Origin of the sequence: Paraburkholderia sp. C35, from assembly GCF_003121405.1 — a bacterium.
In the GTDB taxonomy this organism is placed as follows: domain Bacteria; phylum Pseudomonadota; class Gammaproteobacteria; order Burkholderiales; family Burkholderiaceae; genus Paraburkholderia.
Window position 1 is genome coordinate 1 of the sequence record NZ_QBUY01000031.1, and the last position, 57,671, is coordinate 57,671.

45 protein-coding genes and 1 pseudogene are annotated in these 57,671 nt (G+C 54.5%); 14 read left to right on the top strand and 32 right to left on the bottom strand.

Annotation, left to right across the window (positions count from 1 at the left end):
- Nucleotides 1-243: 243 nt before the first annotated feature.
- From DK391_RS19735 to DK391_RS19760, 6 genes are all read right to left on the bottom strand, one after another.
- Nucleotides 244-2,208, bottom strand: coding sequence for an AAA family ATPase (locus tag DK391_RS19735; RefSeq protein WP_109479662.1), 1,965 nt, complete (start codon nucleotides 2,206-2,208; stop codon nucleotides 244-246).
- A 725-nt stretch (nucleotides 2,209-2,933) separates the two neighbouring features.
- A complete protein-coding gene (locus DK391_RS19740; RefSeq protein WP_109479663.1) occupies nucleotides 2,934-3,704 on the bottom strand; it encodes a hypothetical protein in 771 nt (256 codons plus the stop codon).
- 123 nt (nucleotides 3,705-3,827) lie between these two features.
- A complete protein-coding gene (locus tag DK391_RS44910; RefSeq protein WP_204117398.1) occupies nucleotides 3,828-4,337 on the bottom strand; it encodes a superinfection immunity protein in 510 nt (169 codons plus the stop codon).
- Nucleotides 4,338-4,745: 408 nt separating this feature from the next.
- On the bottom strand, nucleotides 4,746-4,886 hold the full coding sequence (locus DK391_RS44360; RefSeq protein ID WP_162600857.1) for a hypothetical protein: 141 nt from the start codon (nucleotides 4,884-4,886) through the stop codon (nucleotides 4,746-4,748).
- 113 nt (nucleotides 4,887-4,999) lie between these two features.
- Nucleotides 5,000-5,515 (bottom strand): Uma2 family endonuclease, encoded by a 516-nt coding sequence (locus DK391_RS19755; protein WP_109479664.1) that lies wholly within the window; start codon nucleotides 5,513-5,515, stop codon nucleotides 5,000-5,002.
- Between the two features lie 619 nt (nucleotides 5,516-6,134).
- Nucleotides 6,135-9,170 carry a HEAT repeat domain-containing protein gene (locus DK391_RS19760; protein ID WP_162600858.1) on the bottom strand — a complete coding sequence of 1,012 codons (3,036 nt, stop codon included), beginning with the start codon at nucleotides 9,168-9,170 and terminating at the stop codon, nucleotides 6,135-6,137.
- A gap of 686 nt (nucleotides 9,171-9,856) precedes the next feature.
- Here DK391_RS19760 and DK391_RS19770 point away from each other — a divergent pair.
- A complete protein-coding gene (locus DK391_RS19770) occupies nucleotides 9,857-10,867 on the top strand; it encodes a hypothetical protein (RefSeq protein WP_109479667.1) in 1,011 nt (336 codons plus the stop codon).
- Between the two features lie 245 nt (nucleotides 10,868-11,112).
- Here the strand turns inward: DK391_RS19770 and DK391_RS19775 are convergent, their stop codons facing one another.
- On the bottom strand, nucleotides 11,113-11,478 hold the full coding sequence (locus DK391_RS19775) for a hypothetical protein (RefSeq protein WP_109479668.1): 366 nt from the start codon (nucleotides 11,476-11,478) through the stop codon (nucleotides 11,113-11,115).
- A gap of 151 nt (nucleotides 11,479-11,629) precedes the next feature.
- Here DK391_RS19775 and DK391_RS19780 point away from each other — a divergent pair, with 151 nt between their 5' ends.
- Together DK391_RS19780 and DK391_RS19785 are read left to right on the top strand one after the other, a co-directional pair.
- On the top strand, nucleotides 11,630-12,400 hold the full coding sequence (locus DK391_RS19780) for a hypothetical protein (protein ID WP_239482888.1): 771 nt from the start codon (nucleotides 11,630-11,632) through the stop codon (nucleotides 12,398-12,400).
- A gap of 341 nt (nucleotides 12,401-12,741) precedes the next feature.
- A complete protein-coding gene (locus DK391_RS19785) occupies nucleotides 12,742-14,139 on the top strand; it encodes a hypothetical protein (RefSeq protein WP_109479723.1) in 1,398 nt (465 codons plus the stop codon).
- Nucleotides 14,140-14,783: 644 nt separating this feature from the next.
- Here the strand turns inward: DK391_RS19785 and DK391_RS19790 are convergent.
- From DK391_RS19790 to DK391_RS19825, 8 genes are all read right to left on the bottom strand, one after another.
- Complete coding sequence (locus tag DK391_RS19790; RefSeq protein WP_109479669.1) at nucleotides 14,784-15,452, bottom strand: MltR family transcriptional regulator; 669 nt, start codon at nucleotides 15,450-15,452, stop codon at nucleotides 14,784-14,786.
- A 508-nt stretch (nucleotides 15,453-15,960) separates the two neighbouring features.
- Nucleotides 15,961-16,923 carry a DUF4062 domain-containing protein gene (locus DK391_RS19795; protein ID WP_162600859.1) on the bottom strand — a complete coding sequence of 321 codons (963 nt, stop codon included), beginning with the start codon at nucleotides 16,921-16,923 and terminating at the stop codon, nucleotides 15,961-15,963.
- A 337-nt stretch (nucleotides 16,924-17,260) separates the two neighbouring features.
- On the bottom strand, nucleotides 17,261-17,428 hold the full coding sequence (locus tag DK391_RS44365; protein WP_162600860.1) for a hypothetical protein: 168 nt from the start codon (nucleotides 17,426-17,428) through the stop codon (nucleotides 17,261-17,263).
- Between the two features lie 19 nt (nucleotides 17,429-17,447).
- Nucleotides 17,448-17,804: a hypothetical protein gene (locus DK391_RS19800; protein WP_162600861.1), complete on the bottom strand. Its 357-nt coding sequence runs from the start codon at nucleotides 17,802-17,804 to the stop codon at nucleotides 17,448-17,450.
- Between the two features lie 156 nt (nucleotides 17,805-17,960).
- Complete coding sequence (locus DK391_RS19805) at nucleotides 17,961-19,694, bottom strand: hypothetical protein (protein ID WP_109479672.1); 1,734 nt, start codon at nucleotides 19,692-19,694, stop codon at nucleotides 17,961-17,963.
- A complete protein-coding gene (locus tag DK391_RS19810) occupies nucleotides 19,691-21,640 on the bottom strand; it encodes a hypothetical protein (protein ID WP_162600862.1) in 1,950 nt (649 codons plus the stop codon). Before DK391_RS19810 ends, DK391_RS19805 begins: the two co-directional genes overlap by 4 nt.
- Nucleotides 21,641-21,935: 295 nt before the next feature.
- Nucleotides 21,936-22,724, bottom strand: coding sequence for a hypothetical protein (locus DK391_RS19815; RefSeq protein ID WP_109479674.1), 789 nt, complete (start codon nucleotides 22,722-22,724; stop codon nucleotides 21,936-21,938).
- A gap of 1,282 nt (nucleotides 22,725-24,006) precedes the next feature.
- A complete protein-coding gene (locus DK391_RS19825; protein WP_109479676.1) occupies nucleotides 24,007-26,619 on the bottom strand; it encodes a hypothetical protein in 2,613 nt (870 codons plus the stop codon).
- 147 nt (nucleotides 26,620-26,766) lie between these two features.
- On the opposite strand from DK391_RS19825, the gene DK391_RS19830 reads away from it, so the two are divergent.
- Nucleotides 26,767-27,042 carry a hypothetical protein gene (locus DK391_RS19830; protein ID WP_109479677.1) on the top strand — a complete coding sequence of 92 codons (276 nt, stop codon included), beginning with the start codon at nucleotides 26,767-26,769 and terminating at the stop codon, nucleotides 27,040-27,042.
- A gap of 438 nt (nucleotides 27,043-27,480) precedes the next feature.
- Here DK391_RS19830 and DK391_RS19835 read toward each other — a convergent pair whose 3' ends face one another.
- Complete coding sequence (locus DK391_RS19835; RefSeq protein ID WP_109479678.1) at nucleotides 27,481-28,194, bottom strand: hypothetical protein; 714 nt, start codon at nucleotides 28,192-28,194, stop codon at nucleotides 27,481-27,483.
- A 444-nt stretch (nucleotides 28,195-28,638) separates the two neighbouring features.
- On the opposite strand from DK391_RS19835, the gene DK391_RS19840 reads away from it, so the two are divergent.
- Nucleotides 28,639-29,694, top strand: coding sequence for a hypothetical protein (locus DK391_RS19840; protein WP_109479679.1), 1,056 nt, complete (start codon nucleotides 28,639-28,641; stop codon nucleotides 29,692-29,694).
- A gap of 756 nt (nucleotides 29,695-30,450) precedes the next feature.
- Here DK391_RS19840 and DK391_RS19845 read toward each other — a convergent pair.
- Nucleotides 30,451-30,738: a DUF2622 domain-containing protein gene (locus tag DK391_RS19845; RefSeq protein WP_109479680.1), complete on the bottom strand. Its 288-nt coding sequence runs from the start codon at nucleotides 30,736-30,738 to the stop codon at nucleotides 30,451-30,453.
- A 414-nt stretch (nucleotides 30,739-31,152) separates the two neighbouring features.
- Here DK391_RS19845 and DK391_RS19850 point away from each other — a divergent pair, with 414 nt between their 5' ends.
- Together DK391_RS19850 and DK391_RS19855 are read left to right on the top strand one after the other, a co-directional pair.
- Complete coding sequence (locus DK391_RS19850) at nucleotides 31,153-32,313, top strand: DNA cytosine methyltransferase (RefSeq protein WP_109479681.1); 1,161 nt, start codon at nucleotides 31,153-31,155, stop codon at nucleotides 32,311-32,313.
- Between the two features lie 166 nt (nucleotides 32,314-32,479).
- Nucleotides 32,480-34,009 carry a hypothetical protein gene (locus DK391_RS19855; RefSeq protein WP_109479682.1) on the top strand — a complete coding sequence of 510 codons (1,530 nt, stop codon included), beginning with the start codon at nucleotides 32,480-32,482 and terminating at the stop codon, nucleotides 34,007-34,009.
- 542 nt (nucleotides 34,010-34,551) lie between these two features.
- Here DK391_RS19855 and DK391_RS19860 read toward each other — a convergent pair.
- The 7 genes from DK391_RS19860 to DK391_RS19885 all read right to left on the bottom strand — a co-directional run bounded on the left by DK391_RS19860 (nucleotide 34,552) and on the right by DK391_RS19885 (nucleotide 39,772).
- Nucleotides 34,552-34,776, bottom strand: a complete 225-nt coding sequence (locus DK391_RS19860) for a hypothetical protein (RefSeq protein ID WP_109479683.1) — start codon at nucleotides 34,774-34,776, stop codon at nucleotides 34,552-34,554.
- A 438-nt stretch (nucleotides 34,777-35,214) separates the two neighbouring features.
- A complete protein-coding gene (locus DK391_RS44915; RefSeq protein WP_204117399.1) occupies nucleotides 35,215-36,009 on the bottom strand; it encodes an AAA family ATPase in 795 nt (264 codons plus the stop codon).
- Nucleotides 36,010-36,048: 39 nt separating this feature from the next.
- Entirely contained in the window at nucleotides 36,049-36,771 is a 723-nt protein-coding gene (locus DK391_RS44920) for a hypothetical protein (protein ID WP_204117400.1), read from the bottom strand.
- 2 nt (nucleotides 36,772-36,773) lie between these two features.
- Nucleotides 36,774-37,337 (bottom strand): hypothetical protein, encoded by a 564-nt coding sequence (locus tag DK391_RS19870; protein ID WP_109479684.1) that lies wholly within the window; start codon nucleotides 37,335-37,337, stop codon nucleotides 36,774-36,776.
- Nucleotides 37,338-37,351: 14 nt separating this feature from the next.
- Nucleotides 37,352-37,558, bottom strand: coding sequence for a hypothetical protein (locus tag DK391_RS19875; protein ID WP_109479685.1), 207 nt, complete (start codon nucleotides 37,556-37,558; stop codon nucleotides 37,352-37,354).
- Between the two features lie 14 nt (nucleotides 37,559-37,572).
- On the bottom strand, nucleotides 37,573-39,291 hold the full coding sequence (locus DK391_RS19880) for a hypothetical protein (protein WP_109479686.1): 1,719 nt from the start codon (nucleotides 39,289-39,291) through the stop codon (nucleotides 37,573-37,575).
- A gap of 1 nt (nucleotide 39,292) precedes the next feature.
- On the bottom strand, nucleotides 39,293-39,772 hold the full coding sequence (locus tag DK391_RS19885) for a hypothetical protein (RefSeq protein WP_109479687.1): 480 nt from the start codon (nucleotides 39,770-39,772) through the stop codon (nucleotides 39,293-39,295).
- Nucleotides 39,773-40,687: 915 nt separating this feature from the next.
- Here DK391_RS19885 and DK391_RS19890 point away from each other — a divergent pair.
- A complete protein-coding gene (locus tag DK391_RS19890) occupies nucleotides 40,688-41,341 on the top strand; it encodes a hypothetical protein (RefSeq protein ID WP_109479688.1) in 654 nt (217 codons plus the stop codon).
- Nucleotides 41,342-41,712: 371 nt separating this feature from the next.
- Here the strand turns inward: DK391_RS19890 and gspG are convergent.
- The 3 genes and pseudogenes from gspG to DK391_RS19910 form a co-directional block, all read right to left on the bottom strand.
- Nucleotides 41,713-42,042: pseudogene (gene gspG / locus DK391_RS19895) on the bottom strand (type II secretion system major pseudopilin GspG); the annotation flags it as partial.
- Nucleotides 42,043-42,788: 746 nt separating this feature from the next.
- The gene (locus DK391_RS19900) at nucleotides 42,789-43,862 is read right to left on the bottom strand and encodes a hypothetical protein (RefSeq protein ID WP_109479689.1); all 1,074 of its coding nucleotides are present in this window, start codon (nucleotides 43,860-43,862) and stop codon (nucleotides 42,789-42,791) included.
- 885 nt (nucleotides 43,863-44,747) lie between these two features.
- Complete coding sequence (locus DK391_RS19910; RefSeq protein ID WP_109479691.1) at nucleotides 44,748-45,206, bottom strand: MarR family winged helix-turn-helix transcriptional regulator; 459 nt, start codon at nucleotides 45,204-45,206, stop codon at nucleotides 44,748-44,750.
- Between the two features lie 155 nt (nucleotides 45,207-45,361).
- On the opposite strand from DK391_RS19910, the gene DK391_RS19915 reads away from it, so the two are divergent.
- The gene (locus DK391_RS19915; protein ID WP_343225435.1) at nucleotides 45,362-46,747 is read left to right on the top strand and encodes an MATE family efflux transporter; all 1,386 of its coding nucleotides are present in this window, start codon (nucleotides 45,362-45,364) and stop codon (nucleotides 46,745-46,747) included.
- A 183-nt stretch (nucleotides 46,748-46,930) separates the two neighbouring features.
- Here DK391_RS19915 and DK391_RS19920 read toward each other — a convergent pair whose 3' ends face one another.
- A complete protein-coding gene (locus DK391_RS19920; RefSeq protein ID WP_109479693.1) occupies nucleotides 46,931-47,605 on the bottom strand; it encodes a hypothetical protein in 675 nt (224 codons plus the stop codon).
- Nucleotides 47,606-47,865: 260 nt separating this feature from the next.
- On the opposite strand from DK391_RS19920, the gene DK391_RS19925 reads away from it, so the two are divergent.
- Nucleotides 47,866-48,429 (top strand): hypothetical protein, encoded by a 564-nt coding sequence (locus DK391_RS19925; protein WP_109479694.1) that lies wholly within the window; start codon nucleotides 47,866-47,868, stop codon nucleotides 48,427-48,429.
- A 570-nt stretch (nucleotides 48,430-48,999) separates the two neighbouring features.
- On the opposite strand, the gene DK391_RS19930 is transcribed toward DK391_RS19925, so the two are convergent.
- The gene (locus tag DK391_RS19930; protein WP_109479695.1) at nucleotides 49,000-49,260 is read right to left on the bottom strand and encodes an SDR family oxidoreductase; all 261 of its coding nucleotides are present in this window, start codon (nucleotides 49,258-49,260) and stop codon (nucleotides 49,000-49,002) included.
- 132 nt (nucleotides 49,261-49,392) lie between these two features.
- Between DK391_RS19930 and DK391_RS19935 the strand changes: the two genes are divergently transcribed.
- The 3 genes from DK391_RS19935 to DK391_RS19950 all read left to right on the top strand — a co-directional run bounded on the left by DK391_RS19935 (nucleotide 49,393) and on the right by DK391_RS19950 (nucleotide 52,629).
- The gene (locus tag DK391_RS19935) at nucleotides 49,393-49,683 is read left to right on the top strand and encodes a DUF4148 domain-containing protein (RefSeq protein WP_109479696.1); all 291 of its coding nucleotides are present in this window, start codon (nucleotides 49,393-49,395) and stop codon (nucleotides 49,681-49,683) included.
- A 1,099-nt stretch (nucleotides 49,684-50,782) separates the two neighbouring features.
- Nucleotides 50,783-51,295: a hypothetical protein gene (locus DK391_RS19940; protein ID WP_162600863.1), complete on the top strand. Its 513-nt coding sequence runs from the start codon at nucleotides 50,783-50,785 to the stop codon at nucleotides 51,293-51,295.
- Between the two features lie 257 nt (nucleotides 51,296-51,552).
- On the top strand, nucleotides 51,553-52,629 hold the full coding sequence (locus DK391_RS19950; RefSeq protein WP_109479698.1) for a porin: 1,077 nt from the start codon (nucleotides 51,553-51,555) through the stop codon (nucleotides 52,627-52,629).
- Nucleotides 52,630-53,286: 657 nt separating this feature from the next.
- Here the strand turns inward: DK391_RS19950 and DK391_RS19955 are convergent.
- On the bottom strand, nucleotides 53,287-53,994 hold the full coding sequence (locus tag DK391_RS19955; RefSeq protein WP_109479699.1) for a hypothetical protein: 708 nt from the start codon (nucleotides 53,992-53,994) through the stop codon (nucleotides 53,287-53,289).
- A 613-nt stretch (nucleotides 53,995-54,607) separates the two neighbouring features.
- Here DK391_RS19955 and DK391_RS19960 point away from each other — a divergent pair.
- A complete protein-coding gene (locus DK391_RS19960) occupies nucleotides 54,608-55,159 on the top strand; it encodes a hypothetical protein (protein ID WP_109479700.1) in 552 nt (183 codons plus the stop codon).
- A 180-nt stretch (nucleotides 55,160-55,339) separates the two neighbouring features.
- On the opposite strand, the gene DK391_RS44370 is transcribed toward DK391_RS19960, so the two are convergent.
- Nucleotides 55,340-55,501 carry a hypothetical protein gene (locus DK391_RS44370; RefSeq protein WP_162600864.1) on the bottom strand — a complete coding sequence of 54 codons (162 nt, stop codon included), beginning with the start codon at nucleotides 55,499-55,501 and terminating at the stop codon, nucleotides 55,340-55,342.
- A 116-nt stretch (nucleotides 55,502-55,617) separates the two neighbouring features.
- On the bottom strand, nucleotides 55,618-56,034 hold the full coding sequence (locus DK391_RS19965) for a hypothetical protein (protein ID WP_109479701.1): 417 nt from the start codon (nucleotides 56,032-56,034) through the stop codon (nucleotides 55,618-55,620).
- Nucleotides 56,035-57,671: the final 1,637 nt, after the last annotated feature.

Sequence of the window (57,671 nt, forward strand, 5' to 3'; positions counted from 1 at the left end):
CGCCTTCAACGAATCGCTTCATGAGTCACCCGGTCTCAATGCGTTGATTCAGTTTAGGCGAGGAGTGCGTTTTCACATAGGCTCGACCCGGAACCGCCGTTCAAGTTCGGACCACCACAACGGCCGCTTACAGGTGCAACCGCCATTCGCACCGGCGAGTCCCCGGTCATTGCGGTCGATTCCACATTCGCGGATTCAAGTCCTCCGCAATGTCGGGTTCCGAGCGGCGGCCGCCCATTTGCATCAGGCTGTCTCAAGCAGCGCGTTGAACGTCTTAAACAGATGCTCCGCGCGGTCTAGCAATGTCGCAGTGTCGGCGTCCTTCGCATCCAGGAATGCGGGATTGCGGATCAACCAACCGGAAGGCGCGAAGTGAGCGAACTCATCCACCTCCGCCGGCATGACGCGAAACGCGGCTTCGGCCTGTTTGACCACGCGGTGCGTCTTCGTGTCAGCGGCTTGCAGTCGCTCGGCGGTCAGTTTGTCCTTGATTTTTAGCCCATAGGCTTCGTTCAAAAGTTCGGCGTATTTCTCATGGGGAAACAGGTCCTCGACATCGCCTTCCTCCTGCTCCGTGAAGTCAGCGATCGTAAACACGTGATCGGCCTGAAGCAGTTGATGTTTTCGCAACCCTTCGATCTTCTTTTTATCGCCGATGGCGATGTCGCATAACACGGCCATGTTCAATCGGTTCGAACCGCACAGCGACGCGAAGGATGCGATCTTATCGATACCGCCGCCGGGGCATAGCGTCCAGCGCGGGTCCAAGCCTGTGCGTTTGCGTTGAGTCAACGCTGACGATAGCGCTTGCAAATACAAGACGTCCGAGGGCCCTTCGACCAACAACGTGTTTTTGCCGACGAACAGGCTTTGCGTCAGGTCGTAACCCAGCGCGCCTTGCAACGGGAATAAGGTGTCTTTGTTGACCATCAACACATCGTCGCGAACCTTCGTGCCTTCGACTTTCGCGCGTTGGCGTTGGTCGTAGTGCACCACGTCTTCAACGATCAGTACGTCCGCGAGCCGATCGCTGGGTACCATGAACGGCGAATGGGTCGTGAAAATTACCTGATGGTTGGGCAGCAGACGTTCTTCGATATAGCGCAAGAGGTCCGCTTGCGCCCTTCCGTGCAAGGTCAAACCGGGCTCGTCCAACAGGATGATGGCGTTACCAGTGATCTTTTGCAGTTGCTTGAACTGCGCGAGGAACGAGAAGAACCACACGAAGCCGGCGCTGCGCTCCGACAACGGCACGCTGGCGCGATGGTGGTGGTTGGTGATCCACGCTTTCGCGACGTTGCCGGCGTTCATCGGCGGCACGTCCTCCGGAAGGCCTGCGGCGATGTCAATCTTCACCGCGAGCGCGTCGTTCTGCGTCCAGTATTCGAAGATTTCATCGGAAATCTTGTTCGACGCACCCTCGCACTTGGCTTTCAGTTCTTCAAGTTTTCTCGATGCAAGCAACTCCTCAACTGACGTGCCTGCATACGCCAGAAAGTCCAGGAAAATTCTGTCGGATGCGTTGAGTGTGTTCGCAGCCTTGGCGGCGGCAAGGGCGTTGATCGATACCTCGCCGGACATGCGCTCAAAGTGTGAGGTCAGGAAAAACTTGGGAAGCCGTGGGGCCAATACGTCGATGACCGCCAAGGAAAAACGTTGATCACGGAACGCCGTGAGGACAGCCAGCAACGCTTGCAGACGCGGGGATTGTTGCGGTTGTGCGGCGATCGCTGCAGCGGCGGCCTTCGCGTCGCCCGCGCCTTTCAGCACCTCCCGCTCCACCGCGTCGAGCTCGTGCTTGTCCATCAAAAACGCTAGCGCCGCAGCATCATCGACGGGCACGCTCCATTCCTTTTTCTCGTAACCGATCCCGCGGGTCAGCTCGATCTCAGGCTTGATCAGTGCCTTGTCGCCTAGGACCGCGGCGACGGCAGCAACATCAGTGTCATCTAATGTCCATGAGGTGTTAACGACGATGGACCGTCCTTCAGGATGCCGCTCGTCGAAATCGCTCACGAAACGACGCGGGTAGTCCCTAGTCTTGTCGTATATGAACGTGCCATAAGGGTTCAGGCCGTAAAGCGCTGACAGCAGCGCTGTTTTGCCTGCCTCGTTTTTCCCAACGAGGCACGTCATGTTGCCCACGTTAAACTTGCCGCTGTCCTCGACGGATCGGAAGTTCGTCACCTGCACCGTTTTTAGTCTCATCGTCGGCCCTACTTTTGTTGAATTGTGTGGATACGGGCCTCGGCGCCCGACGCGAAAACATAGCACAAGAACGGTGCGGATTTTCGATTCCTCGACTGCACTTGCCTCGGTAGGGGAATCGACACAGCAAGGGAGGACAGGCATCAATGATCAGGGAACGAGCGGGGAAGCCCGCAGGCCTTCCTAGAGACCAGCCATTCGAAAGAGGGGCTTCACGGTCTGCTTCCCGGACTGAGCGGTCGCTCGAATGACCGTGGGACACACCCAACGAAGGGCCGGAATTGGCCGCTCGATGACTGTTACTCCTCGAATGGGTCAGCTTCAAACGTTGCTCTTCCATTGACGTACTCTCGACTCCATGTGTCTCGATGATCCTCTCCTCAGCCCTTGACAGCAAAAAAAAGCGTTTTGCGGGCACTGCGCCTGCTTGGCGAAGAGAGCAATGATTGACCATCTACCCAGACCTGTGCACGAAAGCTCATAGCGACTCATGCAGCGCGATCTTCGGAAGGGTTCGAGCGCCTATGCTCCAAGCACGCACTGTTGCCAGCGATCCAGCGAGGTATGTCGAACGGCCGGTCGTGGCCGTTCTTCGCCCTTACCCGACATTCATCTGTTTCAGAACTCTTTCATGTGTTCCGCACTATCAGAATTATTAACAACATTTGAGTCCACCCAACAAACGATCGCTACGCTGGCGCAGAAGGGCTTGCAATCTGTTGCCGTCAATCTGGCAACACGGCAAGCTTTGCGATACGCAACGCCATCCATTTAACACCGTGTCTATCGAAATTGATTTGGGCTTTCAAATCGTCACCCTTCCCTTCCAATGAAAGTACTTTACCAGGTCCAAACTTGGGACTAAATACGTTTGCACCAGGCCTCATTCCATCAGGCATGTAATGCTCGCTCTTTTCGGCGTAAGTGCTAACAGACTCTGCGCCTAGACCATCCGTTATCCGTTGAACCATTGTTTCGAGCGCCTCCAGCCTCATTGCCGTTTCGGCTTCCTCCGGAACAACAGGCTTGATCGCAATTTTGAATGTACTTGGTATTGCGCTCGTTGGATTGTGAAGTACTTCCTTGATTGCCTTCGTGAGACTGAGTCGAAGCTTCGCACCCCAGTCAGGATGATCTTTGTCGTAGACCAGAACGCGGATCGACCGAAGATCAAACGGCACATCTTCAATTGACTTCGCGATGAGAATGACGGGCTTCGAAATGGCGTGCGCCAACCCGAGCTCGTAAAAGACGTTCGGGTTGCGGTCAGTCAATTCAGCAACCAGCAGTTTTGCCTGTTGAATGCCCTGCCAAATGTCATCGACGATGGTCGTTGGGCGATATAAGCTATCTCCTCGAATCGCGTACAGACCACATTCTTCCAGTGCCGGCTTCACGATATGACTGAAGTACGTATCAAATGGCTCACCGAACGGAGAAATGACAAAGCTAGTATCAACAGCAGGAATTGCGGAATCGACAAGAGTATCGGGCATATGCGGGAACGAATAATTTTAGCGCTGAAGCCAGTCGTATGCTTACCTGCGCCCCTAGTCTGTAGCAGCCTCAAAATCAACGCCGAAGTGGTTCGCCAAGTAACCGGAGAGGCATACTTGCAGTCACGTGGACGCCGTGGATTCCGAAGTTGATAGGTCAGAGCCGCAGTGTTTGCATTTAATGGCGGCGGCTTTGATGTCTTCGGCGCAGAAAGGACACTTCTTCAGTTCGGATGCGGCTGCTGTCTGCTCTGACACCTTCCGAGAAAAGGCGGTATCGATTGGTCTGTTTGCCGCGATGTCTGTGAGCACACTTTCTCCACGAGAGTTCGTCCAAGAGGAGACATCTTCCGTTGGCGTTTGCGCAGCCACTCCCTCTGCACCCGTATAGGCCCAGACAAGGGCGCCCACCCAACCCAGTAGTGTCCAGCCAAGCATGAGGTTCAGAACAAAGATGGCGACACGGTTTGGGTGCTTCCGATGTACCGCTACGAACGTCGGGGAAAAATACAACGCGACTGATGCGGGGAAAAAGATAATCGCGCAGACAAGCGCGATGCCGTTAGTGCCACTTCCAATAAGACCAGTGACTAACACAAGTGCCACCAATCCCAAAATCCACGCGATACTCATCTAGCCCCCGGATATGTTTTTCTATGTCGTTGGCGAATATTATCATGTGGCAATGATGGCACTGCACTCGTCCCTGCACGTTCAAGCGCCCGGCGTTATCCGCGCTCGCTGCTTGCCACGAACTGACACCTGAACGGCGACAACGGCTGATGCGATGCAATTCATGGTACGGGGACATCCGCTGCTGCCACCGTCGTAAAGTTCTTGCCGCGATGGCCGTTAAACAATGAAACCAACCGATGACCGTTCCGGGAGTTTGATGAGCAAGCAATACACGTTTCCGGTCACTAATTTGCGCGCCAAGAAGGCCGAGATGGCTCATGCTCTTCACGACAATGGCGTCGCCCTGGGTACTGCCAGCCAAGACGCATCAACGATTTTTTGCGAGATATCGACGCGCTCCAGTCTCTACAGCGCGCAGTCAATCTCCTCGAGAAACTCGTCGAGCAACGCGTTGATGTTGCTGAAGAGCACCGTGCCGAAATCGATGATGTTCTGGAGCGGCTGCGCGTCGTCCACTAGAACGTGAACGGCTGACGCTGCGGTCACATCAATGCTCCACGGCGAAAGCCAGAGATGATTACGTGGGATACGTGACGTAGCCGATTGCAACCGGACGATGCAGCTCAGAGGTTTCGTCCAGTGAAATTATGCAATTGAGATTAGGCGTCGAAATAGATCGATTCGAGCGAAAGCGAAACCTCGAAAATGGACCGTTTTCGCAGTCCTTCGACGCCATAACATTGCACCTGCCCGCGAGACCTGATGATCATTACCTCACGAGCCCCGCTTTCGAGGTAAGCGTTCACCCTGTTGGCGATACCCGTCGTAGGTCTGTCCAGAAGCACCTCGACGCAGATATCCGGTGCAAACGGGATCGGCAAATCCCGGTCGATGCCTTCCCACTTCTCTGGCAGCATCCACACTACGTCCGGGACCCGGATGCCAAACGACCGCGTTATCGCTGCAGTCGACATCCCGGCAACATGCCCAATCTGTTCGGCAATCTGGCAGTAGACGCCAGTAGAAATAATCTGTCGTCCAGCCGATTGTTGTGGAAACGCTACCACATCCCCATGTTGACTCACCTCAGAGCATGCTGGTCGACCGCTATCAGCACCAGCATTAATTCGACACCAGGTTGCAACCAATCCGTCCTGTTCCAGAAAAGTCGACACGGGCAAAAGCCTTTAGTAGGTGATTGCGTAAGGGTATTCTCTTTCTGACTTCTTGAACATATTGTCTCCGCCAAGGAGACTCAGACGGCACACGAAATGCCCTCCGAGCAATTTCAACATCGCTTCACCTAACACATTTCGAATGCCGACAACCGGGGTTCGCGCGATCGCCGTTTGCACTCGCGTCGTTGGTTCTTTTTTCATCATTTATGAATCTGCAGCGTGGATCGGGAGTTGGGCAAAAAGACCCTCCCGGATGCCGATCAGTCACATGAATGCTGTCGGTTGGCCAGGATGAATGACTCTAGCTGCGCGCGAGGCTATCAACGCTGCGCGCGAGACTCCGATAAAGATGTATCCGAAGTCATCATCGAACCAGGACGGTGGGCGATGTCGGACCCGGCCGACGCTGAGGTTCAAACGATTTCGTTTCGCTTTTGATCTGATGAGCCGCATTGAGGTGATGCATTACGTTCGCCGAGATTCAGACAACGAGGGCACCCAGATTCCCGCTCGATAAGTCTATTCGTTTCGCGCGCAAACAGTCTCGATCATACTGGATTTGCGCTTTAAATCGTCATATTGCGACAAAACCCAAAGTCGACCATCGGCGTGCGGGTCACGTGCGTGGAACATCAACGGAGCTGGACGTCGCCTGCATTCTCGAATGCACCTCCTGACCGACCATGACGCGCAAGATGCCCCAGTCCTCTAGGCCGTCGACGTGCACCTTTAGCGAGTTCAGCCGGTCGTTATCGAGCAGTTCGCAGACAAATCGCGAAAATGAACGCGCATCGTCACCAATGCTCATGACGACATCTGCAGTAGACAGCATCTTTCCGAGTGCGACCGTCGAGAACTCTGGGCGCACGAACCATCGCGCGGCCAGGTAGGCGCGCATCTGATCGTGAACGAACTCGAAGCTCTCTGCCAAGGGACGCAGGATCCTCAGCCGCTCATTGCCGCCCAATGATTCTCGTGACATTTCGCGCAATATGCTAGGTGGGAGAGCGTCGCTTGGCTGTAAATTTCGCTTGTTCTGTGACATCAGTTCCCAAGCCGCATGCTCCAGATGCATGCGCCGGTCCTTCCAAAGCGAATCGCTCAAAGCGGGTGGACGTGACGTCTCGACGGCCAGCTCGTACATCTCACCCAGCCTGGAAGGCACCTGAATCGGCACGTCACTCCTGCTAATCAGATCGACTATGAGGCGAACGTCATAGCCAGAGCGTAGATGCGCGCGCAAGCCTGATTCTGTTATCGCGCGCTTGGCTTGATTGGAGTGTGGCTCGCCGAGGTAGAGATCAAGCAGGTCATCCGTGAGAGCGTGCAGGTCGGCCGGCAGATACCACGCTTGAAAATCCTCTGGCGGCGTGTCCTGAGATGTCACCAAAATTGGCGTTTCTGGATAATGTGAAACGAAAGTAGTCAGGCTGTTCGTGCGGCCTGCTTCGTTCAGCCCGTCGACCGCGACGCCCAAACTGCCCGATCGCACGACATCTCGCAGCAGCCGATCGTTTTCGAAGCTCATCCCTTCTCTCGCAAGCGTCCCCTTGATTCCATTAAAGACCCAAGACTCATCCGCGGCGTCCGATCCTCCGTCTCCGTATGTCCTCGCCGAGAACGCGACGAGTACGCAGCCTTGCTTCCTGAACGCACCGAACGACGTCGCGGATGTGAGATATTGCATTTTGAGCAAGTGGTTGAAAAGCGCAGTCTTGCCCATGCCACTGTTACCCTGAATCCATACTCGACGACCCTGCATCGTCGGGTGACAAACCGCGTCGCTTTGCCTGACCGCGCCGGATTTCGACGCCAGCCGCACGGCAAGATAAGGCACGTTATGGGCCTTTAGAGTCGATTGGCGCCGATTGTGATAGTACAGGTCTGCAATCCAGAGCTGCGCCCATCGCACATGGGCTACCAGACGCATCGGGTAATACGAAAAGAATTTCCATAAGCTGTCGTCCGCCAGAATCTTGAACGCCCTGCTCGAACGGCGCGCGCGATAAAAGACGTAGCAAAAAATTGCAAGCCCCCCTAAAAAAAGCCACGGCAGGCCACGCACCACATTCCAAAGATAAAAAGATGGCGTGTTCTGGTAAATGCTCTTGATCGAGGCTGCCTCAGAATCGAAGTTGGCGTTGTCGAGTCGCGTCGCCAGTTTGGCCAGTAGCGGGTATGTTGTAACGCCGAATTCTCCGGCCTGCGCACTTGCAACCTTCTGCACGACGCGTGCAACATATGTACGGAGGGCGGGCATCTTCACGTTGTCATTCGTAGGCGTGTCGGGATCAACGGGGATATTGATATCGGGCCAAAGTTTGTTGAATGTCGTCAGCAATTCGACCGCGGTCTTGCCTGAGATCTTCCTGGGATTAGGAAAAATGCCCGCCTCGCGATCATTGACCCATTCGAAGACGGTTGCCTCGTCCGAGCTCAGTGGACCGAGCAAGTAGCAGCCGAGCCGAAGTTTCGCCAGATTGTGCTGTTCGGTGAGGCTCGCTTCAAGGCACGCGAGACGCTCGTGCAGAGTCGGACGCACCGACCGCACCTGGGGCGGCACGGCCGGTTCCGATTGAGATTCCGGTCGCGCACTGGGTCTGGGTGACGCGTCGCTGACGGCCTGCCGCCGCCTCGCCACGGCGCTCGACGCCTGAATGGCGGAATCACCAACTGCGACTTTCTCCTCGTTATCGGCGCGATCTAGCAGTTCGCGCGCTGTGACTTTGACCTCGGGATCAGTGGCACCCAGCAGCTTTTCAATCGAGTCTCTGAATTTTTCGACGCTGCTCATGTGTCCGAGCGCGTCGAGCGCCGCGAGCCGCGTGGCCGAGTCCTGGAATCTCAGCGCTTTTGCGACAGCCGGAGCCTGACGCGCACCCGCTTCGTGCATGCCAGCCAGATCCGTTGCGGCTGCAACCCGGACTTCGCCGTAGGAATCGTTCAGCAACCCCGCGACTTGCGGCGCAAAGCGCTCGCCAACCGGTCCGATGCCAGAAAGAACCTCCGCTGCCGTGATGCGCACGTCCATGCGCGGGTTGTTGAGCTGACGTGCGATGCGGGCGGCCTGCTGCGGCGTGACGCCGGAGTGCTCGTTGAGTCTGGACACAACGTCCAGCGATTCGCCTTTCTCGAGCAATTCGATGCGCAAATCGACTTCACTCAGATCAGGAACCCGCTCGGCAACGCCTGGGACGACTTCAGGGTCGGGCGGCTCTCGAATTCCCAGGGCGTGTTTTGCTGCCTCTCGAACATCTGGGTCGGGGTCCACGATTAGTGCATCAATCGCCGCTTGATACGAAGTGGCTTCCTTTCCCATGGCCATCAAGGTATTGACAGCAGCGGTCCTTAGCGAAGGATCTTTATCTGACAGTAGCTCCTCGATTCGAGGACCAAGACCTATCGAGACCGGTCCGAGTTTCCCAATGGCGTTTATCACGTTAGCCTGATGGGTCTGTTTGAATCGCTGCCAAAGTTCCTCCAGCAGATCGTCGGGAGACTCGTCGGGCTGGTTCGACGATCCGTGGGCATTGATCCACATGACCGCCTCTTCCCGTGTATCCAGAACCGGATCGTGCAGCGCATCGAGCAGTGCCGAATACGACCAGGCATACGCCGCGCCGCTGTGCGTCGACGCGCAGACGACAAGCAAGAGTGCGAGCGAGACGCGGCGTCCAATAGATAATCTTAGTACGGGACAGTGTTCACGAGACGAGTTCGGGAGTGGGCGCGTTCGTACTAAGATCGCTCTTTTCATTACCCATCCCCCAGTGGCGGAAAAAAGAATGGACCATTTCAGTAAACACCTATGGTACGCGATGCGAACGAAGCGAAGTAGCCGCCGCGCCTTGCACTTTAGAAATTTTCGACATGGTGATGATAGTAGTGGCCTTCATCGGCCTTGTCGTCAAGGCGCTTTTCCGACCGGGTTGCGGGACTCGTGCCTCCGTCGTCTCTCTCCTCCTCAACACCCATGCCATCATGCAGAAAAATTCCACGGCCGCCAAACTAATCGAGGGTCATCGAAAGGGCTTGGTTATGATTAGGCACCCGGTCCCGACATGTTGATGACTCAGAGTTCCGTGCGGCAGGCATTGACGCGTGGGCCGGCGGCATTGCGGAATTGCGGAATTGCCTTCCTGAGCGCAGCAAACGGGGCAACAGTTGCAAACCTTGGCGGTCTAGACTCGCAAAAAAACTTGACCCCGAGATAGATGACCCGGACCTGAGGCGTCGAGCTCGGGATGAACCCGTCGATCCGCGTCGCAGGTTACAGCGGAACAATCGTGCACAGTTGCAGCGTTATGATCTTGCATCCAAACAACTAAGTGAGTGCGAATGGACATTGACCAACTGTGCCGTACAGTCAGAACGCCTGCCGATCTTCGAAACTTGCCCGGCTACGTTGAGAAGGTCAATCCTGCGCAGGTCGGGCTGCGTCGCGTCATCTGGCCATACGGCTTCCTATCCGAGACGCATTGTGCCCTTACAAATTGCGGTGCACTGCACAAAGCAGGCGTGATCATAGAGTTGGAGGACGGCACTATCTCCAATATTGGGCATATCTGTGGCGCTGACAAGGACAAGTTCTCGTCAAAGTTCACAGCCGAGATGCTCAAATTATCCGAGTCACGACGTAGGGAGGCAATGCTACCGATGCTTCTCGACCGCCCAGCGCTTGAAGGAACAGAGCGCAAAGTGCGTGCCGCATATCACCAGGCAGAAATCTGGGTTCGGCGCATCGATGCGTTCATTGAATCCTGCCCAGAGGCAGTGCGAGAACTAAGGCGTCGGATCAACAGTGGCGCCAGTATGGCCGTGTTCGACGTGGTCGAGCGCACGGAATCCGAAGTCGATGACCTGATTGTGTCAGGGCAGGCTCGAAACCGCGCTACCGTACGCTACAAAGAAACTCAAAAAGGCGTCATTCGTGGCGCGACTGCACTTTCGCTCACGGAACAACGTATTTCCTCGCTCTGGCGCCGCGCTGACGCGCTTCTTGCTGCTGATCCGCAAGCCATCGAGATTGCAGGGCTCCAGAAACTATTCAATGAATCGGTCCATTTACCAGAGGACGCGAAGCGCATTGTTGACGAGTGCGAGGCAGCGCGATTGTTCTTTACGACAGAGAACTTTGCGCTGCTTGCCATGCTACCGATGTCCCAAAATGGGAGGGACGTCCTGAATGCCCTTACCGTAGGCAAACTCGACAAGTCGAACACCGTACCACTCGCGCACAAAGCACTCGGGAATGTGAGCGAGAATAGGCCGCTTAACAAAAAGCAGCGTGATTTTCATCGAAAGATGGAAGCGATCACGCGCGCAGCGAAGCGCACAACGAAGCGATAGGGGCGACGACGGTGTGGGACGCCCTTCCGTTGACATGGGCGAGCGTACCGGTTAAACAGCGACACCGTCGTGCCTCGCATAGACCAGCAGGCAGGACAGCGCGCGTTGCCACCTTACCGTCAATCTTCCAAACCGACCGAAGTGGTGCCCGTCGGAGAGAGTGTGGTCATCGGCATGGTGCTCATGCAGTATCCCGCATTGGACTGAGTTGCACGGATTTTCGGGAAATCACCCTATCAAATCCATCAAGCGCCCGTCGCTACCCCGTTCGTGGCGCCTGAGTTGTCATCAGACAATTGCGCATTTTGGAGATGGCCGATGGGCCATTTGCTGCCGGATGTGAGCTTCAGCGGAAACTGGGGGGTGACCCGGTTGCTCTCCGCTGCACCCAAATATTTGCGAGGAAAGACCTCGGTTCCTGCTATGGCCTTCCCAACGACTAGCGGCTTCGAAAATGCGTTGCCGGGCTGCGAAGCGAAAAACGCAACGATTTGCTGATCAACGGCCCACGCAGCGCGCTGCGGAACTTCATTGTCCGGGTGTTTACGACCTAAATCGCGAATTCTTTTCCCGTGCCGCCCCTCCATGATCAATGAAGTCCCGGTGGACATACCCGCGACGTCATCTCGATGCTCGGCGAAATGCCGGTGACCCCACGTTGACTTATTGCGGTCAGCCCCCACTCCACGTTTCCTACTCGTCCGATGTCATACCCGACGTTTCTTGCGAGCGACGCATGTTCACGCCGCGGAGGCATCGCGTATGATTGCGATCATCGACCTGTTCCGCAGAATATTCCTCGTGCCCCCAATGCCGACTCAGATTGAAAAACTACAGGCTTACGCTGGCCATTTGCTCGACGCGTTCATTGGTCTAAAAGAACGATACGCGATGCTCGAACCGATGCTCTTCGATCAAGGCACAATCGAGCATAGTGGCACACAAGAACGTGCACGTGGCTTCTTGATCCTTCGACACTCCCTGTTTTTGTCGTGTGCCCAGGACATTGCAAAGCTAACCTTAGACAACGACCAGCGCACGCCAAGCATCCGAAACATTGTGGCAGGACTCGAAGACGAATCTTTGCGACAAAAGCTCGAAGCCCAGTATTCAATCTGGACCCTCCCGTCAGTTGAGGAGGAGACCGACCCTGAGATTGTTGCTGCGTTGAGGCACATGGAAAAACAAGAGCGGTTGGAGCGCCGGGATCAGTTCCTCGAACATTACACAGAACTGCGATCTGGATGGGCGACGCTTTCAACTAGTGAATCCATGAAAAGCTTCCTTGCCATGCGCGACAAATTGTCGGCCCATACCGAAGTGCGCTGTGTCGCGGACAAGTACCAGCTTCTCGAAATCTCGGCTTTGGGGATCAAATGGAGACACCTGCGCGAAACAATCGAAAGCATGCAAAGACTCGTTGAGCTTATCGGTTTTATCGTTCGCAACGCTGGATTTGCATGGGACTCTCTTGATCATCAACTATCTAAGGCAGCCAAAAGCTTTTGGAACAAATCAAGCGAGTTAAATTAGACAAGGCAAGAGAAATATAGTGACCGGTGGCAAGCTTGACGGCACGTTCACTTGAACGACGCAGATTTGGTGCGAGTGAACGTCGATATGTAGCCAACCTATACCCGGTACGCTGATCATGGACAACCCGCTGCCATTTTCACCGTCAGGCACTAAGCAACCGGGACAAGGTTGATTCTGGTGGACAGTCTGCGGATCCGGAATGTCTCCGGAAGCTTCATTCCTTAAACGATCGCACGTTGCTTCTCAGCATGACGGGCACAGACCATTTTGTTTTTTGACCTCATCTCCTAGTCTATAATCGAACAATCCAGAATCCAAACCGCATGGAGCCGTATTTTATGAGTCAAGCCCGCGGGCGATATGCGGGATCCCAGCGTAACGGTCAACGCCAAGGTCACCACGAAAAAACCTTTCCGCCCCAACGGCAGGGATCATCGTACGTGAAGGTGCCGTCCAAAGACGCCACCCAGACCGCCTCCATTTTCAAGACACGGTCGTTCCAGTTTTTGGTCGACGCGGTAGGCGCAGAGAACATCGCCATCGCGCTCGAATCGAACATGACGCGCGTGGCCGAATTGATGAAAGGCGAACGCTTCACGCCAGAGACCGCCTTTCACATGGAAACTACGCTCGGATTACCGCATGGATTCTTTGACCAGCCTAACCCTGCGCTCGCGGACGAGACCATCGCCCGTCTGAAGTCACCGCTCGACTTCGTTCAGGTCGATGATGGATTCAACACAGAGCCCGAAGCGCTTAAGCCGATTGCTGCCACGGCCGTCGACCAACCGGTAGTTACCGCAGTTAGCGTGTCCGAGGAAGCGCAAATGCCACAGAAAATCGCTGGCGGTTCGCCGCGCGCCGTCAAGAATAGTCAAAACAAAATGTCCAAACAGCCTAAGCCTCGCGCCCCACTCAAAACTTCGTCTTCGAAAGACAAAACGCCTCCTGGAACGCCCGAACAGCAACCGCTAGCATTGAACGATAGCGGCGAAGTGGAGCCCATCCGACGAACCAACCTCCACCTCCTCACGAGTCGCAATGGGTCGAAAGTACGACTTGGCGCCGTCATGGAGATGAGTGCGTTTAACATCGCCGATCGACTCCATGGCAAGAAGCGCATGGACAGTGCCGAAGCAAACCGGTTCACGGAGCGACTAGGCTTGCCCGGTGGCTGGCTGGACAGCCCGCACACCGAAGCCGACATTCCAGAGTCCGTGTCACGCCTGCTTGCACCGGGTCCGCGCGGGCGCGCGTCCGTCAAGCAGGACGAGCCACTAGTGCCAGCAACAAACGACAGAGAGCAAGGGGAAACCGCCAGCGAAACAGTCCGCACGAGGCGCAAGCGTGCGACCACCACTGGCAATTTGGAACAGCCCTCATCTGTCGCAGCCGATATCGCGGAAGAAAAAAGAACTGCAGCCGCCAGCTCCCATGCACACGTCAATAACTTCCCTGACGAACCCGCCAGCCGAGCGTCAGCAGACGGTCACGCCGCGGCGCCGGTAACGCCACTGGAACACCCTGAGGCGATGCCTGAGTCGTTGACCGCCTTTGCCACACCTCTGCAAAATCCGACTCTGCTGCCCGAGATCTCCGTGACCAGTCTGGAAACGCTCCGCGGTATCGCGCCTATAGCGGAAGCGCTGATCAAGACGCTGGCCGGCAAGGCACGCACGGGTCGACTGGACGAGCTGAAAGCATTGGAACTGCTCCAGCAGGCGATATTGCTGTAGTTGCCGCAGGGTATGGCGGCGTCAATAAACCAGCGACGTCGCCACCGGTTGTCATGAACACCGGGCTTCCGGAAGACGGGTGCCGACCTTCATACCGGGCTTCATTCCCGGGCCACTGCCCCCGCTTGCACCACCGCTCTCCTCGCCGCCACGCACTATGCCACTGATCGACACGGACGCTCATGCATGACATCCATCAGACAGCAGTGCGTCGATTTGAAGACATTCGCACCTCGGCCGCGGCGAACGTCAGCATTCACTGCAGGCGAACGCGTGCTTGCGCACCGTAAAAGTCGTTCGCCACAGCACGCGAGAAATGGCCGTTAGCGGAGTAGTTCAGTTGTTCCTACGGCAAGTTCGTCCGCTCGCTGAATGGCAGGTTGCGGCTGTTGTCCGTATCCCTCAACCCTGCCTAGAAGGCTCTTCACCCGCTGCGGTCGGTCAATCGCAGCGCGCTATGACGTTTGCCCGTTACAATCCTGTTTCTTACGCCTCATTGCGCTGTACTTCGCTGTGAAATCGGCGGTTCCTCCTTTAGCAAGTGGTTATCCCGGCAGCAAAATCCGAAGTGAGTTTTCTCCAATTTATTCGACTGACATGCTGTTCCGCGCCATAAGCTGTGCTGGCATCGGATATGGGTGGCGCTAGCCGTGCTCGGAACCGTCTGAATTGCAATCGCAAACATCGTTGTCACCGTTAGTTAGCTTGCTACGAAACCGCTCGAGCTCTTCTGAGAACGCCGGATAACCTTCGCGGTGCGCCGACATGTCTGGTTCAGCAGGAGAGGCTGGCCTCGTCGCGCGAACGCGGGCCGATTGGATTGCGCCAGCAATACCCATCATACAGTTTACGAACTTTAGACGCGGCGGCTCGTGTTTGTCTCGGATTTGGCACTGGAGATTGTGGCATCGAGAGGCGATTGGTTCGATCGAAAAATCGATGGGCGCCGCAGTATGAGCGAAGTCGTTACGAATACGTTTCAGCGTCAGAAGATCATTGAGCACAGCCTTCGGGATGAGGCCGAGCGCTCTCGCCAAAGCGATGCGACCAGAGAAAGTCGACAATGGCCCAGTTGCGTCGAAAAGAAGCTCCGTAGCCTTCTTATCTTCTAGAAAATTCTCTCGGAGTAGAAGACCAAGCTGATCGTCCAGCCACGCAGCAGCCATCAAGGCACAGGCTCGATCACTTTCCGTTTTCAACGTCGTCGCGAAGGAGAGGAAATCGACTGATAGCTGGAGATGCCGTAGCAACTGGTCTGGAGGTGGCAGATTTTCGCCATACATCAACTTCAAAATGTCGTCTCTTTCGCTCATGATTCGTTGCAAGCTCGCTTGTTTTTAACAGTATTCCGAGAAATTTTCCCAAAGTCCAATGTGAAAGCTATTCGCCGTCCTATGACATCTTGATCGCCGAAGAAAAAAGCTGATCCAAAATGCGGAAAAAATCTTGCCCCTTGCTATTTTCATCGCTCCGCACAATCTCCGTAGAAAGCTACCGAAAGACCGATGTGTACTGAGGATGAACCGCGACGTTACTGTCGGTAGAGGCCGAGAATACGACAAACAACGTCGGCGATCGAAGGGCTGATAGCGAATACGACCCACTGCATGAACCTCAAAATTTCGGCAGCCACCAATGACTCTTCATGGGCGACGTCAGTCGACCGACGTCCACCATTGAATTCGCGCATTGCGGCCATCCAGAGAGCAAGGATGAGGCAGGAGAACCCGAGCGCAATAACTGGACGCAATTCGCGTATGCCGGCGCGCGATGCAGAGTAACGAAAGAATGCTAGATAAATTGGCAAACAGTGCCGCTCTCTTATTCCACCACGATACCGGTCTCGATGGTGATATATTCATTCTTCCAAGCAGCTGAACTCATCGGCTTCAGACGCCCCGCCTCATCGAAAAGACCGACCCAGACCTTCAGCAAGGTTTGCTCCTCGCCATCATTCTTCGGAGATCTCTTGATCCATTCCCTATAGTCAGGAGAGTCCCAATATTCCTCCTCGACCGGATTCAAGCTCCTCGCGCCCGAGAGCCACTGCGTCAGCTCAGATAGGTCAGCAAAGAAGATTCGATAGCGGTTTTTGGTGACTCGACGGAGAGCCGCAAAGCAAGGATGATCGGTCAACAGAATGTCTTTGACGGCAACTCCCGCCTGATCGGCAGCAGACGAGAGATATTTCGCAAGCTCGCCTACAGTGGCAATCGAAGATTTCAACTGGTCGAGGAACTGATACTGTCGTGCGTTGGCCTGCTCTTTCAGCATCCTCTGGAACAAACCAGCTAGCTGTTCCTTCAGCAGCGCGATGATGTCGTTGGCATTCTCGAATGAAAATAGTGGGTTCCCTGTCGGAAGTTGATCGACCTCATCGATGAAGTCGAAGACCTTGCGATCACTGACGTGCGTAAGCACCAGATTCTGGACGTCACGATTGTTCTTGTAGAAGGTCCGCTCAGACAGGACATTCTTTTCGACAAATACATAGACCTGCTTGCCTTGGTCGTAGGCTTCGCGCAACTCATTCTGCGTAACTGAACCAGAGGCAACGGTGGACCCGCTCCCATATCGGCCCCCGATGATGCACACCAAGATGTCGCAGTTTTCGACCTCTCGATAGCACGAGCTCTCCAGCTTGTCGCTGCGGCCGTAAGGAATAGCCCCGACTTCGTGCCGTATAGTTTCGTACCCTAACTCCTTCATCGCCCTAGCGAGGTCGTCCCGGACGACCTTGAGGTCATAAAAGGTGGAACTGATGAATATCTGCGGTCGTGCCATTCTCATCCCATGCATAATTTTGGACCGTATTCTACAGTCCGTTGCTGATCTGAGGAGATAGATGTTCCTCAGACACCCGTCGCATGGATTAACCATTGCGGGGGGAAAGGCAATCTTGTCCAGCCGATAGCCGTGGTACGCGAACTCATATGCCCTGCGGCATGCCAGAATGTCTGGCGATGATCGCCTCAGTCGCTATGGGCAACGACCGCGAATGACCGCCCCAGCCTGAAGCAGTCGTCTGCGGGGGATGCTTTCAAGGACTACCTCTGGCCGCACCGGTCCGACATCGAGCAGGTTGTGGCTCCTTCGTAGATCGATCCGCATCAGACAGCAGTCAATCCCAAGCAATTAGCTGACGAGTCCGATAGTTCAGGCCTTCGAGGCGCGACGCAAGATGATGGAGATCCAACTCATCGCCTTGCGGACAATGTGTCGGCAGGCAGGCATTTTGCGACAAGCCTCGAGCAAGAGCGCCCAGACCAACCGGTGCTTCAGCGTTCATCGACCGCACTCCTCCGCCTCTAAACACGCATCTCGCTCCAGATCTCATCAAGACATTGTGATCCGTTGGTAACAAAAATCCGCTTCCCGCCGACATCTTGCACCCACAGCCTTACCCATTGCCTGGGAAGGCCTTCAGGCGGCTGAGTTGTGGTCAGATGCTTCTCAAGTTCGACCGTGTATGGTTCGGCGGATGGGATCGCCAAGAATCCCTGCTCTTGCATGAAGCGCTGCGCGCGCTCGGAACCATCATCTGCAGTGCCACCGATAGAGACGAGATAAACGGCGTCAGGGCCGACATTACGGATGATTATTTTGAGCCGAGGTGCGCCAATCCCCCGCAAAACCTGGCAGGATGTTTCAAGCTTCGTCTGCACACGCCGATTCGCCAACTTCAGAGACACAATGACTGCGCCACAGGTTCCGGCAGCCGATGCGATCTGCGCCCAGTCCACAAGCGTTTGAGGCCAAAAAGACATTCGACAATTTCACATGATAGGTTGGGTCTGAAACGAATGCAGCGAAACGTGCCGCTACCGATTTCCGTACGCCTCGGCCTTCGGATCTGGCGCATCGCCTTGGGCGCGATTACTACCGACAGCCAACAAATACCAGACCCGCGCCGGTACCGGAAACCGATGATGTCTGCAGGCGATAAAGTCCAGTCCGTAACGCCCCGCCATTCGAGCAGGCGAAGCTTGCTGCACGTCCCGACTATCAAGCTCGATGAACTGCTTCATGCGAGCGCGGAGTTCCGTCAGATCCTCGGGCAATTCCAGCATCTCGGTGCTTCCCGTGGATGAATGGACATCATCGAAATACCACCGCTCCACCGAACACAGATCGGGATGCCACAATTGTGGCTGGACCGTCGGTGCCATAGCTTTCAATCCCTGACGGAACGCGACATAGTTCTCTTCCATCCCTAGGGTTGCACACCAGGTTGCAAGCGTCCCCGACATCCACGACGCACCCATCAAAGACTCCAGCAAAGCCTTATCGGGGTTAACAACAACGTCGACCAGGTCGTCGAGAGAATCTGAGCTAATCGGAAATCCCCGACGTTGCGCGAAGGCGAATACCAGCCTCCAGCACATTTCGCTTAAGTACCACTTCGCGGACTGATGCCGACCAGTCAGCGTGAGTAACAGCAAGGCTAGCGCAACTTCAATAGCATTTTCGTCAAGCACTGGCGACGCCGTGGCCGACATGTTCTCCAGCATTCGACTGAGTACATCTGCAATGTCCGTCGCGTGCTTCATACCGACTTCCTTATCCAGCAGAAAGCAGTATGCAAGACCTATAGTTGCAATGAGCCCGACATGCTCCAGAAGAACAAGTGCATACTCCGCGCTCTCGCCCGAATATCCTGACATGCCGTCCCGGACATCCGCATAAGGAGCCATCTTGTTGACGTAGTGGGCGCCTGCCTCGAGGTATGTGATAACAAGGTGATCGTATGCGTTGACCACTTCCTTCGATTCGCTAGCATCGGATTGCTGTATCCGGTGCCATGCTTTCAGCAGAAACCGCTCTGCGGCAATAACTGCCTGTCTCGTATCGCCAGCGTCCTGGGCGGCCTTGACAAACATATTTAGCGCAAGATTCAGGCGGGTGAGCACTTTGCCCAACCTCTTCCCGTCCTTGGCAGCATCAAGCCGTACCCCGTTTTCGCTCAGGCCCAACTGCCGAACCAGCATCCGGTCCAGATCGAGCATGGAATAGTCGCGCTCGCCCGCGAACGCCAGCGCCTTTCTAAGATCGGTACGGTCCTGCTCCAGAAAGACATGCTCATCGAGCATGTAGCGTTCAATGAGTTCCGCGACCTTATCGCCGCTCCAAAACTCAAATTCGGCTTCTTTCTGATGCTTTTCGACAAAGCCCGTCCAGTTTGGCTGCGTATCCTGTTTCAGGTCACCCGTCGTAGCAAGAACAATTCGTTTTCTAAGGTTGCTGTGAGCAGGCTCAACCTCTCGTGGGAGATATACCTCGAGGATCTCATTAAGGCTCGGTCTGACGGCCTGGACGCCAACGTCCCAATCCTGGCGCCCGAGATCGCCTTGTTTGATCGTGAAAAGGACCAGCTCCTCTACCTTGTCATTTGGGTTAGGTCCCACGACGGGCAAGTCAACACCAAACTGTCTTACCCCAGCCTGAGGACGAACCACAGGTGTGTAACCCATGGCAACCAGTAGGTCTGGGAGTAACCGGTCGAACTCGTCGCGCTCTCTGAGCGTGCGAAGGAAACTGGAAATGATCAGCTTCATTTATCGCCTCGCTGCAACCGTTGCAGATGCAAACGCCGATTCGCCTGTCCGACAGGGTCGAAAATGTCCCGTCTCGGTAACGTGGCACTGGAATGTATCGGCACCATCTCCGTCACCTTCGAAAACTCGGCGTCAACGTATCGGAAGAAACCTGTTCCCCCTTTAACCGGAACTGGCGTTGCCAACCTGCCCAATATAGACTTCTCACGTGCCTCTTTCATCTTCAGAGACATGTCCTTTTGACGTGCTCTTGAGAAACTACGAACGATCTGCGCCGGTGGCCGAAGTTCATTCGCGAACGGAAGTTCATCAATCGCCGACGTCCACTGCCCGACTCGCACAACGATATCATCAAGCAACGCCTGCTCTGCAGCGTCCGAAGACTTTGCTCTGGCCAACTGCAGCTGTTGGGCTGTCACTGTTGGGTAGTCGTACCCAATCTCCTCACTCAGCACCTCCCGGACGAGATGATGTACACGAGATGGTGCATCATGTGTCTTGAGAAACGAAAGCATCAGTGAGATCGACTGCTTTTCGTTAAGGACAAAGCCCAGCACACGTCGGCACAAAAATATCAGACCGTCCGCATCAAGCCTGTCAATCTGTTGAATGTCGAACTCCAGAGGCCCGACATCGTGTAGTGACGCGTGCGAAAGCAAGCCCCCCGCAGAGGCAGGAAGCTTACGTCCCTCCTCCAGCAACCAGCTCGTTATCGTCACTTCCAGTACCGCAGTGTTTTTCAAAAGCCAGTAAAGCGACTGGTCAAACAGATTCGCGACTTCCGACGTGTTGAACTCACCACTTCCATGCCTACGCACCCAGTTTGTGAGCCAATCCGTTGCAGCATCGCGCTGCTCCGTGCCCAGCATCAAGCTGAGAACGTGGTCGATATGTCCGATCTCACTAACGAATTTCGAGTCGAAACCCAGACAGGCTCCCAACAGCGCAGGAATGGCCTCACTGTTGGGTCGCGCACGATAGATTGCAGGCAACTCCGCGGCCAGCGCTAGCATGGCTGCCTCATCTTCTTCCTGTAGAAGTCGCGTCCATTCGTCGGCGCAGAGTTCGTGAAACGGCAAACATGCAGCCACTACATCACAGGCTTTCCGATGCGCTTCGCTTCCTTGATTTTGCAGATGTGGCTTGAGCACGTCTTCGACTAGCTCAACATTGTAGTCAGGCAATTGTCGTTTAGCGCAGCATCGTGCCAGCACCCAGAGACTAACGTCGCGGACAAGCGGGACACCGAGCTTTACTCCTGCTCCAGCGTGTCTAAGCGCTGCGTCAAAATCTACAATTCCGAAAGCCAGCAATGCTGCCCTGTACAAATCCGTGGATGCTTCCGACGGCACCGCTTCAAAAGTGGAGACGACTTCCGAGCGGAGCCCCTCATCGTCTCGAAGCAAGTCGACTAACGAAACGAAAAATGGGGATGCAACCATACTCCCATTGTTTGCCGACTGTAGGGCACAGCAGAAGGTCAACAACGATGCAAAACGAATCGGCTTGATAGACCGGATAGCTTCGCCGACAAGGTTCGCGATCCCATACGGTTTTTGCGAAGACGCAGCAAGCGCGTCGGCCGCTTCAAGCAACACGTCCCTCGATTCGCTCGCAAGCAGCAACAGGTAAGTGCCAGCGTGCTCCGTTTGCAGCACATCGTATTTGAACAGGTTGTCGGCTGCCACAAATAACGAGGAAGCGTCGCCCACTTCGCCGCGTTGATATACCTCGCGCGCAACACACTTGTTCCGTTCGTGCAGGGAGTCAAAAGACAGCTCTTGCTCCTTGACCGTAAATCCTTGCGAAGCTGCCACGCCGGCAAAGATATCGACCTCTTGCGTAGAAATATCAATCGACAGCTTCTCGCTACGCGTCCGGTGAAGCTCGAGCGCGAGTTGGCCCAAGGTACGAGGAATGTTATCGGACGAGGAGTTTGTCATCATGTGCATCGCTTTATCTCAGTAACACTCAATCCACACTACCGCCGACGAGTCGGACAACTGCCGATTCTGCCGCGACCTTCGCGGAATATATGAAAACAGTCGAAGATGAGTCTCACGTGACAGCCGTCCATTGCGCGTCGCATCCTGCGCCGTGAGCCGCCCTCCGATGCCCCAGGTTGCCTTGTCTCAGCGCCCACCGACGCCCCTCGCAAGCTGGCGCAACGAATATCAGACTCCGATGAAAGCCCGTGCGCTCCGACATTCGACAGAGCGGTAGTGAGAAGAAGCCACCAGATCAATTCTTAGTGTTAGCCGACGCTTCCGGTCCGGTGCCTTCTCGTTGTCCCGGTTGATTTGCGGGAGTGAAAAAATAAACCATCACGAACACCGCGAGTGCTCCGCCAGCCAAAACCCACCTGCTGATCTTTACTTCGATGAATCCCGGGATCACCGCGGCGATGCCGGCCACAGCCATTGCCATCACCGCCCAAAACACCTTGAACTGGAAGTCTGACGGGTTAGGCTTGAAGATCGCAATCAACAGGATGAACGTAACGAAAACAATCCCAAAGATGAACGCTAGTATGATGCTGGTTTGTTTCGACATCGGGTTCTTTGCTTCATGCTCGAAGCCGTAAATGGGCAGACCTGCTGCCGTGAGGTCATCCCGAAGCTTTTGGACAACTGGATTGCCCAGATACGCGACGGTGATGCGCTGCATGTTCGCGAAGGCAGTTGTGCCGGGCAGTGGGCTAATGTCCTTGAGTTCAGGAAACCACGAAAAAGCGCACCTCAGAAATTCGAAATGAGCCGGCATCGACTGCAGGATCGCCGCGCAATCCTCTGCAAACCCCTGTGCCCACATAGCACTTTTGTGCGCACCAAGCAGATCGCTGTTGCCGACGAACTCTTCGACGTAGTTAAAAAACGCGCCGCCACGCTTTTGGCATTCCAACGCCGCCCATTTCGCACCGTCTCCGTCCTTCGGCCCACAAATCGCATAGCGCTGCAATGACTCCATATAGGAGTTCTTCAAACCGGCAACCCGCTCCTTGGCAGCTACCACATCCTGCTCTTGGGTCATGGGAGCACTTATCCTTTGGTTGCAGCAGCTGTGGCCAGCGCGAGCAGCGTACGTAGATCCGAGTTATCGATCCCCTCCATAACGGCGAAGATGGTCCCCGGGCAAACTTCGATCACTATCCGGGCCGCGTCTGCCCGAGACTTCGGGCGAGAGCGGTCAAGACGACGTGCGATTTCCCGGAGATTACTATCCGAAGGCGACCAATGTGCAATGCTACAAGATGACTGGAGGCACCTTTTAAATTCGAGCAATGAGGGCATTACAACCTCCCCCTTGCGGCTTGCAGGGCCAGCGCGAGTAACGTGTTGAGGTCACTATTGTCGAGGCCGTGGTACCGATGGTGTCCAGGCGAGGGGCACACAGACGCGACCGCCGAGTACCAATCTTCGTCGCTCGGCACTCGCCCAGACTCGCGAATACGCGCGATCGCATTTTTGATAAGGGCAAGCTGAGTTTCGTTCGGCTCCCACGGCGCCAAGCCGAATTTTATTTTCAGTGCATGGGCGAGCTTTGCATCTCTATCTTGCATATTTTCCTCGGTACAGTCTTATAGTTATTTGTGACGCAATAAGAGAAGTACGTCTGCATTCGAGAATGCAGCGACACAGATCAATTCGAACGGGCAAACCTATATTGGCGGATAGCAGAAACGAGGAGCGACGGGCCTGCGCACGCAGATGAATCGTGGCAAGTCCTTCGCTCCAGTCAGTGTTGCATCGACTTCGCCAACGAGTTCGCTTGCAGATAGTCAACAAGGTTCCAGCAGGCCGCCAGCGTTGCTTCGGCGACTTCGCGCCCGTATTCCGAGCCCAACCACGTCAGATGCAGCCTTCTTTGAGACGCTGCTAACGATCAGGATGTTCTCGCCCGTAGCCGCCATAGAGAAGCAACAACCATAGCCCAACTCTATCATAGAAATAGAAAACACCTTACATTACTATGCAAAATATACTGATACCCACAGTGCTCCAGCGAAAATTCGCCATATTTTGGCACTTTTTACGTATTTTGGCTTATTTTGACAGACATTCGTAACATTTTCGATAGCTTTCAGTGGGGCAGACTTCCCCCCGAACAACCTGCAAAGAAAGCGGAGAATCGTGCACGGAAGCCTCGCTTTCCTTCATGTGGCGTATAGAGGGTTTGGCGCGTGAACGAGACCCGTCCCCCCGCCACGACCCGCCGCGACGGTCCCTATAGGGACAATGGTGACGCCGTGCCCCCGAGCAGCCCCCCCCTACCTTCCTGCGATCCGCATGTGCACAGACGGATTCGGGCGCCATTACCCATGACGGTCAGTCGCACGACCCAAGTATGTAGCGATTGAATCGCGGTACCGCAAGCACAGGGCGTGGGCCGCATCAGACTCATAGCCACAATTCCTACCAGCGAATATGGCGGCGTGCGCCCAAGCGTATCGTGCTATGACAGGAGTAGTCACCGGGTCAAGCGTCCAGCCTAAGGGTGGCGAGTTGAGCATTCGCTGCAATTGACTTTCTCGCTCGTCTGCGGGCATGGCCTCGTCAACCGATGCGAGGTAGCGATCGTAAGTCGCGCGCGACGAAAGCCCCCAACGTACGAAGTGGCCTTCAGGAAGGGAGCGCTCGACCGTATCCGCGATATCCCGCGCGCGTCCAGCACGGGATTCCTCAGCCAGCGTGATTGGCGCGGTCAACGTAGCTATTACGCTGGTCGGATTAAACCGCTCGCCATCAACGTATGGCAGATCTTCGTCGGGGTTGCTCGTGACGTAGATGACGTAAACGTTCTTCCGGTCATGGGGCGGGAACTGCTGAAGCAGTTCAGATATCGACTCTAGTCCGGAATTGTCAGCAAGACCGCCATCGGTCACAGTCACCGATGAATATCCGTTTTCGCACCCACTACCACTCGCTGTCCTGAGCCCGTTCACTGGTCTGTCTGCACATGCGGTACCGACAGCGCTCACGATGGGAAAACGCGCGCTATTCAACACAGCGTCGATTGCTCGGATATTTGAGTCCAGAATACGAGCGCCAGGAAGTTGGAGCGGTACGCTGCTCGCAACTGCCCGTTTCCCATCCGATGCAGTCGTGCTATTGAACATCAGGATCGGCTCCACGAAATCCCCGACGGGTCTTCGATCAAGATTTTTCTCAAGACGGCCTTGAGAAACCAAATCGGGCTTTCCAGCTTCCAGTTGTCGCCACCCGCGGACCCAAGCATCCGTGAGAGCGGCGTCCCGAGTAGCATTCTCATGGGGTTTCAGAGAAGCAATCGGAACGTCGTGAAGCAACATCCGTGACATTGATGGCGAGAGAAAATCTGAGCTGAAATATTCTTCCATCGTGGATGTCCATGACCGACCATGTATCAGTCGCGGACCCGGCTCAAGGCGGAACATGCCCTCATCGGCAGCAGCTGTCCATACCATTGCGCCGAGCGAGCCACCCGACACGCCACTAATCGCAAATACATGCTTCCTCACCCATCCCTGAGTCTTCTCATCAGCCGCAGCAAGAGTCATGGCGACGTGAGCCGCCGCCCGAACTCCACCTCCGGCCGCGGCGACAAGGATGATGGGTGGATTGACTTCATCGCGGTGCGCCGTGGCCCAATCCGAGCGAAATTTTTCAAACTGTGACGCGGGGACTTTTGCCAGTCGAGGTGGCCCCATGAGTTCCGGCAGCATGTCGAGTGTGGGCGCCAGCCGGTATATTACATATCCGCCAAAGCATGCAAGCGCAATAGCGACAGGCGCGCCCAACTTCCTGAAATAGGGAAGATGAGCAAACAGGCTCAAAAATATTAGGAGCGATATGAGGGCTGGCAGTACTAGCAGAGCAATGAACTGGCCTTGCAACCACACAAGCGTAGTCAACAGCAAGGCCGTTACTCCGCCCAGCGCAATGTACCTTACAACGCCTCCTGTTCGCCCGCGGCCCTCCAGGCGCTCCTTGAAGAGTACAGCGCTCAACGTTCCAGGCAGCATCCAGACGCTCGCGACAATGACCACCTTCAGCGAAATTTCCGGCTCTGCCGAGCCATGCAGGAGCCAGCGAAGATCCGAGCAGAAGTAAATAAATACCAATCCTGCAGCTACATCTGTGATGCCCGCTGACGTCGGAAAAATTCCTGTTCCTTTCTTCGTCCTATACAGGCGAACAATCATGAGTGCAATTGGGGCAGCCAAGCCCAACATCGCCGCGGAGGTGTACCCGGCAAGCGCAAAGACAGAGAGGTAGGAGTAGAAAGCCACCGCTACGCCAAGCCACATGCGACCAGGCTGTAGAGCTTCTCGCGCCAGCGGCACCGTTGCGATTGCCAGAAGCGTTGCTACCGTCTTTCCCGAAAAGTCAACGAGCGGGGACGATAATAGCGGAGCCAACAGTAGGCCGTACGCGCATACGGTGAGCAAAAGTGTGGTAGTAAGCGTTTTCCAGAACCGGAACTTTTCGGGGTAGTTCCGCTCGACGACGCCTTCCCATGTCGACAAACGTGATATATCCGCATACGCCCAAGACATGCAGAGCACCAAGACGTTGCCGGCTATCCAAAGAAGTGCGTCTCTCCCTGGCGCCTCGAATCCTCCTAACAAATTTCGGTCTAGAGGCGTGAGATAGAACGCAGTTGCTAACGAACTCTGCAACGACCGTGACTGGGCTGGTACAAACAGCGCAAACGAATATACCAATGTGATGATAGCAATGAAGCGGATCCGAAGAATTGCGCTCGAGATACCCGCGTATGCAGCCTGCCATACAAATCCTCTTGCAAGGGCAACGAGTTCTGCTCGCCCCCGCACGACAAGAATCAGTAGAGCGATAGTCGATAACCACATCAAATTTCGATCCACCGTCACAAATGCAATCGCTGGCTGCAGTACCGGTTGAAGATAGGTCGAAACCATGCTCATGTAACTCATATCATCGAACAGTACTTTGCAAACATACGTTTACGACAGCTTCGCTGATGATCTTTAGATACGATTCCGTAAATTCTGTATTACGTTTCGTTTAAAAGAGAACGCTACACCTTTCGAGAAAAACGAAAGGAGCATTTCATGTTGAACGTTAAATCGAGTCGCGGTGACCCTCTCGCGCTGGTTGTGTGGTCTCTTTCTGTAACAGTTGTGCCCTACTTCGACCTATCCGCCGTCCTTGCGATGAAAGATATGCTGGTGATGTGCAGAATCGACATTTCTGGCTTGACCGCCATATGCGCACTGCTTTCGACGAGCCTCACCATTGCACTTGCGAGTTACTATCTGCAACGAAGGAAACAAGCTTTATACGCTGATTTCTGGAAGGCCTTCCTGGGCCCCGGCTCGAACTCGTAGCAAAGGTCATCGTGGAGGGACCGCCGACAATGGCAATGTACCTATTCATCAAAGTTCAACGCATAGCCCAAGTGGCCCGAAAGCTCGCTGAGTCTGCGTTTGTTGTACGCTGATTGCCAGATCCAGAACAATAGCGAATTCACTCAAGTCCCTCCACATTCGCGAATCGGCGCGAATGTCAGCTCATTGCAGATCCGGTTGAAAACCTGGGATAAAAGAAGACTATCGAGCGATCGGTCGCGCCAAAGAGATAAAACAGCCTTCATCATCGTGGCCGTCGGGTACTAAGCTACGTACGCGCATATGTCTTCCGCGATGTCGCACGTCAAGTCGGAGCGCAGTAAAATTGAATGCCCAATCGACGACGACAGCTGGTCGCGTGAAAGTTGAAAACGGATCCACCGAGTCTCCCAGAACATAAATTGCAAACTGATATCCCTAGGCGCCCTGCCACACGTCCGGTATAGACAAAACATGAGAACCGGCTAAGAGTGGTAAGCGCCGAGCGTCACTGTGTAGTTGGTAATACCATCGTCGCAAGACAACCAACGACTTGCGCGCACAGAATTCGTAAGCCTGTGCATCCCACTTCGCTTCGTAGCCGAGAGTCTTGAGTGTGTCGTCCACTCCCGGCGTGTAAACAAGGCATGCGGTGAGGAGTTTCGGAGCCGGCAGGCCGGGAAATTCATATTCATCGAGCGCTCCAGCAGCCAAAAGCGCAATCGCGTCTGCTGTCAACAAGTCAACGGCAAGACGAATGTTGTGACGTAGAGCGCGAAAAGACTCATCGGTGCGGTAGCGATACGGGATGTTGAAGATATGCGTTGTCCCATTGCTCAGAGCAACGGAAACCGAACCGTTGGCTTTCCAGTTGTCGACTGCGTCCCAGACATCTGGCTCAGCAGGATTCGCCAGCCAGACCAGACGTGCGTCCTTTATCTGAAGCAGGAACATTAGCAGGGGGTCGGTATTGGTACCAACCAGACACATATCGAAAACTGCACGACGAGCCTTTGCGTATGGCAGAGGATCAAATTTCACCACCTGCTCGAGAACAAGACCTTTAAGTCGCAAGTCCTGAAATTGCGAAGCTGGCGAAATGATACCGAGATGAATACCAGAAAACCTACGTGCTGCATTGACGACGTTCATGTTGGCTAAAACATCATTTTCAATTTAATGAAAATAGATTAATGGCCAATCCTACATAAATCAACGTTTAAATTATATCAACTTTGAAAATGACCTTCGCGATAACTATTTATCCTTGACGCCCACCCCACTTACTTGCGCTCCCATTCAGATGCGACAAAATCACAAGAATAGTATAAGAGTTTAAATGACGTATAAATAATTGGATATTTATCAACAATACTTGATTTATAAAAGAATTATCAATAATCTCTTTCAACTTCCTGCTTCGGCACTGACCCAACAGTCCGGATCCGATAAAGGCCGTTCGACTTGGCACGGGAATCGCGCGTTTCTATCGAGACGAGTCGCGATTGCTATCAATCGTCACGTCGAGGCACCGGCCACTCGACCAACAATCTGCGCCGAATGAGCGGCGCATCAACAACAAGGACACATGCCGCCATGCGATACCCTGACGATTATGAGCTGCCAATCCCGGAACCTATCACACTGCCAGAGTTGCTTTTCGAACTTGAAAGAGAGGTATTAGCAGTTGCATCACCCGACGGGCGGTACCTGGCGGCCTGGAAAAACCTGACACCTGCGAGCGCGTTTTCGTTCCTGTTTCGTCACAGAGGTGACATCCGGGAACGTTGTGAGCGGGATGAACATCTTTTCCAAGCCTACGCCGAAGCCGCACCGGTTTTCCTTCAAGACATGTGCCGCGTCGCCACATTGGTGGAGGCCGCGCTTGACGGAAAACCCTACGAAGGTCCAGTGCTCTCAACGTCCGCGAGCAAGCAACACGACTCAGAAGTGCCTGGTGCGCGCAAACGGCTAGCCACACAATGGTCTGCGGACATCAGGGCGTCGTATGACCGAATGCTTTCTTTCGCAGTCAACGCTGGAACCACGGAATCTGTCACAACCGCAGGGACGACGACATGGACTGCCGAAACATCGCGCTTCATCGAGGAATTCAGATCGAGTGAATTTGCGGACCGCACGGTTTTTCATCTCAGAGACACTCAACTTCCCTCCCCTCTGAGGACCAATTTTTGGCGAAACCATCTCGCAATCAAGGTGTCTGACGAGTGGATGGCCGAGTATTCGACCTATGTGACACACGATGCTCCGTCGCTGGCTGTCACTCAGCGTCATTATCACAAGCCAACGCTCGTACTCGAACTCGCATCGGGCACCATCCGCCTGGACGCGATGCGAATGAGCAGCCACCTGCGAGAGTTCAGCACTGAACTTCCCATCCTGTTTGTTTCAACCGATACGTGCGCTCTGGCCTTGCACCGGTTCAATAGTCTTGTCGATGGTTTGACCATTGAAGATTATGCGGGTCGACCGGACTCTCATCATCTACTGCCTCATCGCGATAAGATTGTACGGCTTCCGAACGGCTCCACTGTTGTCGCAGAAGAACGATTCAGCATGTTCGAAGAAGGCTGGGGCACAGAACGCTCACTGACGAGCGACCCAGATGAGCTTGAGGAAATCCCTTTCTGAGCAGAATCATGGTGGCGGAACCGACGAACGGATTCGAAATTCCACAGAAAGGCACACGCGGCGATAAGCATCGAACAGTGCGCTCGACCGCGCCTCATCTTTCGCGACAAAATCTAGATAGTCGATCAAATTCGCCGACTCTTGAAGGACGTCCTACTCTTTTCTGACTTCGTCTGCAAATTCGTCGAGAAATCGCTCCGCACGATAGTCGGGGTAGCGGGAGATGACAGCCTTGGCAACTCTCGAAACGGCTTTGCGCTCAGCGGCTTTCTTGGCGAGTATCTCCACAGTTCGAAGAGAGATGGCAGCAGAGAGAACTTCCGTATGTCTTCTTGCAACGGCGTAAAAAGGTCAAGCGCGTTCGCATCGCGGTCACTCTCCGGATTGAAATTTTGTTGTGTGGTCGTTTATAACCTAACTCAATACAACAAACTGACTGCACCTCAATCGTTCGAAAACCTGCTCACCACATTCTGAAACGCAGAGCCGACCAAGGCGTCTCTGAAGCCACCATGCGGCTAATTCACACGGCGACCCTTCGCTTGAGCAATAGTTGTGACGAGTTGCTCGTATGAACACCGAACCGAACGCCCAACGCATACTGGAGCTGTCAGTTACTCAAGAGTCTCTGGCTCTGGTGACATGCGAAAGTACTGAGAGGTCCAATAAACCTATTCTTAACGGCCGATTAGTGTTCATCTCCCAGATGCCTCGAAAAGCCGCCCGCCAATTGCCACAACAGCCGAGCGAGCATCGTTATACCGGAATCAAACCACCGGCCCACATTTGCAAGTTGCTAGTGCTTTGCGCCACGAAGACACCGGCTTTCCGGCCGATGGCAACTGCAGCCGCTTGTGCTGCTGCATACACCTGCTCTGGTGTATGCGAACCGGTTGAAAGGTACGTTGCATCCGGCATGCGAAACGTTGTTTCTCCCAGCGACACGGTGCGTTTGAAACCACGCGCCTCCATCTGCTCGTGCAACTTGTCGTAATCACCTGCTTGCTCGCCGTGAAGTTCGACGCGTGTCATGAATTCAGCCATTTCCCATCCTGTTGTGACTTGCTGTTGACTGCGCCCGGCCCCGAGCGCCTCGCCAGTATATGCAGCAAATCCTATGCATCTTCAACTCCCGTGTAAACCCTAATCACGCAAACCATCCGGAGAACAGTCGGCGCTTCACAGGCCGAGAGCATAGGCAGAGCTACCGATACGACTCGGCGATGGCCGTTCTTGCTTCAACAACCGGACCGCTCTTGTGTTCTGACAACCGGATTGAAGACACAGATCCATTTCGAAATGACGATACAAATCGTCGCTTTTCACAGTGAGCCGCCGGCCGAGCGCTTTCCCTCCGCGCTAGCGCACTTTTAGGCGCTGACGCCAGCGATCTCGCGAATGTCAACGAAATCACGATAAAAACGGGCGCTACACGAGCTTTCCATCAGAGCTCGTGTCATGCCCGCAAACCGTCCCTATTGCAACGAAGCCTATCCTGAAGCGCTTCACCTCGACCCCAAACTCTTTCCTCTTCGCTACTCGTGCGTTGAGCTATTCGCCGGATGCGGCGCAATGGCAACCGGTCTGTCGCAAGCCGGTTTTCAACATTTGGTGATGGCTGAATTCAACAAGCACGCCTGCGAAACCTTGCGTCGGCACTTTGCACCAGACGCGGCTCGGGCAACGTCACTTATCATCGAAGATGACGTACGCAACGTCGACTGGGCAACTTTCAGCGATGTTGATCTCGTTGCGGGCGGTCCTCCGTGCCAGCCGTTCTCGGCAGCTGGTTTGGCAGCCGGAAAATACGATCAACGAGACATGTGGCCCGAGGCAATCCGGGCAGTCCGCGAGATGCAACCGCGAGCGTTTCTATTCGAGAATGTCAGAGGACTTCTTCGCCCCTCGTTTGCCTCCTACCTTGAAAACATTGTCGAAGCATTGGAATGCGGCGGACGTTCGTCGGAAGCGCGAGCGTATGAAGTCGCGGTCATCCCTGTAAATGCCGCTGATTATGGGGCACCGCAAAAACGAGAGAGAGTCCTGATTGCAGGCATTCGCCGCGACGTCGGCGCCCTTCGCCCATTCCCTGCGGCAACCCACTCGGCTCGCCGACTGGTGTGGGACAAATGGATTTCAGGCGATTATTGGGACAGGCACGGCCTGCCCCGACCTATCAATGCTGCCATCCCGCGTTCCGAGGCAGCACTTATTGCATCCCTCGCCCGCTCTGGGGCAGCACCTTCCTCACTCTCCTGGCGAACCTGTCGCGACGCCTTCGTGGGTCTTGGCGAGCCAGAGAGTACCTCCAGCATCAGCGGCCATGAATCGCGCGGCTTCGGCAAACAGTACCCCGGACACATAGGGAGCCAACTGAATGCGCCTGCAAAAGCCCTGAAGGCTGGCGTTCACGGCGTTCCCGGTGGCGAGAATATGGTGATTCTGGACGATGGCCGCACGCGACACTTCACGGTACGTGAAGCAGCACGACTTCAGGGAATGCCCGACTCTTTTCTACCCACAGGCTCCTGGTCACAGGCTATGCGACAGCTTGGCAACGCAGTGCCTGTGCAATTGGCCGAAGTTGCGGGCTCGTGGATAAGGGAAATGCTGGGTTGAATTGAGCGCAGCCGAAGCACGTCGAGAATCACAGACGGAACACTGGCACTCAGTCGCGCAGAAGCTCATCACAAGTGTTTGAGGTCGCTCGGGTCAGGAAGGATAAAACCCAAAGGCTATACGCATCCAGACCTCCACGTTCCCGAAAGAGCGAGACTTCCTCGATATGCCCAATACAAAACACGACCGCTTGCTTCAAGACGCTCTTCTCGCCGCCATGTCCCATATGGCGCGGCTGGATGATTCAACACCCGTTAGCATTTATAGAGCTCCAACCAAGCTGTTGATGTGGATTCTGCGGCAGAGAAACCCTCGGCTTACCTTCCAGATATATCAGGAAGATCTCGCGGACCAACTCATCGCGATACTCGACGAGTATGCTCAGCTGCGCGCGTTCTCAATTCAGTTCGTAGAGGAGGAATACGACCCGCATGCATGGAACATTCCGAAGCGCCGGGTTCAACTCGAACACCTTGAATATGCTCTAACCAGATGGGACGCACCGGCTTCAAAGCATTTCCGCGAATTGTTCGCGAAGGCAGCGCTCGACATCACGCAGCGACAGGATATCGATGGACGCCTTGTTCGAGCGGAACGCGCCTTGCTGCGTTCGTTACGCCGACCGGTGCCACCTCAAGGGTTTGACCACGAGGGCGCAACCCGGATTCTGGAATTCAAGTCCGCAACTCGGTCTACTACCGACAACGTCAAAGCCGCAGTGAATTGGGTCTCCCGGTACCTCACCCGTATGGACAACGGAGCCGACAGCAACTTCTGGAAAGCTGTTGACGCGAACGTCGCGATCGATTGGTTGAAGCAGGACAAACCTGACCTGATGAGGGCTTTGCTGGCCGGGGAATGCCTCGACGAAGTCCGCGTGGCAGCTACACGCCTGGTTGAGGGCAATAGGCGCACAGAACTTGTCTGGGCAGCACTTGGGCATTACCTGCGCGACTTGCTCAAAATCCACTGCGACCGCAATCTCGCTCTCCGCATCATCAAGCTGATGATGTCAACGATGCGTGATGACATCGCTCATGATGTTTCGGCAGAAAGCGTTTATTCAATGTTCAGTCGCAGACTTCGACCACCCCACCTGAACGAAACACAACGTCTGCGTGAGACCGAGCAGACAGCGGTTGCAATCGATTACTTACGCACTGAAGGCGGCAGCAGCAAGGGCTGTTTCCTCCTCGAATACAAATCGTTACCCAGGTCCTTATGGAACCACTCCGCAGAACGGTATTGTCTCGCGGTACACCTACCCGACGATTGGCTGCAACAGCGTGACCAGCTCGCGCGCGATGACGGTATCCGCCGTTTCTTTTCGGAATATCAGCACGGTGAATCTTGTTTTCATATAAAGGTGAACCGGTCTTTCTGGATGCCACACGACGATGCGCTGAAGGTTCTCGAACACTTCAGGTCGGAATTGCCCGTCGCGTACGTTTTCGGGACGGTGGTGATTCTCGTTGTGTACCGGTTCAATCGCTTCACCGATTTCGAGTCGATAGCTCGCGTTCGCCCGAAATATCTGGATACTTATACCTTGAACGATGGTGACTGGATCTACGCGGCCGCCAATCAGACTGTGTCGAGAAAGGATGGGAGCCAACTCAAGCCGACGATATTCGACACCGTAGGTTTTTTTCCCGAGATGGATCGCATCGCTGATAAATTAGTTCCAACCAGCTAAGCAATCGCGATTCATCGCCCGAGTACCTGCGTGACCCGAGGCTTCTCCTTCGAATTGTCGAGCAGGCTCGCGGGCTCGCGCGTACCGGGCATCGGGAATGTCAACTCAAGGCGTCAGCACGTTCCAACGACGCCTGATTGCGTGAAACGGGACATGAGTTGTCCAAAGTCCAATTCGACGTGCCCTCAATACCGGGAACGAAAACGAAAAAATTGCTATTTGGTTTGCATACAGCAACGTTTTTCGTCGCTCTACGCAAACGGAAAAGTAGGTTTCTCGACGATTTTTTCGTCAACGAGCGTGTTTCAAAGCCTTGCAGCGTTCCCAGATGAGAGCGAAGCGCTGCTTCGAGCCAGACAAGTTCGAGACGCTCTGTGGCCGAAACCGGACGCGGTGGCAGCCTTTGGCGGGGGATTGTTCCTGCAGCAACAAGGATTTGTGGTGCCGCTCGCTCGTCCGCCCGGACCCGGTTTGCAGCGGGCCAGCACTAACCTCTTCGATCCGCAAGCGGAACGGCTCGCTCTTTGACACCAGCTACCGTGTCATCCGCTTGATCGCTCCCCTTCAACATCTTCCCCAATCGATTGAATGCAATCGGTTAGGAATTCGACGATTATCATCCGTCGGAGTTGCGACCCTGGAGGACAGTCCTCCGGATTCAGCTTGTTTCTCGCTTTGCGGATAGCTCGAGTTGCGCCTTCAATCGCTTCAGCTACGGCCCACAGCGCTTCACTGCGTTGCGTGTCTTTCAGATTTTCGCTTTTCATCGCTAGTTGTTTCCTGCCCCTCCCCAAAGCTCGCATGCACGGGGTAGCCTTGGGATTTTCATCAAAAGTCGTGTCCCGCGGATACTAACCAAAAAGCCTCGTTTGTGCTGATGGAACGACATTTTCAAGCCGTTTATTCTAAGGTGCGCCTCTCTGTTCGCCCAGTTTGCTTTCGCAGGGCAAACGCTCGCCCCTGCTGAGGGGCGCGGCGAGAACGCCACCACCATGGGTGCTGTTCGCACTCCGGGATGGCTTGCAACCCGGCTGCCGAGCCACTGCTCGCGTACCACACTTCTATACGCTGCATGAACGCCGCGCAAGGCAGCCCCACGTGAGCCTCCGGCCATCTGAATCGACGCGTTGGACGTTTTTCAAACTTGGCCAAAGCCACCGATCGCATCGCAACTAAAAACGGAGGCTAATCCGGGCGAACGCTCTTCAAGCCAAGACAGCGCGCCGCGCCCGTTGCTGCTGCCCTGCTCCGCCAATCGGTTGTCCGGAGGCTGGGACGGCCCTTTCGCGGCCCCACGCGCGAATATTTTCGATCTGCTCGGGACTCGTTTTTGAGAGGGGTACAACATTGTGAAAACTTCGCCGGAAAAGGTCGTCAGATACCACCGCGTCGCCACTCAAAAACGCTTCCTTCACCACTTCGCGAACTGCAGATTCGAGATCCGAACCCGCAAACCCTTCGGATGCCTCTACCAGCTCGGTCATCAAAGCATCGGTCGGCTGGTATTTCAGACCACGGCGGATGTAGATATTGATAATGTCCTTCCGCTCCTCCGCCGTTGGCAGATCCACAAAGAAAAGCTCGTCAAAGCGGCCGCGACGCAGGAGTTCTGGCGGGAGTCGCGACACGTCGTTTGCAGTTGCAACGACGAATACACGGGAGCGTGCTTCCTGCAACCAGTAGAGGAACTGTCCGACCAGCCGCGTCGACGTGCCTCCGTCACCGGACCCTTGGGTTGCGCCGGCGAGTCCCTTCTCGATCTCGTCGATCCAGAGGACACATGGTGCAACGTGGTCGGCTGTGCTTAGAGCGTCTTTTAACCGCCCCTCGCTTTGACCAAGATATTGGCCATGGATGGTTGAGAGGTCCAGACGGTACAGCGGCATCTTCCAGTTGTGCGCGATAGCCTTCGCAGAAAGTGACTTTCCGCAGCCGGGAACGCCGACAAGCAGCACGCCACGCGGAGGCCGGATTCCGCGTTCCCGCAAATCTGCAGTCAATAGCGGACGCTCTTTGTCGAGCCAGGCCTTCAGCCCTCCCTAGCCGCCGACGTTGAGCTCCGAGCCGCGAACCTGCACACGCTCAATTCCTGAAATATCGGCAAAGATACGGTCTTTCGCATGAGTTAGCTGGGCAAGGTCGTCCTTGACGATGCAACCATTGGCGAGCAACGTGGCAATAATGTTCTCCGCCTCAATCCTGGAGATGCCAGTCAGGATGGCGGCAGCCTCTCGTTCATCCGCCTCGTCCCACTCAATCCGGTAGTCCGACCGGTAAGCCCCAATTTGCTCCCGGATGATTTCCAGCATTTCGTCTTCAGAGGGTGCGGACAACGTCAGCGACATGCCGAGCCGTTGCAGCTGCCCCCAGACTGGCTTTGTCGTTATAATCACGATCGCGCCACCGTTCTCCGCAGCTAGCATGACGGTGTCCAGCAGTTGCCGTGCAAACGGCGTGTCGTCCTCTGAGTCCGGCGACTCAGTCAGAACAAACGTCAGATTCTGCCTCTGGGAGATCTGCTGGCTCGCATGGTCAAGTGCACCAACCGCAGAGCGGTCCGGATTAATCTCGCGGTTGCTGATCAGCTCTTTCGTGCCCTGAGACAACGTGTGAACGTACACAGGTGCATTATTCAGACCTTGTGCGATCTCACGAAGGATGTCGAGGACACGCGAGCGTTCCGCGCTCCGAATCGAAATGAACGGGACCCTGGCTTTCAGGTAGCGTGTCAGCGTGCTGCGAAATTCTTTGGTATCGCTCATGCTTATGTCAGGATGTTCCGGCGCCGCTGTTGTGTAGCTACGCTCGTGTTGTTATTCGTAGAAGTGCGAGGCGTAGCGGCCTGAGGCCCTCCGGCAGGTGCCTCTGTGGCAGCCACGCTGCCGCGGAAATGGAGCAGGCTGCTGTTGCGAACCGCACTTGCCAGTTGCCCGCTGCGGTCGTGCTTCGCGCTATCTTCCAATGCCTTCTGTGCTGTTTCCGCGTACTGTGCAACCTGCTTTTGCAGACTTTCTCTCAATTCGTCTGCAAATACAGGGAGGGTTGCAAATCGATACACGCTTACAAGCTTCTGTCGTGCATCCAGCATTGCCCTAGCTAGCGTCGTCGCGTCTCCGCCCAGATGCAAAGCTCGCGACATCCCCTCAGCGATTCGCTTAAGCCGGACGTCGACGGTTTCGCTGGTTCTTCTTGCAAACAGGGGAGCAACGCCCCCCGTCCAGCTCAGCGAACCAGTTTGCATCGCCTCAATCGCCTCGTCATCGCTGCCGCCCGACTCAAATAAGTCGAGGCATACCGACCACTCGGCATAAGTCGTCGGTATTTTCATGCGAGAGCCATTCGTCACTTCACGCGTCGCACAAATGGCGTTGCGGGAAGGAGGTCCCACTCGGGAAACGCGCCAGCGAGGGCTTCGTTGAAAGTATGGCCCGACGCCATATCACTCGCCCCCATCGATGCCTGACGCCGATCTTGCGTCTGCTCGGGGCTTTGGGCCAGCGAGTCGGCGGGCGGAGTATCCGCTGCGCTGTTGAGAAATTGACGGCTCATTGCACTGGCTCCTTTCAGGCTGCGGACATAACGCGTCGAACGTTGTCGTGCGACGCGAGGATGTGCTGTTCCGGTGAAATCGAATCGATGAAAGCGGTCACTTCGGCCGCAATCTCGTCCCGACGTACATACTCCCTACGCCATTCAACCAATTCCGCGAGCGTTGCCTTCAACGCCTGCTCGCATTGTTCTTTCTTTTTGGCCGCTTCCTGCGCCAGTCGAATTCTGGCGTTGTCGATTTTCTTCTTCTCTGCGAAAAACCATCCGATCGAACCAATACCGACGAGGGCGAGGAGCCAGCCTGCGGAGAACGCACAGACCAGCATGAACACACCAAACACGACGGCAGCCCATTGCTTGAAACCAAGCTTCAGTTTTGCAAGCGCTGCATCACGCGCCGCGTCCAGGTATGCACCAAGGCTATCCAGCAACTCCGTTTCATTCTCGCCGCTACGCGTCGAACCCATCCATCCTTCGATAGACAAAGCAATGCCCCCCGGGACGCGAGCGCGGAAGGACGCAGTCAAGTCATCGTGCGCGTCACGAATCCATGCACGCGACAACGCCGTAGCGTAACGCTGCGTTGCACGTGTCGCCTTGCTCAGTTGCGGATTCATCGCTGCGTTCGTCAGCAACTGGGTGAAACTGACCCGTTCGTCAAGAATTGTGGTCTCTAGTGATTGCCGGCGTTGTGCCGCAACCCGGTCGCCGGATTCTTCGATGACCAGTTGGTTGAGTCGGTCTTCGCGCCGCAGCGGCAGTTCCTCGTCATCGAAATTGCTGACGAGGGAATCCAGCAGATCGTCAACAGCGGCCTCAATGCTGCGCGCTGGGACAAGCGGACCATCGAAAATGCCAACAAAGTGATCGCGAACGACTTCGTGCAGCGCCGCCTCGTTAAGCGAGGCGTTCAGTTCCGTCCACGTCGGACTGAACCTCGATAGGTGCGTGTACCGCCCAGCCCGATTCTCATCCGGACGCTTGGTGAGCAGCCCGTCGCTCCACTGCTCGCGTTGTGTCTCTACGAACCCGACCTCGGCAGCAAGTTCTTCGACCCACGATTCCACGCGGCGCGTACATTGAAGACGAACCTCTCCGCCGAATATGCCGCTGGCCAGTGCATCAACAAGAATCACGCTTTGCCGGTCAAGGCTCTTCGGATCCTGCATGCCGAAGTACCGGTCTAGCCAGACACGGCAGGCGTTCCCACGTCCGGAGCGACGGCTGATGAGCGCGAAGAACAGAGACGTCTTCTCGTCATCACGGCGGATAGCCTCTGCCAATGCACGTTTTGCCAGATCCTGCTGGTCATTCAGCCATGCCGCGAGTGCCACAAGTGCCGGCGCAAGCCAATAGCGCGGTGCCGACAACATAAGCCCTTCTGTCGCAGACTTGATGGTTTCCGTTCTGACAACATTGACGTCAGCCGCCTGCAGGATGCCTGTGGCCTGCCGACGAACCTCGGCGTAGTAACCATACGTCGTCTCGAGTTCCTGACGGATCTTGATCTGGCGCGTCTCGGCAAGCGCCAGTTCCTTGGCGCGCAGGTCTGCCGCGACGAACTGCATAAAAGCCTGCTCAAGCCGGGCCAGTTCGGACCTTGTATCAGCAAGTTCGCCACCGACGCCGGCCACCTGTTTCGAAACCGTCTCGATGTCACGGTTCAGGCTTCTCAGACTATTGTTGATGTATGTAAGGTCTGCGGCCTGGATAATTCGCTCTGTGGTGCTCATTTCATCCCTTAACGATTGACGTATCGCCACTTGATGTGACGGCAATTACCTTGTCCGCGTAGACTTCTACAAACGCGTATTGCCCGTGCAAAGCCAGAGCCCGGCCTCGAGTGAGCAAAGGCGGTAATGGCTCGAAGCTCTTGTAGTGTTGAATGATGTTGCCCGTTCGGTCGAGCGTGTGAACCTCATAGGGAGCGCCCAGATAGCACCTCGACACGATGCCAATCGGATGCTGGTCAATCGTGACGTCCGGAAACTCTTCGCTTATGGCTGCAACCAGCGCTTCCACTGCCTGCCGGTTATGGACGTGCCCGCCTGTGTCCAGCTTCCTGATAGCGTCCATATACGCCGCGGAGCGTTTCACACGAAGCCGCACGTTGACCTGGTCCTGAGAGAGCGTTGTTGTTGGTTGCACAGGTTGCTTCAGCGAAGCAGTCAGGTCTGAACTGGACGTGCCAGGTACCAGGAGCTTTCGAACCATAGATATTCAGCTAAAAATTAAAATACCCCTCGACCCGTGACCACGCTTTCCACGTCGGACGGGATACCCTTCCGAACTGATGTAGTAGTTCACCGTGCATGGATCGGGCTACGCTCCCAAGGTAACGGCAAGCTGATACGAATCTTTAGTGCTCGCTTAATGACTCGCCAACAATCTGCGTAGAAGCAGTTGTCGTCGCGCGCAACATCCGAGCCATGCGCTCAGTGCGCAGCATGCTCATCCTGGGCGCCCCCTCTCGATAGCGCCAACGCTAACTGGGCCGCGTGGTTCGTCCTGGTTGCATCTATGGCAATGCAGTATTGCAATAACGGCAAGACGTCCGACCTTGCACCGCAAAGTCGACGGTTATCCGTTCTGGATGATGCCCGCTAACTCTTCAACACAAACCTTGCCTCGATCTGTAACCGATGAAATTGGATCGATCTTTGAGGCATTTCGCATTACTCGTTTCCGCTGTGCCCACGAGCTACAGCACTTCGCAAAATAGTTCGGCAGGCGCGTACAGGTGTAACGGCTATGGGCTGATAGCCGTTAGCGCGACCGTCCCAATCAACGTCCCTAAAGTTCGGTAGCCAGCGGTCGCATATCCGAATTGATTCGGATGCGGCACGCGTGCCTTGTTTGCTGCCAGGACTACGCGCCGAACGGGCAAAAAGTGCAGGCACATACAACCCAACCGCACAATATGCTCAGCACTATCAGCGAGCGATCTTGTTGACAATTCAAATTGAAAACATCCATCTCAATCAATTGATAACAAATTAAATAAATTCGAATTGAAAATTATTAATTGATAACACTAACCCACTGATTTAACTAAATATTATTAGTTTGCGTCTGTCACAAAACTAATATATGATCCGGCCCAATCGATTCAGCCATTCAGGAAAGAAGATGAGTAATTTCGTACCGAATCTCAATATGGATTCGCAACCTAACAGTGACTACGTACCGGTGTACGGCGCCTTGATTGATCGTGCGGGCAAGTTTTCAGAACTCTTTGAGGATGCTGCAACGATGCGTCCTGGTACTCCTGTCTTCGCCACTGCAGTTGATCCGGACAGTTTTAAAGCCGCAGCGATTGGGGATTACGACTATCGCTTTCGTATCGCGACCGTCGAGAACCTGGGCTGCCACCTGCTGGTATTTTGCATACAGGTGGGAGGTGCTCAGTTCATCTGGCTGGCCGACCCGGCCGATCCGGAATTCTGGAAGATGATTGATCAAGCAAAGGCGGAGCAAGGACTCGGCTTCGCCTTTCTATCAGCGGATGGCGCCTGGTTTCAAAAGATGAGCGTTCCGCGTGACAAGGCTCCTTATGAGAGACTCCGCGGCAAAAAGGCGAGCGGTATCATGCCGTTTGCTTACGTGGCGATGATGCTAATGCACGACGATGAGCTTGAGAAACATTTCGAAGGAATGCTTCCCGGCGTCGAGGTTTCCTACCGGCGCATCTGTGTTCTACTGACCAGCGAGGTCACTAAGGCCGTCGAGTCCATTCCTGGTGCGGTTATCGAGCGTGCTGCGCCACGCGAGACGGAGAGTTGACGGGTTCCCCGTCCATAGCTCTTCCGTGTGGTGCCGGCTAATTCCTCTCGCACTGGTGTCGGCAGGAACTAGCGAGCGATTATTATCGTAGGTTCGTCCAGCGGCACTCGAATGATGTTCACGCGGGCTAGATGCTCTGTAAATTCCGAACACACAACGACTCTTTCCGGACCTGAAGTTACCCGAGAAGTTGTCTCAGTGGAAGCGGGATGCATGTCTCACGAGGCTGATGGAAACGCTAGCGCAGTGATCCAAAACTACCTATCACAAGCGAGGATTGTCGGATTTGGACAGGATGTCGCAATCCCGTCCAAATCTCTTGAGACATGCCCTCAATCAGGCGAACACCGTGGATTCGAATCGGTGGTGCGCTATTGCCATGACCCTACGTCTGCATCGTTGCCTTCACCGCCAGGTTTACCGTCTGCGCCATAGCTGAACACGTCAATCTCACCGTGCACCCCGGGATTCGAATACTGGTAAGCATTGCCCCATGGGTCTTTCGGCAGGCGTTCGAGATACCCGCCCTCCTTCCAGTTGTTCGGCACTGGCTCAGCCGAAGGCATTTGCACCAGCGCTGCCAACCCCTGAGCCTGCGTAGGATAGCTGCCATTGTCGAGACGATAGAGCTTCAGCGACTGCATGATCGTGCCGATATCTTGACGCGCTGATATGCGGCGCGTTTCATCCTGACGACTCAAAAAGCCGTTGCTCTGGCTTAAGCCAGCAATGTCGTCAAATGGCGACTTTACGCTATCAAACGGGTGGAAAATGATCAAAACCACAAAGGCTATTGAGATAGTAGCGACTGAGATCAACTCCTGCGGCGCCAGGGTCTTCAGCCAGAACGAATTTGGCTTTTTTGCCAAACTATTGGCGAGAGTCTGGTTATGCCAACCCACCTGATACCAAAAAAGCCCAAACGCCAGGAAGGCGTACACACCGAGTGTTATCCAGACAGCAATGAACGAGAAATTTCCCTGTTTGATGGATACAGGTATGGAAATCAGAACGGCGAGATGAAACACATAGTGAAAAAACACCATGAGCCAGCGTTTTGTATACATCTGCTGTGCTGCAAAAGCGCCCAGGAAAAACCACAATATGAAGGCGATGGACTTCTTCTTCACCTGCGCGCTGTACATATTTCTTTGAAAAGAAATATCTGCGATCGCTTCTTCAATGGACATCAAATTCTCCGTGCGGGGATTGTTTTCAGTTTTTGAGATCCCGCTAGCGTAGCTAGCGCTTACCCCCTTAAACGGCAAACACGAGCAAAATCTTTATGGTAGCCACGATGAATATTTTCGCGCAAATGCACACTCGAGCTTTGACTACCCAGCAGCATTTCGTAATGCCGGTCACGCTACCATAAGCCACGACGCGCCACGAGACATGCGTCAGCAGACCTGTCTCGTGAGGGTCGGTCGGTGAAGACGAAGCCCCGCTATCCCCAAATGCAGAGAGCAACGACCATAGTGACCAACACGCCGAGGACAGCACCCTCTATAAAAAGCCTGGTTCGCAACTGCTCCCGCAGAGCGACTACTTCGTCCGCCGATTTTTTCGCCGCGCCTTTCGCCTTAGCGAGTGCGGACCTTGTCGCGGTCAAAGCTTCATTCGCAGCCGTAAGGCTCTCACCAGCGATATCAAGCTCGCCTTGAAGAGTGGCGACCTTGGTAACAATCCGACTTGCTCCTGATCGCAGGTCAGCGATGTCTTTCTTCAGCTGCGCTGCATCCCTTTCACCCTGCGCGAGACGATCATTCCGGTCATTCTTTACAGCCATGACGTTTGCCTCGGCCACCGAAAGTTTTTCCTCAAGCTCGGTAATCATCGTCTCAAGGAATTCTTTCGAACGCCGATCGCTGATGACTGTTCCTTCGAGATATCCGTTCTTTTCTAACGTTTTGCAGACCCAATCTATGTGCTCTTCTTCGCGCTCAGCAGTACTGTTATTTTCCTGACGATACAAGAAAAAATCTGGCAACGGGATTTCAATAACGGGGATTCCAAGGCCTTGGAGTCGCTTTTGCTTGTCGACCGGTACCTCGTGCTTGTGGTGAACTTCGATGTATGCTTCCCCTTCCCATCGCATTGCGAGATTCGTCGAAGACGTGAAACGAAGATACGCGTCGGCGGAGTATCTGCCATCATCAAAGAGAATTTCCTTCTCGGTTGCACCAGCTTGTATTTCAAGCTGGTGTTCGCCCATTCCTATAAGCTTCAACCGGGTTCCGGTCAGCTTCGAAATCGCGTCCTTGAATAAACGATGCGACAACGATTCTCCCGGACCACCCTTCGATTGATCCGCTTTGTTCTTGTATTTAAAGAATGTCGTTTTATTCTCGAGAACTACGTGCTCCATCGGATAGCGGGATCCCGATTTGTGCGGGCTCCAATACGTCTTTCCGAGTGACTTGCCGCCGAACGGTATACGTGCGATCCGCTCCTGGATGGCGCTGACCCGCTCCGGACCCGTGCTGCTTACATAGGCCCAGGGATGCTCCACTTCTGCCATTCATCTGTCCCGTGAGGTTTAGCGCAAAGCTTCACACCAAACGGATCGTTCATTCGTAGCCTTAGACTTCGCTGCCCTATTGGGTGGCGGCGTTGTCAAACGCTTACTCGTGTGAAGCATTTGCGACTCATTGTCCAATTGCAATATCGGCAAAATGAGATAGCGCCTTAACCGTGAAATCGCGCTCGAAACGCCAAAACAGTATTGCAAAATTTGCAACTTCGACCTTAAGCCTCACCACGCCGTAACATACGACTGCACATCGTGTCGCTCGTGTGTGCTGTAGCGACGCTGAGTAAGGGGACGAGCGTGAGACACATTTTGAACGCGTGCTTCCCGGCACTGAGGTCTTGTACAGGCTCACTTGCTTTGTAGACCAACCAAGCTACGAAGCCAGTCAAGTCTCTATAGGGAGCCCGATGGCCTAGCGCCGACGACAACATCAGGGGAAGCTCCAGAGTTCCGAACGCGTCGCATCACCGTCCCAATCGGAAGTAAACACGAACTCGACGATGCTCAAGGGAACGTCAGCGCGTCGTGGGCGATATCAATTCCGTGATGTCGGAGAACTTCTGCGCAAAATGTGACCCAGTCCGCCTCAGTGGTTCGACCGTGCGTGCAATATAGACAATGCGCCGCATCGCCCATCGCCTCACTTCGATGCACGTCGATACCCCAACGCTTGCTGAAGCGCGCCCAGCACGGTCCGTCTCCGCCATTCAACCAAAGCGTATCTCCGTTCGCGGAAACGGCAATTTCATATGCAGCCTCTGCGGCCCTCTCCTGAATGCTCATTGCTTATCTTGATTTCGAGTTGACATGCGGTCGAACTGATGACCGAAACGGCCGAAGAAACTGGCGCCGGCGGTCAACCCAACATTCAGCTTACGGTTGACCAAATGCGACCGCGAATTCGTCGGAGTAAATCTCTGCCAACGCTCCGCGCAACGCTGCGGCCCGCTTTTCACCATACACATCCTCGAAGCGATTCTGGGCCTTGCGCCACAGACGGTTCGATTCAGCGAGTTTCGCCCGTCCAGCCGGAGTCAACTCCATGCGGCGACTACGACCATCATCGAGATCTGGTCTCTGAACAAGGTATCCATCGCGCTCTAGTGGCTTAATGTTACGTGCAAGTGCTGAGCGGTCGAGCACCAGTGAGTGTGCCAGTTCGGTCATGGTCGGGTTACCTGCCCGTTGAACGTTCACCAGGATCGCTCGCTGAGCCACGCTGAGCCCGCAAGGAGCCAGAACAGAATCGTAGAGCTGCGAGAGTCGCCGTGCTGCCTTGCGCAGTACGGCTCCGTTGCAAACCTGAGAATCTCGTGCATTTGACCGTGACACTTCAAGCAACTCCGTAGACGCAATATTCCGACCCGATATGGTCGGCGCAACAGAATGTTGCTGTCAAGTGTGTTGATTCATGTCCGCACGGGCAAGTACATTGAGCATGTAAAATTATGTGCATATACCCGCATATCTGATCAGGGAAAGTGTCGATGAGCGCCATTCCTCCGCAAACGGCAGTTCGAGTGCCGCATCGCTCTCATGCCCGTATCCACGCCATGTTGGAAGCGCCAATCGCGCCCTTGCTCGCGCGGATGGGCTGGTCGAACATGCTCATGATGCTGGCACAATCGTCAACTGGCCTTGTAGAGACCTGGTTTCTCGCGAAACTTGGCACCCAGGTGCTGGCTGGGGTAGCTGTGATCATGCCAGTTTTGATGCTGATGCAGACCATGTCAGGCGGAGCGATCGGCGGCGGAATTTCGTCATCTGTCGCTCGCACGCTTGGGGCCGGCAACACCGAATTGGCCAATCAGCTTGCCCGCCACGCGGTGACGTTCAATACCATTGTTGGCACCGTGTTCTCGGCGGCCCTGTTGATATTCGCGAGGCCACTTTTCCACATGCTCGGCGCGAACGGTGCGGCACTCGAAGCAGCTACCACTTACGGACACATACTCTTTGCCGGGCTGCCGCTGATGTGGGCGATGAACGCTCTTGCGAGTGTTATTCGCGGCACTGGCAACATGACGGTCCCCGGGGCAGTGAACTGTGCTGGCGCTGTAATCCTCATTCCAGTATCGCCCTGCCTGATCTTCGGTATCGGTCCGCTGCCGAAACTGGGTGTCGCTGGCGGAGCATGGGCGCTGGTCGCTTTTTATGCAGTCGGAACCCTTATCCTTGCATCGTACTGTTCGAGCGAACGTAATCCGGCCCGGCTAATGTTGGGTCCAATACGCTGGGCACCATTGCGAAGCATCCTTGTGGTCGGCATCCCTGCATGCATTAACCCCCTCTTAACGAACGCTCTGATAGCTCTGACGGGCGCAGCGGTCGGTGCGTACGCCGGAACGGCGGCACTCGCGGGTTATGCAACCGCCGCGCGTCTTGAATATCTGCTAATGCCTATCGGATTTGGCCTGGGAGCACCTATGGTCGCATTGGTCGGCGTGAACCTTGGCGCCGGGAAGCCCGAGCGTGCACGCAGCATCGCTCTCACCGGGGCAGCGATGACGTTCGTACTCACCGAACTGGTCGGTCTCGTAGCAGCCATATGGCCACACGGATGGCTAAGACTGTTCGGCGCAAATGAACAACTTCTTGAAACGGGTTCGACTTACCTGCGCCTCGTAGGTCCGTTCTACGGACTCTTTGGCGTGGGCTTCTCCCTGTATCTCGCTGCACAGGGAGCAGGTCGGCTAAAGTGGCCTCTGGGCGCAGGAGCGCTACGCCTTGCTCTGTTTGCCGGTGCCGGCACGTGTGCGCTACATGTGACGCGCTCGCTCCCGTTATTCTTTTCGTTTGGCGCATTGGCGATGCTTGGGTACGGCATCATCAACCTGTGGTCCGTTGCGTCAGGGCGTTGGCTGTGCGACTGAACTTCACCTATCACAACCTCGTCCACGACAGGTTTTGGTGCAACGTTTTGGGATTTTGCCATCTTCTCTGAACGACCTACGCGATAGCAAGATATCCTTAATGGAATGCCGAACATTCAAGGCTCGGCATTCTTCCACACCATTGCCAGATATCAACCGCGTGAACGCCTTCGTGTCGTGTCCTTACTTGTGCCGGACAGCGGATTCCATCCCGGAAATATCCGCGTGATGCGCGCCGTCACCAACGAAACACGCATGAAATGCACACGCCGCAGCGTCCCATTCCGGACTGTAGCCGAGACGCTTAAGGACTTGGTCTACTTTAGGCGTGTGGAGCAGGCAGGCAGTTGACGAGGCAGGCACGGGCAAGCCTGGCATCTCAAAGTTATGGATACCGTGAGTTATCAACAGCGCAATCGAGTCAATCGTCAACTGTGATGCGTTGAGGCGATTACTACGCCTCAGCGCCAGAATGGACGCGTCCAGAGGCTGCCGAAACGGGATAACAAACAGGTGTGTGTTGCTGCTACCTTTGCTCAGCGCGATTGAAACCGAACCATTCGCTCTCCAGGTGTCAAGCGCCGCCCAGACGGTTGGCTCCGCGGGATTGGCTAGCCAAACCAAACGCGCATCTTCCAGTTGAAGAAAGAACATCAGTAACGGTTCGCCGGTGGTACCTACCAAAAACACATCGAACACCGACCGGCGCGCATTTACGTACGACAACGGGTCAAAGTTGACCATCTGCTCCAGAACCATACCTCTAACTCGAGCGTGGGCGCCCTTATGCTCCGATGCGGGCATCATAAGACCGAGAGGGATGGAAGACGGTTGCGACACTGCATTGAGGATGCTCATGGGATTCAATCTCCTTTCAAAATTGCGAATGGAATGGAGATTAATCATCCACCTCGTATAAATCAACGTTTAAATACGATTCATCAAAAAACAGTTCAAAAAATCATAAAGATTTATATAATGTATAAATAATTGGATATTTTTCATAAACCATTGATTTATACAGAAACCAACTTTAATCTAATCGAAACACCACGAGTACTGATGCGAATAATCGAAATTACGCGCACAGTTTCGATTAATATTTTATACCTATACTTATGAAAAGCTACTTCGATTCTCTCTACGACGCCATCGAATGCGGCGAAGGTGCACTGAACATGCCACTGTTCGAACGTGTGCACCTCATGTCTCTCGAGCAAGATAGCCGGACAAGTTACATTATCTCCGGTGATGAATTGACCCATGTCCCAACATGGCTTTCAGACCGCAACATCATCGTTCTGCCGATGTTCGGATTGGATTCCGACGCAATCGGCGACGTTGATTCAGAATTCAATCTCGACATCAAGCCGAAGGCAGACGGCACACGCGTGTCGTGCCTGATGTTAGCCGACGATACTGTAGCTCTCACCTCGTCGGCCCCTCACTGGGCCGACGTCGGGCACGAAGACGACTTTCATATTCTCTGGTTGTTCGACAATGAAGCGTTGCTCTCCAGTTACGAGATTAACGATGACGTCCTTGACGAATTGCAAATCGCGAGCGCTATTGCCGAAGACCATAAGCCGCTGACCAGTGAAGAATCGCATGCGTGGCAAAGACTCGCTGCGCAAGCAGAATTTGTCGGCATCTTTGAATGCATCAATCTTGCCAACGATTAACCGTCCCGCTTCGTCTCAAATTCGTTCATACAGGAGAAGGCCAATAATTGCTAACAGACTATCGGCATGGCGCAGGATAGCTCACCTCCGATACCGAAAGCAGTCGTTATGAGCTGTACACGCTCGATAACATGCGATTCCGCGCTGTAACCATATCATCAACAACCGCGCTACTGAAAGCGAATTCAAAAGTCTCTCAGGCATAAAGACTTAAAGTAGAGTGAAAAACATCTCTCTCGCTAAAAATCTAGATGTCGCCGCTGATGAGGCCTTCAAAGCACTAGTTCGTTAACTATCCGAAAGTTTCGGCGATAATGGATTCCGAATATCCCTGAACTGACACTCGCTTTGGACCACGTCTATCGTACAGTGCCCGGTTTCTAGGGGAAATTTTCGCACGAGGTGATCAGAGAGGCGCTCAACGAAGGCAAGCGATCGCGGGCTTCAGGGTATCGAATGCCTCGGTCTCGATGACCGCCAGCATATCGACGTTAACGTCAAAGCCGATGTAAAGTGTCTCTGGATATGTCAGCGCAGATATCAGCAAGGATCAGTGCTCGGGATTCAGACCTACGCCCATCCACCGTCTGCCTGAACGTCTGCGCCGTTAATGAAACTGGAAGAATCCGACGCCAGAAATGCAACGATCGATCCCATCTCGTCGGGCTGCCCTACTCGTCCTAGCGGTACGGCGGAGATTGCGTTTTCCTTGAACGCCGCAGCGATTTTCTCGTCGGCGAGGGAAGCTTGCTGCGCCGGTGTGGCGATTGGACCAGGGCTGAGAACATTTACCCGTGATCGACTAACGCAACCAAAGACAGAAAAATAAATGCACTGTTGTCAAATTTGACAAGGGTGAGGTGCCACTGAAAGCATTTATTCCTACGCTAATGGTAACTAGACTTCAAATACGCGAGCTGCTTTCGACGCTTGCAGACCGACAACTTCGAAGGGGCATCTACCATGAACCGTTTTGTACAATTCGCATCAGTCGCTACTTTGATTTGCGCACCCCTGTACGCGATTGCACAGCCGGGTGACGGTGCAACGCGCGCGAGCGTAAAGGCTGATCTTGTGAAACTCGAGCAAGCGGGTTACATGCCGGGTGTAGATGATTGGCGTTATCCAGCAAATCTGCAAGCTGCCCAGGAACGCGTCGCGGGTCGCGGTGTGGACACGAGCGGATACGGCGGCTCCATTTCCAACGCTTCACAATCGGGAACGCATAACGGCGGTCAAAGCATCGAAAATTGACGGTCCGTATCGCCAAAGCCACACGGGAATGCCGGATTTCGTATTATCGTGACACGACTAAAGCTGCAGGAGCACCACCGTTACAGCGTTATCACCCAATGGCAATAAATTGTGCGAACTGCATTTATGAAGAAAGCGATGACAACCGCACTCCTCCCGCACGCAGGTTAGCCAACGCCCTAGAGTCCAAAACCTCACAAGGCTTCTTAAAGCTGCCGCCCTGGAGCCAGCAGGAGGAATGCGGCCATCCATCAAGACCCGATCTTATCGATATCATTGGGTAAACGTTTGCAATAGCAACGACGTTCTCATCTGTCACAACGAACGACAATGTGCCGTCCGAGTCGCGATGTATTTCTGGGCTCCTTGTCAGACCGCGTGACCGGAATCAGACGGTCAAGCGAACCGAAATGATGATAAGTGTCCGACCTGTCAAGACCCGCCAGACGTGCCACCTCTTCGATCGTCAAAAACGCCCCTGCCTTGTTCCGGAAGAGCACATCCATTGCCCTGACAATCGCTCGTCTGGCGTCCCCTGCCTCCTCTGAACCAATCTTGCGCGATGTCAGTTGCTCGACCGGCTCTGCACTGCTTTGCTTGAACACTGCGCAATCCCACAAATTTGGTGTATGCAGCCGCGAAACTCGTTTGTCACGCGAGCAAACGGCTAATTCGTCTTGCCGCCGGACGATTCCGCGCTACGCCCTATAAGGTTGAGGAAACGCGTTTCCACCAGATCACTCGGACTCGAAAAAAAGACTGAGCGTCGCGCTTCAAATGGGGATGAATCACACAGCCGCGTCACTCCACAATCTCTGCTTGCCTGTAAATCTGCTTGCCTGTAAGTATCGGGCCGGCATGCCGGACAGGTACATCAGTGATTCGTCACCATGCGCAACCTTCCTATCGACCAAACATTTCGACACAACGCGGATCGCACGTGTCATCACGATCCCATATTCATACGATTTGCAAGTTAAATAGACCGCGCAGTCTACTGCGTCATCAAGAAGCACGCAATAGGGATATTTGGCCTCTACTTGGGGTGTTATGACATCACTAGACTATATGGTCTATGAGGTGTAACTGGAGAGGCGGCATGGAGAAGTGCAAACATATCGTTCTTGCGGAGCATCCGCGCGGGTGGCCAAACGAGAGTACCTTCCGCGTGGAGGTTCAGCAGCTTCCGGAGCTGCTCGATGGGCAAATCCCCGCCAGAAAACACTATCTTTCGGTGGACCCGTATCAGCGCAGCAAAATGACCACAGAAAAAAGCTACGCGGAGAGCATCGTCGTCGGCGACACCATTATCGCCGACACCGTTGGGGAGGTCATCGCCTCTCGCAGCGACAAGATTCCGACTGATTCGCTCGTAAGCGAATATCTGGGGTCGTCGGAATGCGGTGTCGCATCTGGTTCCGCGGTCGAAACAATCGATACCGGTATCGCTCCGGTGTCGGCCTATCTAGGAGTCTCGGGTCTGACGGGAGTGACTGCATGGATGGGAATGACGCTCATTGGAAAGCCTGTCGAAGGTGAAACCGTTGTAGTGTCGGCCGCAGCGGGCGCGGTCGGGTCCATTGCAGCGCAATGGGCGCTGTCCAAGGGGTGACGCGTAGCTGGGATCGCCGGAGGCCCCTCTAAATGCTACTACTCCAAATCTGAACTCGGTGTAACTACTACCGTTGACTACAAATCCCCTGATTTTCTGTCAGCGCTTGCCGCAGCGACGCCGGACGGTGTTGACGTCTATTTCGACAATGTCGGCAGCGACGTGACCGAGGCGGTGATTCAGCGACTGAACAACTTTTCGAGAATCGCCTTGTACGACCTTTATCCATCATAAAACATCAACGGTTTGGAGACGGTATGAAGAAGAAAATGGTTGCTGCCGCGTTTGGCGTGGCTTTCAGTGCGGCGTCACATGCACAAAGCTCCGTAACACTGTACGGCATTCTGGATTCAGGCATCACATACGTGAGCAACCAGAAAGGACATAGCGTCGTCTTCGAAGACTCCGGTATCAATCAACCGAGTCGTTGGGGTCTGACCGGTGCAGAAGACTTGGGTGGCGGCCTCAAAGCTATTTTTACTCTTGAAAGCGGCATTCTGCTTAACAACGGTGCAGCGCGTGTAGCAGGCGAGATGTTCAGTCGCATTTCAACTGTCGGGCTCTCAAGCAAATGGGGCAAGCTGACTCTGGGGCGCCAGTACGATTTCATGTCCGACATGCTCCTTCCTGATTCGTCAGCAGCCCAGTTTGCCGGCGACTATGCATTTCACTTCCGGGATATTGACCGAATTGCCGGCGAGTCAGTGAACAATTCAGTCAAGTTGGTGAGCAATCCAATAGCGGGTGTCACTGTCGGTGCCATGTACGGATTTAGCAATCAGGCGGGTGCTTTCGGCGGGACTGCAGGTGCGCCGCGCTACAAGAGTTTCGGTATCACTTACGACAGCGGAAGTGCTTTCGTAATTGATGCAGCTTACACGGACGCGAATGGAACGATCGCATCGGCCGCAGAAGCAGCCATGCAAGGGACCGCAGTTCGTAACATGGGTATTGGCGCCCGCTACCGTTTGGGATCGGTGCTGTTATTCGGGAATTACACAAACAACAAGGTTAGTGGAATGCCCGCGGTGGGAAGCGAAACCGTTAGCGTGCTAGAGGGCGGTTTCAACTGGCGGTTCACCCCATCGATCTATTCTGGTCTTGGCTACATCTATAATCATTATCCGATTGCTCAAATTAGTCAGATTGCAACTGCGATCCACTATCTGTTTTCCAAACGCACAGATGTATCTCTGAACGTCAATTTTGCTCACAGCAATTCTGACAAGCAAGTTGCGGGACTCTTCCAGGTCGTTGATCCGTACACCAATCAAGGTTATTCGACCAGTCGCAATCAGCTGGCCGTCAGCGTCGGATTTCGGACGAAGTTCTAACGGATAATGATATGGAGCGACGTGACGTGAGAATCACGGAGCTCCGCAAAATTCGCATGAGTAGCAGAATGATCACACCACGGCTTTAGCGTGGATTCATTTGAAAAAAACGTCCATGCGGATACGGTTGAAAGAAAAAACTTCCGAATCCGAGCAATCTCTACATTGTCTATATCTCGAGCAATCCCCGGGACGAGCGATCGTTTGTCGACGGTACACGCTTCGATTCGACGAGCCTCTCCGGAACACTCCTGTCCCCGATACTGATAATGGACACAGCACGTGCGGGACGCGCCACAAAATACGTACGTCTCGCTCGCGCCTATGTGGACGATGAACACTTCACTGAATGGAGCCTAACGCAACCCGACTCCGGCTCCATTCCCGACGAACTCATCGAAAAATCACAAAAGCGGTCTACCTCAAGTCTTCTGCTGTCGAAAGATAAACTACATGCTCAAGACACTGAGTTCGTCAACAGAATGCTTAAGACCATTCCTCCGCTCGGATGGACTCTTGACACTGCGTCGACCCGAGTAATCGCATTGCTTTCCGAAACGCATGCCTACGCACTCACTCACGATTGCCCAATCGATGGCCAAACCGATAAACGGCCGCTTTGCGCAAGCTTGCGAGAGACATCTTTAGCCAGACACACTAACGTGCCCCTGGAATCGAATCGACCAGAATCATGAGCTTGTACCCATAATATAGGATGACGACCGCTCCAATAAACAAAGGGCTTCCCACCCACCATGGTGGGAAGTCGCGGTCATCGCTCTTATCTTGTCCGTCGTTCCGTAGAACTTTCATCTTCACACTCTCTGTCGAAAAGCATGTGAAGAAACAGTTTTTATTTTCAGAAAGCCTTACGCTTTTCGCCTGTGGACCTGGGAAGCGGAGACAGGTACAGACAGCGAACGCAGCGATTTCTTCACCACCGTAGTGGAACTCACCCTCCGCCCACATTCCGTCGCTCTCGAGATGGGCGTGGCATCTGGTTTTTATCCATCCGGTGTTGAACGTTTGACCCGGTCCACCGCATATCTCGCAAAGACGCTCGCTCATCGCCGTCGCCAGCTCAATCATTGCTCGCTGTTCAACATCGGCGCCCGAAGCGGCGAAGACGAGTCTTCCGAATTTTTCTTTAACCTGCCTCACACAAATCTGGGGTGCGCCGCGCTGCGTTGTTAGCTGGAGCATGGTGCACAGTACGTCGAGCACATCGAACCAGCCATCTGAACACTCAAACCCTCTAATTGAAAAGGGCGACGGCACCATGTCCTGCTCGGCCGTCTCGCATGGCTTGCCACCAAATATCAGCGGATATTTTTGCCGCAGAACATTCGACAAGTCCTCACGCATTGCTCCTCCCGCGTTTTGAGTTGCTTCGATGTCGTTTCATACGTCCACAAAGTGAACTTCACGTTTCAGTGCTCTCGATGCGCCCGGATCTCAGTGCTCTGAAGCGATGAAATCGTCTTCACTGGTCCCTCAGGTCTCAATCCTCACGCAACACCTCTCAAGTTAGAGCGTGTGCCGCTGGCGCCCGACAACGCTGACTCGCCCCTCCGACAAGGCAAGAACTGCGCACATACAAATAGATTTACATGAAACGGCACGTTTCATGTAAATCTATTTGCACTCGGCCTCGCGCCATTTAAGGAACCTCCCAAAGCCATTATCCCGCCGTCGAACCTCTGTATCGTTTTGATATTAAGTCCGGCCGGCTTGCACCGGTTAAAAATGGCATCAATTGAGTAGAAAATACTACTCAACGCATTGAATTATAAGTATTTATACGTTGACATCCTTGTTCCGACTGCATTACATTTTCACCCACTTAATCGACTGAGATTCACATCATCAGGTTTCAGTGAATACGCCGAAATCACAGTCCAGACTCATTAATCTCATATGACCATGAACCAGGAAAATTCTTCCGCCATTTCTCATGCAACCAAAAAGTGAACGCGCAATGACACCGAACGCTCCTGTGCGGGATACCGCACGGGACTCGCGCACGAAACGCATTCCCGAAAACGTAGCGAGAATCCCTGTCGTCGCGGACGCCATCCCTGACAGCACGCTGGCAAAAAAGATTGTCTCGGCGCGTACGCATCCTTCGCGGGTGTTGCCAAGCCACTTCATCGAAGCAATCGAACGCGCATACGCACCGGCGAAGCGCTTTTGGTGTCACGTTGATCCGGAGCAGCTCGCTAATGAAACGGTGCGTCACAATCCAGAGTACATGAACGCCGTTTCTCAATCTTGGGCAGCATGGGGATGCGGGTCGTTCTACGAAGATCTGGTCAACGCGATCCAGACGAAGAAATTCGACGAACACTGCGCTGTTGTGATGCGGACGCTACCCGAAGAAATTCTTTCGGGAGACGATGAAACTGTCTATGACCTGCTCCACTCCCGTTTCACACAATCGGGCGAGTCGACCCACCTCAAGTATCTCGAACTGGACGGGGTGAAGGCTGTTCGTTACATTCGTGAAACCATGGAAAACATGCTCGATTGATCCTCATGATCTTTGCGAAGCAAAGTTCGTCCGCCCTTCTGCATGAAGACTGTCGGCACGATTGGGTGGCAAGCTTCAAATTCGCGCTGCGGGGAAGGAAACTCCCCCGCTTTCTTTTCTGCATCTCCAGCGCGTGCACGAGATTCTTCTCGCATATCAAAAGAGCTATCTGTCCGACGCCTACTTGCCTTTCTCCTTTGGTCTGGCAATACCCACCTCGTGGCTCCATTTTTCAATGAGCCGGTCAGGGGCATGTCTGCCACGCGCCTGAGCTTTGCGGTGCGACTTCAACCCTTTCTCGATCAGCTTGCGCTGACGCTCGTCTGGTTTGAACTTTTCCACATGCAACCTCCACACACGGAACCAGCATTGACTGCGTGGAACTCTCGCCCAGTTGCAGCCGTGCGATAGCACCCGCCTGGTGGTACCTGATGCCGACATCCCACTTTACATTTAGCTCAGTCTACGCACTTATTATCGCCGTTCACACTCCCGCCGTCGGCTGGGTGTGATGCATCGTCCTGAGGCATGATCTCGCCGGCACGTATAACGCCGCTTCTGCAATCGGGTATCAACACGGACGTGCCGTCCTTCCAGCTTTCAACGCGCCAGTTTGCGACACACCACTTCCAGACGTATTCGGCGTCAGAGTTGTGGCCAGTTCGCCCTAGCAGGAAATACTTCCGGCCGCTTTCTGTGACACCCACGCGGCGCACGCAATCCAGTTCGACAATGGGAGTGCTCACTCTACCGTCTCGCTGCTCGACGTCGAAACCCACAAAGTATCTTGCGCCACTGGCTGTCTCACGAATCGACCATAGTTCGAGATAAATCTCCGGCAACTCGCTGACATCGGACGACAGGTAGATGCTCATTTTATGGTGACTCGCTTGTCGTAGGACTGTTCCGGCATCCGCGCGAAGGTCTTTTGGAGCAAAGCCCTTACCACCTCCCAAACTTCCTTCCGCGAAGTCCGCCTGATGGGACCAACAGGGATCATCGGACACCCAGCAATGGTCAATAGCCCGTTGATTGAACCACGCTCGAGTGTACGTCTATACGGGCAATCGGAGCGACCTCGTCCTCGCATGACTCATCGAAACGTTCAATGCTCACCATCGCATGATTTACGACGTCTACCCTCCGCGCCGGTACCCTTCTGATATCGCTGGTGTATAACTCCCGGGTTACGACACATAGCTGACGGGTTGGCTCATGCAGAACGCTCTCGGAGCATTCGATATGTTTCCGAAGCCCGTCACCTGAGAAATCTCCTGCAGGTGTGCCGACTCGCCCACAACCACTACATCGAAAGCACGCTCTCTCCATACAAACAGCCCGGTCGAATCGACACCCGAACATCGGTTCTCGGGACCTCCACGTGTCACTCCTTGCGCTTCCGCAGCACAGGCGGACAAGCTCGCTAGTCCTGATTGCGCGTCGCGTTATTTCGTAGTATATGTTGAACTCTATTTTTCAATATATACTTTGAAGTATACGGTACGCTCATGCATCCAGTTTTGCAAGATTGAGACGAACCACCCGCGCGAATCTTTCTCCTCCCGCGGCGATATTGGCGTCGTTTCTTTGCGCGCAACTCCCCGATACCCTTACCTTGCAATGGATTCAGAAGACGATTTTCGTCGGCGGGTAAGCCGACAGGCGCTAACTGTGCGTCGAAACATGGTCGAATCGAGAGAACTGGTTACTGGAGAGGACCTGCGCTCCCGGCTATGTATGAGCAGGCCGCGGCTGAATCGCCTGCTGAGATCCGGCAGCGTGTTCTCAATAGATGTTGAGGGCCAGCAGTACTTTCCGGGGCTCCTGACCGACTTGGACATTGACCAAAAGAGGCTGCGGTCTCTCTGTCGCTTGCTAGTTCCGGCGCCTGCTGAGTGTCGCTTCTACTATCTGACTTCCAGACACGTGAATCTGGGCGGCGTCACTCCTATCGAGACGTTGGCTGACGATGCTGCTTACCAACACATGAGACGTATGGCCCGCGCGTACGCTGCGACGTGGTCGCGCACATCGGTAACCATCTACCCAGGAAGACATCGAAGGCCACCAGTTCGGCTGAAACCCTTGATGACTGCGGTGACGGAAGCTGATCCTCGCGTCGGGCTCTGGAAACGCGTTGTATTGACGCTTCGGGCGTTCGGATACAGTTATCCTTACGCCCCTGATCCGCGCGCCGCTCTCGCAACTGTATTTGTTACTCGCCATGATGGCGGAGGTAGTCCTCCGGTTGTGGAAGCGCGCATCGAGGTAGAGGTCCAAGGCGGTTTCGCGCATGCTCACATCTTTGTCGGAGAGGAACAGGCGGTTGATCTCGCAACTAACGTTGTCAGCGCGGACGCTACGATTGTCGCGGTAGTATTACAGTTCGTAACTGGTCGACAACACCGAAGCCAAGCATGAAGGCCGCTCTCCTCGCACATTGATTTCATGCTGTCATTCAAAGCTGCGATAAGAGAGGACTTAAGGCGGTCGTCCTCCCGGTTCGACGGAA

Bases quoted from the DNA above. Each gene is read 5' to 3' on its own strand.
- DK391_RS19915 (WP_343225435.1), top strand. From the start codon at position 45,362: ATGAGCGCCATTCCTCCGCAAACGGCAGTTCGAGTGCCGCATCGCTCT.
- DK391_RS19780 (WP_239482888.1), top strand. From the start codon at position 11,630: ATGATTGCGATCATCGACCTGTTCCGCAGAATATTCCTCGTGCCCCCA.
- DK391_RS19835 (WP_109479678.1), bottom strand. From the start codon at position 28,194: ATGAACGTCGTCAATGCAGCACGTAGGTTTTCTGGTATTCATCTCGGT.
- DK391_RS19950 (WP_109479698.1), top strand. From the start codon at position 51,553: ATGAAGAAGAAAATGGTTGCTGCCGCGTTTGGCGTGGCTTTCAGTGCG.
- DK391_RS19815 (WP_109479674.1), bottom strand. From the start codon at position 22,724: ATGACCCAAGAGCAGGATGTGGTAGCTGCCAAGGAGCGGGTTGCCGGT.
- DK391_RS19805 (WP_109479672.1), bottom strand. From the start codon at position 19,694: ATGAAGCTGATCATTTCCAGTTTCCTTCGCACGCTCAGAGAGCGCGAC.
- DK391_RS19925 (WP_109479694.1), top strand. From the start codon at position 47,866: ATGAAAAGCTACTTCGATTCTCTCTACGACGCCATCGAATGCGGCGAA.
- DK391_RS19860 (WP_109479683.1), bottom strand. From the start codon at position 34,776: ATGAAAAGCGAAAATCTGAAAGACACGCAACGCAGTGAAGCGCTGTGG.
- DK391_RS19940 (WP_162600863.1), top strand. From the start codon at position 50,783: ATGGAGAAGTGCAAACATATCGTTCTTGCGGAGCATCCGCGCGGGTGG.
- DK391_RS44365 (WP_162600860.1), bottom strand. From the start codon at position 17,428: ATGAACGCTGAAGCACCGGTTGGTCTGGGCGCTCTTGCTCGAGGCTTG.
- DK391_RS19935 (WP_109479696.1), top strand. From the start codon at position 49,393: ATGAACCGTTTTGTACAATTCGCATCAGTCGCTACTTTGATTTGCGCA.
- DK391_RS19870 (WP_109479684.1), bottom strand. From the start codon at position 37,337: ATGAAAATACCGACGACTTATGCCGAGTGGTCGGTATGCCTCGACTTA.
- DK391_RS44920 (WP_204117400.1), bottom strand. From the start codon at position 36,771: ATGAGCGATACCAAAGAATTTCGCAGCACGCTGACACGCTACCTGAAA.
- DK391_RS19875 (WP_109479685.1), bottom strand. From the start codon at position 37,558: ATGAGCCGTCAATTTCTCAACAGCGCAGCGGATACTCCGCCCGCCGAC.
- DK391_RS19850 (WP_109479681.1), top strand. From the start codon at position 31,153: ATGCCCGCAAACCGTCCCTATTGCAACGAAGCCTATCCTGAAGCGCTT.
- DK391_RS19735 (WP_109479662.1), bottom strand. From the start codon at position 2,208: ATGAGACTAAAAACGGTGCAGGTGACGAACTTCCGATCCGTCGAGGAC.
- DK391_RS19810 (WP_162600862.1), bottom strand. From the start codon at position 21,640: ATGATGACAAACTCCTCGTCCGATAACATTCCTCGTACCTTGGGCCAA.
- DK391_RS44910 (WP_204117398.1), bottom strand. From the start codon at position 4,337: ATGAGTATCGCGTGGATTTTGGGATTGGTGGCACTTGTGTTAGTCACT.
- DK391_RS19965 (WP_109479701.1), bottom strand. From the start codon at position 56,034: ATGAGCATCTACCTGTCGTCCGATGTCAGCGAGTTGCCGGAGATTTAT.
- DK391_RS19960 (WP_109479700.1), top strand. From the start codon at position 54,608: ATGACACCGAACGCTCCTGTGCGGGATACCGCACGGGACTCGCGCACG.
- DK391_RS19825 (WP_109479676.1), bottom strand. From the start codon at position 26,619: ATGAGCATGGTTTCGACCTATCTTCAACCGGTACTGCAGCCAGCGATT.
- DK391_RS19790 (WP_109479669.1), bottom strand. From the start codon at position 15,452: ATGAGCGAAAGAGACGACATTTTGAAGTTGATGTATGGCGAAAATCTG.
- DK391_RS19920 (WP_109479693.1), bottom strand. From the start codon at position 47,605: ATGAGCATCCTCAATGCAGTGTCGCAACCGTCTTCCATCCCTCTCGGT.
- DK391_RS19855 (WP_109479682.1), top strand. From the start codon at position 32,480: ATGCCCAATACAAAACACGACCGCTTGCTTCAAGACGCTCTTCTCGCC.
- DK391_RS19795 (WP_162600859.1), bottom strand. From the start codon at position 16,923: ATGGCACGACCGCAGATATTCATCAGTTCCACCTTTTATGACCTCAAG.
- DK391_RS19830 (WP_109479677.1), top strand. From the start codon at position 26,767: ATGTTGAACGTTAAATCGAGTCGCGGTGACCCTCTCGCGCTGGTTGTG.
- DK391_RS19885 (WP_109479687.1), bottom strand. From the start codon at position 39,772: ATGGTTCGAAAGCTCCTGGTACCTGGCACGTCCAGTTCAGACCTGACT.
- DK391_RS19770 (WP_109479667.1), top strand. From the start codon at position 9,857: ATGGACATTGACCAACTGTGCCGTACAGTCAGAACGCCTGCCGATCTT.
- DK391_RS19900 (WP_109479689.1), bottom strand. From the start codon at position 43,862: ATGGCAGAAGTGGAGCATCCCTGGGCCTATGTAAGCAGCACGGGTCCG.
- DK391_RS19775 (WP_109479668.1), bottom strand. From the start codon at position 11,478: ATGTCCACCGGGACTTCATTGATCATGGAGGGGCGGCACGGGAAAAGA.
- DK391_RS19845 (WP_109479680.1), bottom strand. From the start codon at position 30,738: ATGGCTGAATTCATGACACGCGTCGAACTTCACGGCGAGCAAGCAGGT.
- DK391_RS19890 (WP_109479688.1), top strand. From the start codon at position 40,688: ATGAGTAATTTCGTACCGAATCTCAATATGGATTCGCAACCTAACAGT.
- DK391_RS19785 (WP_109479723.1), top strand. From the start codon at position 12,742: ATGAGTCAAGCCCGCGGGCGATATGCGGGATCCCAGCGTAACGGTCAA.
- DK391_RS19840 (WP_109479679.1), top strand. From the start codon at position 28,639: ATGCGATACCCTGACGATTATGAGCTGCCAATCCCGGAACCTATCACA.
- DK391_RS19740 (WP_109479663.1), bottom strand. From the start codon at position 3,704: ATGCCCGATACTCTTGTCGATTCCGCAATTCCTGCTGTTGATACTAGC.
- DK391_RS19880 (WP_109479686.1), bottom strand. From the start codon at position 39,291: ATGAGCACCACAGAGCGAATTATCCAGGCCGCAGACCTTACATACATC.
- DK391_RS19955 (WP_109479699.1), bottom strand. From the start codon at position 53,994: ATGCGTGAGGACTTGTCGAATGTTCTGCGGCAAAAATATCCGCTGATA.